The organism is Sinorhizobium sp. FG01 (assembly GCF_002531875.1).
GTDB lineage: Bacteria > Pseudomonadota > Alphaproteobacteria > Rhizobiales > Rhizobiaceae > Sinorhizobium > Sinorhizobium fredii_C.
On record NZ_NWTB01000017.1, the window covers coordinates 57,672 to 111,938 of the forward strand.

Consider the following 54,267-nt stretch of genomic DNA (forward strand, 5'->3'; position numbering starts at 1 on the left):
CCCCCTTTTGTGGCCAATCTTTGCTGTCTCGGCTATAGCCAGCAAGGCGATCTCCAAAGCCGCCGCCGCGCTTCCTGAGTAGAATTGCGCCATGGCCGCCATCGGGCGGTTCGCCGCAGCAATCCTGGCGAACCCATGCTCTTGGGCGAGGCTCACACAGCGCTCAAACAGCTCGTAAGCAGACACCATTCTGACGCGTATGAACTGCGCGTCGGCGAGGCCGCCTAGCGCCATGGCTTCGAGCTCGACCGAGCCAGCCCTCTTCGCCAACTCCAGAGCCTGCTCGTGCTCGTGACTGCAGGCTTCGGCGTTGCCGCTCGGGAAATAGAGATTGCCGCGCAGAAAGTGAATGCGGGCCAGTTCCGCCGTGAATCCAAGCTGCGAAGCGGTGTTCTCTGCCTGCTCCAGGTCAGCGAAGGCTCCGTCCATGTCATCAATGGTGCGCCTCGCTCCTGCACGGCCGATCAGTACGCTGCAACGGGCCCGATCGTCGATCGCTGCCGTCAGTGCGAGGTCGTAGGCCGCCACCGCGTCCCGGACCCTGCCCAGTTGCTCCAGGATTTCGGCCCTTGATTGGGCTAGCTCGTACCGAACGACAGGGAGGGCGGCAATCTCGAGGCCCCGGTCTGAGAGGCGGAGCGCGTTTTCGTACCGATAGCTCCCGACCAGCAGCTGCACTGCCGACAGGTAGGCGGCGGCTGCCCTGGTGTCTTCGGCGCGATCGAGATGTTCCGCCCGCAAAACTGGATCGTCACTGGCTGCAAACCATTCGGCAGCCGCAAGATGGAGATCACGGCGCCGATTCCGAAGCAACGTCTCGTATACCGCATCCCGGATTAGCGCATGGCTGAACATGATCGCCTCGCCATGGTATCTGAGAAGACGGTGCTCGATCAGCTGGTTCGGCTGGTAATGTGGCTTACCTATGAGATACCGCAGGGCCCCAAGCTCGACCCTGAGGCCCAAGATGGAAGCAGCCTGGAGCGCGGTCCTGTCTGCAGGGTCAACACGGTCGACGCGAGCCTGCATCAAGCTCTGCACCGAACCGGGAACTTCTTGTGCGCCAAGACTCTGCTGCGTCTCGGCCAGGAGCTGCTCCAGAAACAGCGGATTGCCTGCTGCACGCGCGACGCAGCGTTCCACGAAGCTGCTACTGGCGGCCAGCAGTCCGCTCGCGAGTGCACGCGCGTCTTCGAGTTGCAGAGGTCCAAGGTCGAGCGTGACGAGGGAGGCTTCGGCAACCTCCTCACGCCACCCGGAACCAGAAGGGTCTCCCTCGACGCGCGACGTCATCGCGAGAATGGATCTGCTGCGGGCAGTCGCGAGTGCGATCTCCGAGAGCTGTGCCAGCGTTGTCTCATCGGCCCAATGAACATCCTCGACGATAATGAGAATCGGCCGGGCGCGGCTCGCACGCTGCACCAGACTGGCGGGAACCCTTATCCTGCCAGCTCGCCGAGCCTCGTTGTCCATAGCATCCACAAGTACTCGAAGGTCGGGCGGCTGCGGTAGGTCAAGGAGATCGTCCAGGAAAACGAGCTCGTCTTGGTTCACCAGTCCTGCGGCCAAGGCTGAATCGAGCCCGGCTTGGCTTGCTGCAGGTCCATCGGTCAAGGAGATGTTCAGAAGACTGCGCACCAGGGCGCCGATAGCATCACGGCCAGCGCCGCCCCCAAAGTCGAGCACGAGGGCGGCGTGGCAATCAAACCCGCCGTCGCGGGCGACGCGTTGGAACTCCTCGACTAGGCGGGTCTTGCCGATTCCGGCTTCGCCGCGAACGTAAAACACCTGACCTCTGCCTGACGCTCGGCACGATGCCACTGCCGCCCCGAATATCTGAAGCTCTGCCTGGCGGCCAACGAGAGGGCCTGCGTCAGTGGAAGCCTCCGTTCTGCATCGCACTACTTGCCACGCCCGTACAGGTTCTGCGAAGCCCTTCACGTTCAGCCAGCCCCCGTCCACGCAGTCTATCTTGCCGCGTGTCATCCTCATCACGGCATCGGAGATAAGGATGTCTCCGGGCGGCGCCGCGGCCGCGAGTCGGGAGGCGAGATTTACGGATTCGCCTGTCACAGTGTATTCGTGGTGGCTGACACTGCCAGTCGTGCTTGCGACGACCTGACCTCCGGCGACTCCAGCATGAATCTGGAGCCTCCGACCATGGACGTCGGCAAGTTCTGAAACAGCATCGCGTATCTCCAAGGCTGCATGGACTGCACGAACGGCGTCGTTGCCATAGGATATGGGTGCGCCGAAGACGCCCATCACGCAGTCACCGATGTGCTTGTTCAGGTAGCCGCCGTGAGCCACGACGATCGGATCCACACGCTCGAAGAAACCGCCCACAACCTTGTGCAGCTCTTCGGCATCGAGTTCGCGACTGAGGGCCGTAAATCCGGCTATATCTGCAAAGAGGACCGTTACCTGCCGACGCTCGCTCGCGGGGCTATGCACTGCCGGGGCGGGCCACCCGTCGTCGCCAGACGCTTTCAATCTCCTGATTGCGTCAAGAAGCTTCTTTCGGTGCCCGAGCGCAGAAACGCCCAGGTTGCGCAAGTCCTGGTCTGTCAAGTCGCGCAGGACATCGCCATCGATTGCGTTGTCGTGAAACGAACCGACGTACTGCTCGAGCCCTAGTGAGCGCAACCAACTGACAACGTCCACCTGCCTGTCCTTTCAGGTTGAGGCGACATTTGCATTTTTCCCGACGTCTGGAAGCGAGCAAGCTCGCGCTCTCAAGACAACGCCGGCTTGTCGCTCGCGAAGCTCCGTAAATTAGCATTTTAGCATGGTCACGGAACGCCGAACAAAGGATGGTTGCGAGATCCGCTTTGCGGTGGAGTTGCGACGTTCTCTTTGCCCATCACCGGCGACCGCTACGGGTCCAGGCTGTGTGAAAACGCCGAACCTGATAGCCTTTGACATGAGTCGAGGGGATTCATGAAGCGGTATATCGAGGGTGTCGACAGGAGCCAGAGTACACTGCTTCCCGAGCAGTTGGATGACTGGGTGCATGAGGATAGCCCGGTTCGGGTGGTGGACGTCTTCGTTGATGAGCTCAATCTGGCCGATCTCGGTTTTGTACGCTGTGAGCCAAGCAATACCGGGCGCCCCGGTTATCATCCCTCGATCCTGCTCAAGCTCTACATCTACGGCTATCTGAACCGAATCCAGTCGAGCCGACGTCTCGAACGCGAAGCTGGACGCAACATTGAGGTGATGTGGCTGGTTGGGCGTCTTGTGCCTGACCATAAGACCATCGCCGATTTTCGACGCGATAACGGTGGTGCCATCAAGAAGGTCTGTACCGGCTTTGTGCGGCTGTGCCGCGAGATAGGGCTTCTCGCCAAGCCGAGTGTTGCGATCGACGGCAGCAAGTTCAAGGCGGTCAACAACCGAGACCGGAACTTCACCAAGGGCAAGCATGGCGCAGATCGAAGAGAGCGTTGCCCGCTATCTCCACCAGATGGACGGCGCCGACCGGCAGGAGCGCGACGACATTCATTCCGCCAAGATCGAGCGCCTGCAGGAGAAGGTTGAAGGCTTCGACAGGAGGTGGTTCGGCTCAAGGAGATCGAAAAGGAGATGCTGGAAACGCCCGACCAGCAGGTATCGTTCACCGATCCCGATAGCCGGTCAATGGCGACCAGCGGCCGAGGCTCGGGCATGGTCGGCTACAACACTCAGACCGCAGTCGACACCGAACATCACCTTATCGTTGCCCATGAGGTGACCAATGTCGGCAACCGGGCGCAACTTGCCAACATGGCCAAGGCCAGCAAGCAAGCCTTTGAGGCAGACCATCTCGAGGTCGTGGCTGACCGCGGTTACTTTAACAGCGAAGAGGTCCTCGCCTGCGTCGAGCAGAAGATCACGGTGACCATGCCCAAGCCCATGACGTCGGCCAATCGGATCAAGGGGCTCTTCGTCAAGCAGGACTTCCGGTATCTCAAGGACGAGGATGTCTATCTCTGCCCGGCCGGCGAACGGTTGATCTATCGGTACACGCGAGAAGAGGCGGACCTGATGATCCGGCGCTACTGGTCGAGCAATTGTCCAAGCTGCGCCATGCGGTCCAAGTGCACGACCAGCAAGTATCGGCGCATTCAGCGTTGGGAGCAGGAGCATCACCTTGAGGCGATGCAGGCAAGGCTTGATGCTGATCCTGATAAGATGCGGCAACGCCGCGTGACCGCCGAGCACCCCTTCGGGACGATCAAATCATGGATGGGAGCCACGCACTTCCTCACCAAGCGGCTGCCGAACGAGCGCGCGGAAATGGCGCTGCACGTACTCGCCTATAACATGGACCCGGGTCATGAACATCATCGGCTCCAAGGCACTGGTGGCGGCAATACAGGGGTAATAGCCACGCCCATCACGATTGGATGAAACGCTCCCGTCAAACGCCGGCATAGAGGCCAATTCGGCATCTGGAGGGCGCTCGAAGGCAAAAACCGCCTACCATGACGCTTGAGCAACGCTCATATCCCACAATTGGCCATGGCATCAGCGTTTTTACACAGCCAGGGTCGAGAGCCGTTCTTCACTAGCCATTTGCACGCCGCGCGGATGTTCACGTTCGGGCTAGAAAGATCCCATATGCTTGACGGGAACACTTTCCAGCGACGCATTTCGGCAAGCGCGAATCGACGCTCAGATCGCAAGCTCAGTGCGGACCAATGCGGATCATGCGCTCGCCAACTCATTTCAGAGAGCTTAGGCGAGCGCTTAAAGGGTTACTATTTCTTCACGTCATCGGTAACGGCCCTGATCACCTCCGACGCCATGACGAATTCGTGTTTTCTGTTTGCAATACGATGGCGCTTGGCGATCCATTCGAAGTCGGTATAGGCAGCGTAGACGGATCCATCCTCTGCTTCGTAGACAAGAACGCGAACGGGCCAATCGAGACCCGCGAGAGGGTTGGCGGTGATGAATGTTGTGCCAAGCGCTGGATTGCCGAATGTCACTAGGCGCGACGGAAGTACCTTGTTGCCGGCGGCGTTGCCGAGCTTCGCCTGATCGATGACGCTGAACAGCGTGATGCCCTTTTCCTCGACGCTATGTTTGATCCGGTCTACCGTTTCGCCGACCGAATAGCGGCTTTTGACGGTGACAACCCCGTCGCTGTTCCCTGCCTGTGCTGTCGACGTTTGAGCCGACGCCGCGACCGCCGTGACAATCAGGGCGGCCGACCGTATTCCATTGCTGATCGTGATCATCTGAAACTCCTCTGTGTTGCCAAGCGGCATGTCAAGGATGCGTGCGGCCGCTGGATTTTGGTAATGCCGTCTCGTGTCCGTTTCGATAATCGGATTTTATGGTTTGTGGCTCGGTTCGCAGAGGAAGCGTCATCAGGATGGCGATCACGAGTGTCAACACCAACGCCAGCACGCAAAAGCTCCATCCAAGATGATCGTAGATCTGGCCGACCACCAGGCTGCCGAACAGGCCTCCCGTATAGTAGGAGGCGAGATAGGCTCCGCTCGCGGCCGCCTTTTCGATGTCGGCGATGTGGCCCACCTGGCCTGTGACCAGAGCCTGGGCGAGAAAAGTGCCGACGGCGATTAGCGCGAGACCGGAGAGCACCACGGCAAGGCCGCTGCTCAACAAGGCGATGAGACCGAGGATCGCGACAAAGAGGGTGAGCGTGATCGCCGGTGCGGCTCCAAGGCGGCGCGAAATCACCCCGCCCAGTGGCGTCGTAAACAGTGACGGCAGGAAGACGAAATAGACGAGCCCGAGCTGCATGGACGAGAGACCCAGCTCAACGAGCCGGAAATTCACGTAGGTGTAGGTCCCAATGAACACGAAGAGGATCAGAAAGCCGACAGCAAGCATGCTCTGCAGCCCCCGGTTGCCAAGCACGCAGCGCCAGCTCCCGTTGATGCTGCGCATCTGTCGGTTCGGCATTATGTGTTCCGTGCGCTTCAATGTGGTCCAGACCAACGCCGCACCCGCCAGATTGAGGACGGCGAAGGTCAGGAAGTTGATCGACAGACCGCCGGTATCAGCCACCCAAGCCGACAGGGTGCGGCCGAAGAGATTGCTTGCGACGTTGCCGGTGATATAGGCGGCGAGCGCACCCGTTGCTCGGTCGGCCGGATAGTGTTCCGCGAGATAAGCCATGCTGAGTGTGAATGCTGTGGCCATGCACAGGCCCTGCGCCACGCGGAGGCCGGCGAAAAGCATTATGTCTTGGGTAACAGCGAGCAGCGCCGTCGGCACGGCAAGCAAGGTCAGGCTGATCGAAATCCCGTTGCGCCGGTCGAGCGAGCGTCCGAATATGCCGACCGCCAGGCCAGCGACCGCCATGCCCAAGGTGCTGGCGTTGACCGCGAGGCCCATCGTGGCACGGCTGACCGCGAACTGTCTCTGTAGCGACGGCAAAATCGCCTGGGCAGCGAAAAGATCGACGAGCGTCAGAAATGCGATGAGTGAAATGATGCCGAAGTGCAAGCGTTCTGCCGCCGGGGTCGTCCGAATGGAGACGGGCGCAAGCGCGGCGCGATCGAGATTCGTCATCGCCTTTTCTCCTGGAGCGGAGACGTTTCCCGCCGGTGGCCGGAAACGTCCGAGTTAGGGAAGTTGTGCTGTCGCCGTGTTCACATGGTGTCGGCGTTGTCTGCCATCGGCGGCAGGATATCGGCGGAGTAGAGCACGGCCGGCTCTTTGCCGTTGTTCTTCCACCAATGGGCAAGATCGCCGAACTCTGCGGTAACCTCGCCCGCCTTGTGCTCGATCGGCACCTTGCAGCTGCTGCGGTATTCGGTGATGGTGCCTTCAAGGATCAGGATATTGGCAGGGCGCGCATCATGCGCATGCCACGGAACGACGCCACCCGGCTGCACAACCAGTTTTCGCAGCCTGAGCGCATTGCCTTTCCAGTCGCCGCCCTTCGACGAAAGATCGATGGAGGCGAGGACTTCGTCGGTAACACCTTCCGGCGTAGTCGCGCCCGGCGCCATCGCATCCGCCGCTACTTGATCCTTAGGGCATTCGCCCGCCATGGCCGACGGCGACGCGAGTGCGCTTGCAAAGAGGCCGAGCGCCACGGCGACGACCAACGAGGGGCGACCTGCAATGGATTTCTGGGTCATGTCCGTTTCTCCTTTATGGTCCGGCCGGAGACATTCCGCCGGCATGAGGAGATTGCGGGACATTCAGGCGACAAAGAAATGCCGCCTGCTTTTGAATTCCATAGCTCAGAGCTATTGCGCAAGAGGTGAGGTATCGGCGGCCGACCGGCGCATGTCTATGCCGGAATGCGGTGTGGCCCAGCCGTAAGATTTGACGGCTGCGACGAAGGTGGCAACGGCCGGCGAGAACCGACGACCCGCGACGGTAACGAGGCAGACCTCCCGACTAACCTCCGGCTCGGTTACGGGGCGGACCTGGAGGCCAGGAATGACGGCACTGTACTCGGGAATGAAGCAGATTCCGAGGCCACCGGCCACCATGTTCTGAATCCAGTCCTCCCGCTCGCTCGAATAGGAGATGCGCGTCTTCACGCCAGAGGACTCGCATAGGTCCGTCAAATAATCCCAATATTCGCAGTTCACGCGCCTTAGGTAAATTTCACCATCTATCGCGGTGATGGGAACGGCCTCGTATTGGCAGAGACGGTGACCGGCGGGAAAGGCAAGCATGAATCTTTCACGAAACAGCGGCGTCACGTCGAAGCGTTCGGGAAAGCGGTCGCTGCTCGCCATGACAGCGACATCGATCTCTCCCTCTTCAAGCAGCTCTGAAAGCCTGGACGGCACGCCTTCGACGAGCTGAAGCTGGATGCCTCGGTGGCGCATGTTGAAGTCGGTCAGGAGACCGGTGAACCGACGCGGCCCGATTGTGCACATGATGCCGACCTTCACATGCGCATCCTCAAGGCACAGGAAGCGCGACGCCTCCTGCCTAACGCCGGATAGTTCGTCGAGAATTGATTGGAATCGTGGTCGAAGTAGGTTTCCGAGATCCGTAAGGTGGGTCAGGTTCCGTTCCCGCCGAAACAAGAGCCCACCGACCTCGTCTTCGAGCTGTTGAATTGCCCGGCTGAGTGCTGGCTGGGTCACGTTGGACTTTTCTGCCGCCCGCGTGAAGTTCCGCGTCTCGCAGACTGCTAGGAAATACCGCACGTGGTGAATATCCATGCCCGCCCCCGCAAGGTTTTGTCGAGGCGGCCAACTTCCTACGCGCGTGGCGCCTGTACCAATGCAATTCACCTATCGATTTCATAGCACAGTAGCATTTCAGTTGGAATGAATATGGCGGCATCCTCTACTCGAAAAGGCTCTTCGGCCGAGACGTGAGGAGACGTTACATGCTCAAGGCAACTGACGCAGAGATCGATTCAATGTTCGGGCGCAGGACGCTCGAGGGCCGCAGTGCCATCGTGACCGGTTCAACAAGTGGTATCGGTCTCGGCATCGCACAGGCAATGGCAAGGGCGGGTGCCGCGGTGATGCTCAACGGTTTCGGCAACCCGGCCGAGATCGAGGGACAACGAGCTGCGATGGCGGACGAAAACGACGTCGACGTCGCGTTCGACAGCGCGGACATGTCGAGCCCCGAGGCGATCCGGATGATGGTGGCGCGCGCCGTCGCGCGCTTCGGCCAGGTCGACATCGTCGTCAACAATGCCGGCATCCAGCATGTCGCACCGATTGCCGAATTTCCGGCCGCCAAGTGGGACGCGATCATGGCGGTCAACCTCTCCGCCGCGTTCCATCTCGTTCAGGCGACCTATGGCCAAATGCAGTCCCGCGGGTATGGACGCATCATCAACGTCGCCTCGGCTCATGGGCTCGTCGCATCTCCGTTCAAATCGGCTTACGTGGCGGCCAAGCACGGCCTCGTCGGTCTGACGAAGGTCTTGGCTCTGGAGGGCGCCGAGTTCGGCATAACGGCGAATGCGATCTGCCCTGGCTATGTGTGGACGCCGCTCGTTGAACAGCAGATTGACGACCAGGCAAAGTCCCACGGCATCGCGCGCGATGCCGTCATCCGCGATGTGTTCCTGAAGAACCAGCCGACCAAGCGCTTCGCGACCGTCGAGGAGATGGGGGCGCTGAGCGTCTTTCTGTGCACCAGTGCCGCAGCCTCCATAACCGGGGCGGCGATCCCCGTCGATGGCGGATGGACAGCGCATTGATTGCCCGTGGCAAAAAAGGAGGAGAGCCATGAACAAGCACGCCAACGTGAAGTTGCCGGCGTCTCACGACCATGAAAGGGCGTCCGTGGACGTCCGTCCACCACGAACGATAAACTTGGCGCTTCAGGGCGGCGGTGCGCATGGCGCATTCACCTGGGGCGTGCTCGACCGGCTGCTCGACGAGGCGAACCTTTCCTTCGAAGGCATCGTTGCGACCAGTGCCGGCGCGATGAACGCCGCCGTCCTGGCCTATGGGCTTGCGGAGGGTGGACGCAGCGGCGCGCAAAGGGCTCTCGCCAATTTCTGGCGTCGTATCAGCCATGCGGCAGCCTTCAGTCCTCTGCAGCCGAGTTTGCTCGACCGCCTGACCGGGGCGAAATCCTTGGAGTATTCGCCCGCCTTCGTCGTGTTCGACATGGTGACGCGGCTGCTATCGCCCTACCAGTTCAACCCATTGAACTACAATCCGCTGCGCCAGGTTCTGGAACAGTCGATCGATCTCGATGCGATCCGCATGTCCCGTTGTCCCGTGAAGCTGAACATTTGCGCCACCAACGTGCGCTCCGGCAAGGTGAAGGTTTTTTCCAATGACGAGATCTCGATCGATGCGGTGATGGCATCCGCCTGTCTGCCGTTCCTCTTCCAGGCCGTCGAGATCGATGGCGAGGGCTATTGGGATGGCGGCTACATGGGGAACCCGGCAATTTTCCCTTTGATCTACGGCTGCGATACTCCGGATGTGCTGGTGGTGCACATCAATCCCCTCGAGCGAACGGAACTGCCGCGGACTGCGGCTGAAATCCTGAACAGGATCAACGAAATCAGCTTCAATTCGTCGCTGCTCAGGGAGATGCGAGCAATCGCTTTCGTGACGCAACTGATCGATTCCGAGACGGGTAATTCCCTCGGGCTCAAACGGATATTCGTGCACGGCATCTCCGACGACGAGACAATGAGAAACCTCAGCGTCTCAAGCAAGCTGAATGCCGAGTGGGGAGCCCTCGTGGACCTCCGTGACCGCGGTCGACAATGCGCGGAGGACTGGCTGATGGCGAACTATGACGCGATAGGGAAGCGTTCGAGCGTCGATATCAGTACGCGTTACCTCTAGGCGGTTCGACGCTTCCCGACCAATCAGGCGCGTCGCCACCGGTCGAGCGCACCTCCCTTGCCATCTCCCTCCCGCGGCAGTCCTGCCTCCCGATACGGCCCGATAGGCCCGATCCGGGGGGCTTTTTTCGTCTCAGGTGCGCCCGTCACCGGCGGATATTTTCGGCCTATCGAAACCATGCCTGAACAGCATTTCAAAGAGCTCGAGCGGTCTGCGAAGCTTGTCGGTATCAGGCCGATACCCGGTTTGAACAACGTCAAATCCAGGAGATGTTCAATGATCAACACTCGTACGCTCATCAGTTCCGCGCTTGCCGCGATCGCCTCCGTCTCGGCGTCGACCGCATCGGCAGGACCGGCCGCCCAGCCGGAGTTCTCGTTCGAGAAATGCTACGGGATCGTCAAGGCCGGGCAGAACGACTGCCAGACAGCCACGCATTCCTGCGCGGGCACCTCGACGATGGACGACCAGGCGGATGCCTGGATCTACGTGCCTGCCGGCACCTGCGGAAAGATCGCCGGCGGCAGCAACGCCCCCAAGGCCTGACGGCCTCCGGAAAACAAGCAAAAAGGGAGTAGACCGATGCCCAAGACGTTTCCAACCCACCCGGTGCCGTGCGCTGCGGGCATCGGCCTCCGTTCGATACACATTGCCGAGGTGCTTTCCCGCAGGCCTGCTGCGGGTTGGCTGGAAGTCCATGCCGAAAACTACATGGGCCAATCAGCGGCCGTGGATGCGCTCGAGAAGCTGCGCGAGGTTTATCCGCTTTCGGTGCACGGCGTCGGACTGTCGCTCGGCAGCGCCTCGGGTCTCGACCGAGCTCATCTGGAGCGGCTGCGTCTCGTCTGTGAGCGCTTCCAGCCGGCGATCGTCTCGGAGCACCTTGCTTGGAGCGTCGCCGACGGCGCCTACCTCAACGACCTCCTGCCGCTCCGTTACGATGACGAGGCGCTCGCCATCGTTTCCGGGAACATCGGCCGGCTGCAGGACACGCTCAAGCGTCAGGTGTTCATCGAAAACCTTTCGGCCTACCTGGCCTTTGCAGAATCGAGCATGACCGAGGCCGAGTTCCTGAGCGAGCTCGTCAACCGGACGGGTTGCGGCTTGCTGCTGGACGTCAACAACGTGCATGTCTCCGCAAGCAACCTCGATTTCGATGCATTGGAGTTTATCGACGCCCTGCCTGCCGAAGCGATCGGTGAAATTCACCTTGCCGGCCACGCCGTCAACGAGGTCGACGGCGACGTCATTCTCATCGACGACCATGGGTCGCGCGTGCCGCCGGCCGTCTGGTCGCTCTATGCCCACGCTCTCCGCAGGATCGGCCCGCGACCGACACTGATCGAATGGGACACGGATGTGCCGCCGCTCGAGGTCCTATTGGGCGAAGCCATGTGGGCAGACATGCTCGCCCGCAGTATCGCTTTCGGCGAGCGCCCGGAGGAGCTGCCGGTCGCCGTGCCGGACAGCCGTTTCGAGACAATGACGCTACCCCGCCGCGACAACGCCAGTGGCATCCGTTTCCCGGCGCTCGCTGCCATAGCAGCAGTTAGAGCCGCTTGCGGCAAGTGCCCAACGGACCATTGCAGGAGGGACGGCCATGTCCTCCATTGAAGCCTTGCAGAGCGTCGTCGCGCGTGCGGTTCTGACGACCGGTCCCGCCGATATCCTGCCGCTCCTCGAGCGGGGTCGTTTCGATCCCGCAAGGCGGCTCAATATCTACCGCAACAATACGTTGGTCTCGCTCACGACGACGTTGAAGGCCGTGTTTCCCGTGACGGTGCGGCTGCTCGACGAGCGCTACTTCACTTACCTAGCCGGCTGCTTCATCCGGAACAGCCCGCCACAAGAGCCGCGCCTTTCGCGTTACGGCGCAGGATTTGCGCCATTCCTCGCGCGCTTCGAGGGAACCGCCGATATGCCGTTCGTTTCCGAGGTGGCGCGTTTGGAGTGGAAGATCGCCGAAGCGCTCGACGCTCCGTTGGAGCGGCCAAGCACACTCATCGAGCTCTACGAAGGGCTTTCGAGCGGGTCCTTCGCGCTTTTCCTACAACCTTCGCTGCGACTTGTTCTCTGCCGCTGGCCCGCCCTCAGCATATGGGCGGCGCACCAGCAGGGAGGCAATCCCGACAAACTCGCCCATCTCGAACGGGAGCCGGAACGCATTGCGCTGTGGAGACGTGCCGACACCGTTCGCTTCCTGCGCCTCGACGCCGCGGAGTTTGCGTTCTGGCACATGTTGATGCGGGGCAGCGGAATCGAGGCTGCGGTCGCTCGCGCCTGCCGCCATTCGCCTGAGTTCGATATTGCCCGCGCGCTGACGGGCCTTTTCGTCAGCGAACTCGTCATCGGCATCCATCGCATGAAGCGGTCTTCCAACCAACAGGAGAGAGTGTCATGACCACAATGCGCGCAACACCCGTCAGTATTTCCAAAACGATATACAGGCTTCACGACACAGTCGTGGCGTTGGCGACCGCCCTGCCGCTATCGATCGTGCAACTCGCATCCCGCGCGGCGATCGCAGAGATTTTCTGGCAATCCGCTCAGACGAAGCTTGCATCCTGGCCGATAACGCTCCAGCTATTCGCCTTCGAATATCGCGTGCCGCTGCTCGATCCCGGATTGGCCGCCCTTATGGCAACAGCGGCGGAACTCAGTGGCGCGGCGATGCTCGCCCTGGGACTGCTCGCGCGGCTCGCGTCGCTGATGCTGCTCGGCGTCGTCGCCACCATCCAGATCTTCGTCTACCCGGATCATTGGGTCGAGCATCTGATGTGGACGAGCTTGCTCCTGCTCATCCTATCGCGCGGCGCCGGCGTCATTTCCGTCGATCATCTGGTCGCCCGACGCATCCGTGCCGGAGGCTGAGCGATGTCGGTGACGCCTGTTCAGAGCGGCTCCGCGCCGGGCAAGATCGCGGCCGGCGTGGAGCCGACAATGTACCGGCCGCGCGTGGTCATTCTCGGTGCGGGCTTCGGCGGCCTGAATGCAGCGTTGACGCTTCGCCGCGCGCCGGTCGAAGTCACCGTCATCGACCGGCGAAACTATCACCTGTTCCAGCCTCTCCTTTATCAGGTGGCGACCGCGGGACTCTCGCCGGCGCAGATTGCCATGCCCATCCGCCGCATTCTTTCACGGCAGTCGAATGCCACGGTTCTGATGGACAAGATCGAGGCGGTCGATACCGGCGCGCGATGCGTCGTGACCGGTAGCCGGCGCATCCCCTATGACTACCTGATCGTCGCGACCGGCGCCCGCCACACTTATTTCGGCAACCATACTTGGGCGGACCACGCCCCGGGCCTGAAGACGATCACGGATGCGACGGCGATCCGGGCGCGCATCCTCTCCGCCTTCGAACGGGCGGAGGTGACCGATGACCCCCGCTTGCGTCAGACGCTGTTGACCTTTGTTGTCGTCGGCGGCGGGCCGACCGGTGTCGAACTGGCCGGCGCCATCGCCGAGCTCTCGCGAAGGACGATCGTTCGTGATTTTCGGCGCATCGATTCGTCCTCCGCCCGGGTCGTGCTCGTCGAGGCGGGTGAGCGGATACTGCCAGCGATGCCGCCCTGCCTTTCGAGGAAAGCCCAGAGACAACTCGAAAGGCTTGGCGTCGAGGTCCTGCTCGGCAATGCCGTCGCCGACTGCGACGACAGCGGCGTGCGGCTGGCGGACGGAACTGAAATCGGCTCCGCCTGCATTCTCTGGGCCGCAGGCGTCATGGCTTCGCGCGCCGCCAAGTGGATCGCCGCGCCGGCCGACCGTGCCGGACGGGTCCTGGTCGACGGGCGCCTCAATCCGCCGGGGCACGGCGAAATATTCGTCATCGGTGACACTGCTTCAGTCGCTGGTGTGGACGGGTGCCCTGTACCGGGCGTGGCACCGGCGGCCAAGCAGATGGGTCGCTACGCGGCGCGCGCCATTCTCGACGACGTGGCGGGACGGCAGTCGACGCCATTCCGTTACCGTGACTACGGCAATCTCGCGACCATCGGCCGCAAGGCAGCAGTTGCGGATTTCGGCAATGCCAGGCTCTCCGGCTATGCCGCATGGCTCGTCTGGAACTTCGCCCACCTCTGGTTCCTCGTCGGCTTCCGTAATCGCCTCGTGGTCTTTCTCGACTGGGCCCATGCTTATGTCCGCAACGATCGGGCCGCCCGTTTGATCACCGGCAGAAACGAGGGCTAGCGATGTATCGCCCGAAGCTCGCCCAAGTCGTCGTGCTTCTGCTCTTGCTCGCGGTCCTGTCGACTGCCGCGCTCATCCATCTTATCTGGCAGCGTGCCGCCAGCGAGAACATCGACGAGGTCGTAGCCAGTCTCGATACGCAGACGGCCGGGTCCGTCCGCAATGATCTCACCTCGACGCTCGCCCTCGTTTCGAGCACGGCTGAGATCGTCCGATCCATCTTTTTCCAGGGTGCCATCAGCGCCGGCGACGAGGTGAAACGCGAGTTCCTGTTCCTTTCCCTGTTACGCGAACAGTCGGCGATCACCTGGATTGGCTTCGGCTTTCCGGATGGGCGCTTCTTCGGTTCGCATGCGACTGCCGACGGGCGGATCGAAATGGTCGAAATCGGCGTCGCCGAGCCGGGAGAATTGCGTCAACTCAGGCGTGACCGCTATCGGCCGATCCCCGGAGACATCTTTTTCGAGCAGCGCATCAAGGCGGAAAGCGCGTATGTGGCGCTAGGCGCGCCCTGGTATCGTCTGGGAAGGGACGGAGGTGACCCTGTCTGGACGGTCACCAATGTTCTGCCGAACGGGTTCGAGCCATCCATCGTCCTCTCGACGCGCGTCGACATGTTCGGGAAGTTTGCCGGCGTGGTGATGGTGGCGGTTAGTCTCAGACGCCTGTCGCAAGCGCTCAAGGCGGTCAACATGCCAGTCGGCAGCAAGGCCTTCGTTCTCGATGAGCATGGCCGCGTACTGGCCAACTCGCAGCCTTCCGACGGTGTGATGGCGGCGCACTTTTCCGATTTCCCGAAGTCTGATGCCGTCACGGCGGCCGCGGCAGAGGCGGTGGCTCTCAACGGAGGAGCTGCGTTTCGTGCCGTCACGCAAAGCGCCGCACTCGGACCCGTCTTTGTGTCGTCGTCGCGCCTTCCGTTTGAGCGATGGCGGCTCATCACCGCCACGCCTCGGTCGACCTTCGCAAGCGGCATCGACGAGAATATCCGGCGCATTCCGATCGCAGTGTTGTCAATTGCGGGTCTCGCGGCAACCACGGCCGTCGTCTTCGCCAATTTGCTCTTTGCTCGGCCGCTCGCGCGGCTGGCGGTACAGTTGCGTGCGGTCGAGCACTTCTCGTTTGAGAGCGTCCGGCATCACCCGACCTTTCTGGCCGAGCTCAACGACTTCTCCGACGCCTTGAAGCGTATGTCGATCGGGCTTTCGGCCTTTGCTCGCTACATGCCGCTCGACGTCGTGCGGCCGCTCGTCGAAGGTAGCATCGAGCCGAAGCCGGGCGGTGAGCTTTGCGACATTACGGTGATGTTCGCCGACCTGCCCGGGTTCACGGAACTGACCGAGAGGCTCGGACCGGCCGTCGAGCCGCACCTGACGCGCTTCCTGACGACCGCGGTCGCCGCCATCCATGCGGAGGGCGGTACGGTCGACAAGTTCATCGGCGATGCCGTTATGGCCATCTGGAATGCACCCGGAAGGCAGGCGGATCACGCCGCTCGGGCCTGCCGCGCCGCAACGGCAATCCGGGATGCGATGCACACAGAGCCGCCCGTCTCGGTCGGGCATGGCGAGGTCCGCGTGCGCATCGGCATCAACAGCGGGACGGCGCTGATCGGCAATATCGGCTCGGCTGAGCGGCTGAGCTACACCGCCATCGGCGACACGGTCAATCTGGCGAGCAGGCTCGTGGGCGTTGCCAAGGAGCATGGCGTCGAGATCGTCCTCAGCGACGCGACGGTGCAGGCGTCCGATGCATTTGCGCACACGACGTCTCTCGGCCTAGCTACGGTCCGCGGCAAGGCCGAACCAGTGGCCGTGTACACGATAGACCCGCCGGATGTCGCGTTTCAGGGAGGAGACAATGGAAATGGCACTTATCACGGCGATGATGATTGCTTGCTTACAGCTCAAGCATTTCGTTGCTGATTACGTGCTGCAGCCGGACTGGGTTCTGCGTGGCAAAGGCGATTTGCGGATGATCGGCGGCTATGTCCATGCGGGGACCCATGCGCTCGGAACCGTTCCGGCGCTGCTTCTGGTCGGCGCCGACTTGGGACGGGTTGTCGTTCTCGTCCTTGCCGAATTCATCGTTCATTACCTCATCGATTACGCGAAGGCGTTCTTGTCACTGCGCAGTAGCGCTGACGCTTCGACCCGCGCCTACTGGGCTATGCATGGTGCGGATCAATTGATGCACCAACTTACCTATGCGGGATTGATCTTGGCCACGCTGGTGTACTGACTCTGTCGACGACGACCAAACCGGTACTTAGGCCCCAGTGTCAAACGTGTTTCACCGCTTACCGACTATCCCCTTGGTCGCGAGCCGGCCGCCCTGGTAGTGGCTGCCACCGGCGGACTGGCCTTCGCGCCGCTCGATCTTCTCGCGATAGGGCTCGCTCGTGTCCTGCGGCTCCCAGCCGAGGAAATCGGCATGGGCGTTCGACCACCAGGCGTCGCGGTTTGCCGAGACGCCGTAGAGCACCAGATGGCCGATCACGGGGGCCCCGATGAGCTTTCGGACGAGCGAAAGGAAATCGCGCGGGCTGAGCCAGGTGGAGAGCGTGCGGCGGTCCTTCGGTGCTTCGAAGCAACTGCCGATCCGGAGGCAGGCCGTTTCGAGGCCGAACTTGTCGTAATAGAGCCGCGAAAGGTCCTCGCCGAAACACTTGCTGACGCCGTAGAGGCTGTCCGGCCGTCGCTCCGACCTGTCGTCGAGCCCTTCGCCGACCGGGTGGAAGCCGATCACATGGTTGGTGCTCGCGAAGAGGATGCGCCGGACGCCGGCCTTGCGAGCCGCCTCGTAGAGATTGTAGGTGCCGAGGAAATTCGCCTGAATCAGCGCGTCGAAGCTCGCTTCGCCCGAGATCGCTCCGAGATGCAGGATCATGTCGCAGTCGCGCGCCAGTGTATCGACCGCCGCACGATCGGCGAGGTCGCATCGCACCACTTCCTCGCCCGGACGGGAAGGAGAGATGTCAACGATGTCGGAGAGGCGCAGGATCTCCGCCGATCCTTTCAGCGGCTCGCGCAGAAGATGCCCGAGGCGGCCGCCGGCGCCCGTCACCAGAAGTCGTTTGATCATCGGTATTGCCTCAATGAATCTCCGGCTCGGGCAGCTTGTGGGGCGACTGCAGGAAGGTGAAGTCGCAGCCCTCCGGCGCCTGCTGGATGTGTTCGGCATGCATCTTCAGATAGCCGCGCGAATAGTCGCGCTCCGGCGGCCGCCATTCCGAAAGCCGGCGTTCGATCTCGGCCGCCTCGACCTCGAGGGTCAGCGTCCGCCCGGCGACGTCGAGGGCGATCATGTCGCCGTTGCGGACCGCCGCCAGCGGCCCGCCGACATAGGATTCCGGCGCCACATGCAGGATGCAGGCGCCATAGCTGGTGCCGCTCATCCGCGCATCGGAAATCCTCACCATGTCGCGCACGCCCTGTTTCAAGAGTTTCTTCGGGATCGGCAGCATGCCCCATTCGGGCATGCCCGGCCCGCCGACCGGGCCGGCATTGCGCAGGATCATCACCGACTCGGCGGTGACGTCGAGATCCTCGTCGTTCACCGCCCGCATCATGGTGTCGTAATCATCGAAAACGAGCGCCGGGCCGCGATGCTTGAGCAGCGCGGGGTCGGCGGCGGCCGGTTTCATCACGCAGCCGTCGGGCGCGAGATTGCCCTTGAGGATCGCCGTGCCGCCGCGGCCGGCGACCGGGTTGTCGAGCGGCCGGATCACCTCGGGCAGGTGAACCTCGGCACGCTCGATCGCGCTGCCAAGCGTGCCGACGACGTTGCGTTCTTTGAGGTTGAGCAGCGGCTCCAGCCGTTTCCAGAGCGCCAGCAAACCCCCCGCGTAATAGAAATCCTCCATCAGGAATGCGCCGGTCGGGCGGATGTTGCAGAGCACCGGCACCTTTTCCGACATGCGGTCGAAATCTTCCAAGCTCAGCTGGACGCCGCACCGCCGCGCCATGGCGATCAGATGGATCATCGCGTTGGTCGAGCCGGCCATCGCCATATGCACCGCCAGCGCATTCTCGAAGGCGTTGGCGGTCAGGATGTCGGAGGGCTTCAGATCCTCGAAGACCATCTCGACGATGCGGGCCCCGGAAAGCGCCGCCATACGCGAATGGCCGGCATCCGAGGCGGGAATGGCGGAGGCGCCGGGAAGACAGAGGCCGAGCGTATCGGCGAGCGCCGTCATCGTCGAGGCGGTGCCCATCGTCATGCAGGTGCCGTAGGAACGGGCGATGCCGCGCTCCATCTCGTTCCATTGCAGCTCGGTGATCTGGCCGGCCTCCTTCTCGGCCCAGTATTTCCAGACATCCGAGCCGGATCCGAGCGCCTGGCCGCGATAATTGCCGCGCAGCATCGGCCCGGCCGGCACGAAGATCGTCGGCAGGTCGACCTGGATCGCCCCCATGATCGTCGCCGGCGTGGTCTTGTCGCAGCCGGCGAGCAGGACGACGCCGTCGACCGGATGCGAACGGATGAGCTCCTCCACTTCCATGGCGAGGAAGTTGCGGTAGAGCATCGTCGTCGGCTTCACATAGGTCTCGGCGAGCGACATGGCCGGCAGCTCGACCGGGAAGCCGCCGGCCTGCCAGACGCCGCGCCTGACCTCGTCGGCGCGGGCGCGCAGATGCGCGTGGCAGGGGTTGATGTCGCTCCAGGTGTTGATAATCGCGATAACAGGCTTGGCGGCGATTTCCTGCTGGTCATAGCCCATCTGGTAGAGCCGCGAGCGGTGCCCGAAGGATCGCAGGTCCTTGGCGCCAAACCAGCGGAAGCTCCTAAGATCTTCCGGGTGCTTGCGTTTGGTCATCGGCGGCCTCCTTTGCATTCCCCATCGGCTCGGCTAAATTAGACCTGTTCAGAAAGATGACAGGCGAGACCAAGCTATTGAACGACGTATCGTTGAAACTGAAACCGGCGCGGCGCGAACGCCTCGCCGACGTGCTTTACGGCCAGATCCTCGAGCAGATCACCAGCGGCCAACTGGTCGAGGGCGCGAAGCTGCCCTCCGAGGCGCGCATCTGCAGCGACTTCCAGGTCTCCCGGCCAGTCGTCCGCGAGGCGCTGATGCGGCTGCAGGCGGACGGGCTGGTGGTGTCGCGTCAGGGGATAGGCACTTTCGTCAAGTCGCGGCCTTCCAACAAGCTGACCGACTTTGCCGCCTCGGCGGAGATCGCCAGCTATCTGAGGGCATTCGAGCCGCGCCTGGCGCTCGAGACCGAATGCGCCGGGCTGGCCGCGATGCGGCGCACCAAGGCGCAGCTCAACCAGATCGGCGAGGCGCTTCAAGCGCTCGAAATGGCCTTCCAGCGTGGCGAGACGGGCTGGGAGGAGGATTTCGCCTTTCACCTCACCGTCGCCGCAGCCGCGGGAAACGAGCTTTTCCCGCGGCTGCTGCAGGACCTGCGCGACATCATGAGCGGCTCGATGCGCATGGCGCTCGGCCTCACGCGGCAAGGCTCGGACGATAGGCGGCGCCGGGTGCTCGAGGAGCACCGCAAGATCTTCCTGGCGATCTCCAGCCAGAACGCCGACCTCGCGCGCCTCCACATGCGCTATCACCTGACCGAATCGCGCGCCCGCGTCACCGGCTCCTACGGCGACCTGTAGTCGAAGTTCCGCGTTGTCCGTCGCGGACGGTCTGACCCCCTCTGGCCTGCCGGCCATTTCCCCCGCAAGGGGGGAGCGCGCGTGGGGCACGACCGATGCACCCATAAAGAGGCGCTGCATGGCCGAAGCCGTTCTGTTGAAGCGGTGGCCTTGCCACGAGTCGATCTCCCCCCTTATGGGGAAGATGTACGGCAGGCCAGAGGGGGGTGGGGCAAGGGCCATTGCCGATTGTTCGTCAGGCGCTCGCCGACAGCCGTGGCGCGGCCGCCGCCTCGCTCCTGGCTCTCAGCTCGCGCGCTGCCTTGCCGATCGCCTCGAGCCGTTCGGCGCCGTCGAGATTGGTGAGGAAGTCGCCGATCGGTCCCGCTTCGCAGATGCCGGCGAGCCGCACCGCCTCGTGCAGAACGCGGATCGGCGAGTGGGCGTCGCGGAGATCCTCGAGCGGTAGGAAACTTTCGCGAAGGGCCCTTGCCTCGGCGAACCGACCCTCGCGGCCCGCCTTCAGGATCGCTGTCGACAGATGCGGGGCGACGCAGACCGAGCCGGATGTGAAGGCCGCCAGGCCCATTTCCATGTGGTCGATCGCCGGCCGCTCGCCGATGCCGCTGACGATGCGCTCGCCGGAGCCTACGGCGTCGAGGATCTCGGCGAGATAAGGGTCGTTCTTCGGCTCCGGACGCACGACCGCATATTTCAAAGCAGTGATGGCGCCGTCGCGAAACAGGCGGGCGACGTCGGAAGCCTGCATGAAGCCGTCATTCTTGATATAGGCGATCAGCGGCCGGCCGCCGATGTCGGCAAGCTTTGCGAAGCCGGAGGCCAGCCCTGTCGGCGTTGCCGGAAAGGAGAGCGGCAGGACCATGGCCGTCGGAAAGGCGCGGTCTCGCAGGATGGCCGCCTGGTCGGCCGCCTTGCCGAAATCGGCGCCGATCGACGGGATCACCCAGCCGTCGGCCGGCGCGATCTCCTCGAGCATGTCGAGCAGCCGGCCGAAATCCATGACGCCGAAATTGTAGAGATTGGCGTTGCCGCCATAGAGATAAGTCGTCACGCCGCCCGAGCGCAGCCAGTCCACCTGCCGGCGATTTTCCGCCTTGCTCGGCACGCCCTGCGCGTCACGCGCCAGAGGCGGCACCGAGAGGACGGAAGCGCCGAGGTCGGCGACAGTGACGGGCGTCGTTTTCATGGAAATCTCCCTGGCCGGTTTCCTGTATTTTTAATTTACAAGTTGAGGCGGGGCAAGAGCAATGTTAAAGAAAAGCAGGAGAGATAGATCTCATGAATTCCTCTAGATAGTCGGTTCGCACGGCGTTCCGAAAAATGCCGGGCGTCAGAGCGTGGTGCGAACATGTCTTTCGACTTAACATTTGAATGCGTGCTGGACCTGCGTTGCGCCGTGGCCGAGAGCCCCGTCTATGACGAGCGCCGGAACTGCCTGTTCTTCGTCGACGTCGGTCACGGCACCCTTCACCGAGCCGATCTTTCCGGGGCCGATCACATCGAGTGGTCTTTGGAAGGCGGCGCCTGCAGCCTCGGGCTCGCACGGTCCGGCCGTCTCGTCCTGGCGCAGCGCGACCGGGTCGTGCTGTTCGATCCGGGAAGCGGCGCGATCGTCCGCAAAATTGCAGAGATCGAGCCAGAGAGGCCACATACGCGCCTGAACGACGGCAAGGTGGGGCCGGACGGCGCCTTCTGGGTCGGCACCATGCACGAGGTCGCTGTCGACCGGCGGCCGATCGCCTCGCTTTATCGCGTGACGCCCGCAGGCGCCGTCGAGTGCAAGGTAGAAAATATCATCTGCTCGAACGGGCTTGCCTGGAGCGCTGATGGCACCGTCCTGTTCCACTCCGATTCGCGCGGGCCCTGGATCGACCGCTGGCGGTTCGATCCGGCGACCGGCGAACTCTCCGGCCGGAAGCGGCTGGCGGATCTCGACGAGGGACGCGGACGGCCGGACGGCGCGGCGACCGATGCCGACGGCAACTACTGGAGCGCCGGCGTCTCGGCCGGCGTCATCAATTGCTTTTCCCCGGAAGGCCGGCTGATCAAGGCGCATCTGTTTCCTGTGCCCGCGCCCACCATGCCCTGCTTTGCCGGCCCGGATCGGCGGACGCTCTTCGTCACCTCCTTGCGCCCGACCGATACCGCCAAGGAGAGCCCCGCCGGCAGCATCTTCGCCGCCCGCAGCCCAGTAGCAGGAGCCGCCGTCCATCGCTTCGATGACCGGCGGCTCTGACCTCACGAACGCTCTTTGAGGGTCCGCAGCAACGCTTCCCGTACGAGAATGATCAACTCGGAATGAATATCCGCCCGGGACCGTCCGCTGCCGTCGTCACATATTGGTTCGACCTCTCCAAACGACTTCAAGAGCTCGGCCCCACCCTCCTTGCACTCGGGCAGGAAACTGAAATGGTCGGCCTGCGCGACCGTGGCGTAGGAGCCATGCGGAGACAGCGCCGCCAGCCCGGAGGCGATCACCGCTGCGGGAATGGTTCCGGCGCTGCCGAGATTGATGAAATTCATCGGGATGGCGATCTCCTTCAGGCTTTGTGCGTCATAGGCCTGCGCGAGGCCCGGGTCGATCAGGACGGCGGACTTGATGCGCCGGTCGAGGTTCGATCGTTCGAAGCGCGCCCGGTCGATCTTGCGCAGGTCGACCTTGTCGACCGTGATCGCTTTGTCGTCGACGTAGCCTTGACCGCCTGCATACCAGGCGCAATCCCACGTCTGGTAGGTATCGCAGTAACGCGCATAGGCTTCGAGGTTTGCCCGGGCACCGGCGATCTCCATGGCGGCCGCGCCTCCGAGCGAGAAGCCGATAACGCCGATGCGGCCCTTGTCTATGGCGCCGCTCCAGAGCGGATCGGTCGTCAGCCGTCGATCACAAAGGATAAATCATGCGTGCGCTCCCACAGCTTCGGCGTGTCGGCGGGGGTTGAGTTGCCGCTGGTCGTACCGGGATGATTGGGACCGGCGACGACAAATCCGGCCCTGGCCAGTTCCGCGGCGAGCCAGCTCATGCCCTGGATGCGGCCGCCGGAACCGTGCGACATCACGACCAGCGGGTAGCGGCCCTCGAGGAGCGGCGCTTCCGACAGCGCCGGCGCGCCCTTGAAGACCTGGTTGTCGCCCACCAGAACGGCTTTGCCGCCAGGTTCGGCGGGATACCAGACGGTGACCTGAAGACGACGCCCGCCCTCGGGAGAGGCAAGGCTTAATTCGCGCACGCCGGTTTCGATTGCATGGCAGGGTACGGCAAAAAGCGCGCAGAAGAAAAGGGCTGCCAGGATGCGGGAAAAAATCATGGGAAATCTCGCTAGGTTTAAGGGACCTGCGAATGATTGCGCGTGCCCGGCTTCTCCGCTTCCTCGATCATGATTCAGGTCGTCCCCAATCGCGATCTGGGTCAACATTCGACCGTCGATAGCCATCCTCGAAGGACAGAACTTGATTTTCCTCCCGCTGCCATTCGTCGTCGCCCTGCTGCTCCTGATCCTTCTTGTGGCGATGCTGCGCAACGAGCCGCACAAAGGCCTTCGGCCGTTCCTGGTGCTGCTCTGCCTGTGCTCCGTGCAATCGATCATCGTCGGCCTGCGGTGGGGTTATGACATCACGGCTCTACGCTACGTGCTGCCCTTGCTGGCGAGTTGCCTGCCGCCGCTGGTGCTGGCGAGCTTCCGCTGCCTGATCCACGGGGAGGAGGCCGGGGCAAGGGGTGCCCGTTGGCTTCACGCCGCGCCGCCACTTGGGATGATTGCGCTGATGTTGCTTGCGCCGGCTCTGGTCGACGGTGCGTTGATCGTCCTATTCGTCGGCTACGCTCTGGCGCTGCTGAACCTCGGCCGCACAGGCCCCGACGCCTTGGACGAAGCGCGTCTCGACGGCGCCCAACAGGCACATCGCGCCCTCCTGGTCGCCGCCGCGGCGCTCTGTGTTTCGGCCCTGTTCGACCTCGCGATCTTCCTCGACTTCCAGTGGGCAAAAGGCGCCAATGCCGCTCTGATCGTCAGCAACGCAAGTCTTCTCGAACTGCTTTTCCTCGGCTTTACCGCAGATGTCGCAGCGCGTGCGCGGCCGCTCCCCGCATTGCCGGCAAAAAGTGATAATACCGCATCGCTGGCGGCTAAGGATCGCGAGGTCCTGGATCGGGTCGATCATTTGCTTACCGAGCAGCGATTGTCTCGGGACGAAAACCTGACCTTGTCGCGGCTGGCGCGGCGCGCTGGCGTGCCGGCCCGGCAGATATCCGGAGCAGTCAATCGCCTGGCGCAGAAGAACGTCTCCCAATACATCAACGATTTCCGGATTGCCGAAGCCTGCCGGATGCTGCGGGAGACCGACATGTCAGTCACCGCCGCGATGCTCGAGTCCGGGTTCCAGACGAAGTCGAACTTCAACCGGGAATTCCGACGCGTGACCTGCCTCAGCCCGGCTTCCTGGCGCGAGCGAAACCGACCGTCTTCGTCCTGATCGGGCACGCCTGCCCGGGTCCCCTTGCTCTGACCGCTTCACTCTCACGGCGAAGGTGGAAGCCCTGTAAATCCAAACGGAGTAGCCCGGTCAGGTTGTGAGCACGGGCTAAGGATATTGGCGGATGCCGCTAACCCAATTTCAACCTCACCGCCGCGAAACAGCTTTGTTACCCTGAACGTTATGTTTGCAGATCATAAGCGCTGTGCGCCATGACTGGCTTGCCAGGCGCGCATGTCCGGAAGGGTCAGTCATGGATCGCGTAAACAGGTCGCAGGCGCCGTGCGAGAGCGCTGTACCCCGCCGGGCATCACTTAGGGCCACACTCCGAATAGTTCCGTTCTGCCTCTTCCTGCTCCTTGGAGTTCCCGCAAAAGGCGAGACGGCGCCCGACGCCAGGCTTGCTCCGCAAGACACGGTCGAGATCAGCGTTTCCGGATGGCATGCCTTGCTTGGCGGGGTAGCCGAGGGTACGTTGCTGAACGACACGTTCACGATCGGGACAGGCGGAACGCTCGAACTTCCGGGCATCGGACGCCTGCCCGCGGCAGGTCTCTCCGAGAATGAACTGGCCAAGCTGATAACCGATCGCCTGCAGGTCCGAAGCGGCAGCGATCAGCGTCCGGTCACGAAGGTCCAGCGACGGATGTCGGCGCCCGAGATGCCGCCATCGCTGGCGACGACCAATGTCGCGGCGGTTCCGCCTGCAGGGTGGCAACGCGCAGCTCAGTCGGCGCAATCGCAACAACCGGAACGGTCCAGGGGTGAAACGGTGCTTGGTGAACTGGCGGCTCTTCGCATGGATCTCCAAGAGGCTCGCAGAGAAGCGCGCGCGGCACGTCAGGCTGCGCGTGACGCCGCCATGCGGCACTATCGCCGCCTCGTTACAGAGCGTCGACGGGCTGCCACCCTGGCACAGGAACTCCACGCCGCCCGGGCCGATGTCGGGGCATTGAAGATTCAACTGCAGCAACAGGCGAAGGCGGCGCGAGATTGGGAAGCCGCGGTGGCAGACGCCAACGAGGCTCGGGAAGTGGCGGCGCGCGAACGCGCCGAACGCGCCGCCCTGAAGGCAAAGCTTCTCGCGGCGCGCAAGGAAATCGACGCGATCAAGAGCGGTGCGCTGCTGGCCGGGCGTCAGCGCGAGGCCAGTCTCCGCCACGAGCTGGCGGCGCTGAGAGGCGGCCTTGACGCAATGCGGCATGCCGCCGACGACGCCGGAACGCAGGCGCGCGAGGCTGCCGCCATGGCGGCCGCTCAGGAACGAGCTCTTGAGAACCAGCGCCGGAGGGGCGAAGGGCTCGCGCGCGAGCGGGAGCTGGCGCAGCGGGAGATCGAGCGTCTGCAGATCAAGACGGCCGGAGAAATCCGATCAAAGGCTGCCGCGCTGAGGGCGCGCGATGCCGCGGAGACATCGCTGACCAATGCCCGGGGGGTCCTCGACGACGAGCGGCGCAAGCTTGCCGCCCAGGAACGGGAACTCGCCCTCCTACGCCAATCGGCCTTGCAGGCGCGTGCCGAGCTGCAAGCCGCAAAGCAGGCCGCTGAAGTGGCCGCGCGCGAACGCGCGGCCCTGGAGGAGAAGCTTCTCGCGGCGCACAAGGAGATCGACGCGATCAAAAGGGGCGCGCTGCTCGCAGGTCGTCAGCGCGAGGACAGTCTCCGTCGCGATTTGGCGGCGGCGAGAGGCGACCTCGACGCGATGCGGCGTGCCGCCGACGAGGCAGGCGCACAGGCGCGCAAGGCTGCCGCGATGGCGGCCGACCAGGAACGAGCTCTCGAGAACGAGCGCCGGAGTGCCGAGGGGCTTGCCCGCGACCGGGCGATGGCGCAGCGCGAGGTTGAGCGTCTGCAGACCAAGACAGCCGGCGCGATCCGGTCGAAGGCTGCAGCGCTCAGGGCGCGCGATGCCGCGGAGGCAGCGCTGAGCGATGCCAGTCGGGTCCTCGACGAGAAGGGGCGCAAGCTTGCCGCCCAGGAACGGGAACTCGCCCTTCTTCGCCAATCCACATTGCAAGCTCGTGCCGAGCTGCAGGCCGCAAAAGAGGCCGCATTGCAAGCCGGACAAGCCGGAAGGGTCGCCGAGGCTACGGCAAGCCGGGCTGGCGAGGCGCTTGGCCTGGAGCGCGAGAAGGCGAGATCGCTGGCGCGCGATCTCGAAACCGCGCGCCAGGAACGCGACGCGGCAAGGAAGCAATTGGCGCTGAGCTTGGCGGCGGTGGAGCGTAGCGAGGTCGAGCTTCCGAAGCGGGAAGCTCAACGCCCCGCGGCAAGCGTGGAACAGATACGGAAGGCAGGCGCCGGCGATCGCGCCAATCCACGTGTCAAGCCCGTCGCGCGCAAGCGCGGTGGCTCGGTGGAAGTCCGCAAGGTGGAACTCGGCAAGCCAACGCGATCGGTTCAATCGGTGACGCTTGCGCTTCCCGAGGAACTGCTCCCCACGCGGCCGCAGGTCCGTGGCCGCTGATAGAAGAGGTGGCGAGCTATTCAAGGGCTACCCGCCCCAAAATGAGGAACCGGATTATGCGCAAGTACCTAGCTGCCACAGTCCTGATCGCAATCGCGATCGGCCCTGCTCATGCCTTAGGCCTTAACGCAACAGTCGGCCCGGTCGGCGTCGGCGCCGAGGTGGGGGTCGATAAGAACGGCGTCTCGGCAGGGGTCGGCGCCGGCGTCAAAGGGGTAGGTGGAGCAAAGGCCGGAACCTCGCTCAACAGAAGCGGAGGCGCCAGCCTTGGGGTTGGCGGCAATCTCGGCAACAAAAGTGGCGGTCTGTCGGTGGGTGCCGGCTCGAATGCCGGCTCGTCGAGCGGTGCGGGAACAGCTCCCGCTTCCGGCGCGGTTTCAGGCGGTTCGGCCGCGGGTCCCGGTTCCGGGTCTGCGTCTGGTCCCGGATCCGGGACCCGGACGTCCAGCGGAGGCTTGACCGCAGGGGCCAGCAGCGGTGGTGGCAGGATCATCTCCATTGCGCCGACAAAGAACGCGCGAACATCCATCGTTCTGCCACGCATCCTTTGGCCGCTGAAGAAGAAGTCCGCCCATGAGCGCGGCGAATGGGGTTATCCCATACGCCTGCCGTTGACGATCGCAGCGGTTCCGGGGACCCCCAAAAGCGTCGTTCGAGCCTGCCAAAAGGCAATAGCGTCGGCTGCCTCGCCCCTCGGCGGCGTGCGTGTGCGTGCGGCAAGCGCCGGTTCCCTGCTCCGGCATCGCAGCGGGGCGCTCACGGCCCCGCTCGTTGTCAGCATAGACTATGCGGGTGAGAACAGCATCCAGGTCCGCCAGGCGCGAATCCGGTGCCGGCTCGATTCGGCCGGCAAGGTCGTCGCGGTGAACTAGCTGCAGCGCCGTACGTCCGGCGGGATGCGATTGCCTCTTGCCCGGCCGGCCAGAGCCGACCGGGCAACCAAGTTCACGCGTTCAGCGATTTCGAGAACGGCATGACGCGCAGCCGTTTGCCGAGCGCCTTATAGGCGGCATTGGCGACGGCAGGGCCGATCGGCGGCACGCCAGGCTCGCCGATGCCCGACGGCGGGTTGGCGGAGGCGACGATGTGGACCTCGACCTTCGGCATCGCATCGATCCTCAGCGGCGTATACATATCGAAGTTGCCCTGATCGACCTGGCCGTCCGTCAGCGTGACTTCCTCGCCCAATATGGCGCCAAGGCCGAAGCCGATGCCGCCCTCCACCTGGGCGCGGACCTGGTCCGGGTTGACCGCCAGACCGCAGTCGACGGCGGCGACCACGCGTTCGACCTTGATCTGGCCATTGCCGTCGGTCGAGACCTCCGCGATCTGAGCGACCACCGAGCCGAAGCTTTCGGCAAGCGCGACGCCCCGAAAGCGGCCCTGAGGCAAGGGCTTCTCCCACTCGGCCTTTTCCGCCGCCAGCTTGAGCACAGTTGCGTGACGCGAGTCGGGCTCAAGCATCGACAGACGGAATTCTACGGGATCGCGTCCCGCCGCCTCGGCAACTTCGTCGAGGAAGGTTTCGGCCGCGAACGCCGTGTGCGTCGAGCCGACGGAGCGCCACCATAGAACCGGAACGCCAACCTCCGTGCTCGTCAGGCCGACCGTCTGGTTGGGAATGACGTAGGGAAGATTGCTTGCTCCCTCGACGGAGGTCGGGTCGACGCCGTTTTTGACCATGCCCTCGAACGCCGTCTTTGCCACTATGGATTGACCGACGATGTGATTGTTCCAGGCCACGAGTTTCCCGCTGTCGTCGATACCGGCCTTGAGGCTGTGCACATAGGCGGGCCGATAGCGGCCCGCCCGCATGTCGTCCTCACGCGTCCACTGCATCTTGACCGGCGCACGGAAACCGATGGCTTTGGCGACGTGCACGGCTTCGACGATGACATCGCCGTCGAATACGGCCCGCCGGCCAAAGCTACCGCCGGTCTTCATGACGTGCAGGCGTACCTTCTCGGGAGCGATCCCGGCCGCGTCGCCGGCGAGCTTCTGGTAGACATCGGTGAACTGATGCCCGCCCCAGATCTCCAGCGTGCCGTCTTCGTTCATGCGTGCGACCGCGTTCAGCGGTTCCATCGCCGCATGCGCCAGGTAGGGAAATTCGAAGTTCGCCTCGAGGACCTTGGCGGCCTTGGCGAATTCAGCTTCGGCGTCGCCGTCCTCGCGCGCGAGCGCTACCGGGCCCTTCTTTGCCAGATCGCGGTAGGCAGACATAATCTGCTGGGTACCGCGCTTTTCCGCCGCCGTCTCGTCCCAGGCGACGGTGACTGCCTCGCGCCCCTTGATCGCCGCCCACATGTTTTCGCCGACCACTGCGACGCCACGCGGTGTTTCGACGACATCGACCACGCCGTTGACGGCGCGTGCGGCCGACGCATCGAAGGACTTCGCCTTGGCGCCGAACAGCGGCGGATGGATCATCACCGCGGTCAGCAGCCCGGGAAGCTTGACGTCGATCGTGTACTGCTCCGTGCCGTTCGCTTTGCGGGCGCTGTCGAAACGCTTCAACTCGGAATTGCCGATCAACTTCCAGTCGCCCGGCTGCTTGAGTTTGACGTCGGTGGGAACCGGCAGCGTCGCCGCCTTGGCGGCGAAGGTGCCGAAGCCGCCGCTCTTACCGGAGGGATGGGAGAGAACGCCCTTCTCGACGGTGATCTCCGCCGCCTCGACGCCCCACTCGGACGCCGCGGCGGCGACGAGCATCGCCCGGGCCGCGGCACCGGCCTTACGGTAGCGCTCCCATGAGGTTACCATGGAGGTCGAGCCTCCGGTGCCCTGCATCGTGCCACCAAAGGCGACATTGCCGTAAGCCTTGACATCGCCGGAAGCTCCCCTCACGTCGATGGTCGACCAGTCGGCGTCGAGTTCTTCCGCCACCAGTGTGGCGATGCCGTTATAGGAGCCTTGTCCCATTTCGAACTGGGAGGAGAGGACGGTCACCTTTCCGTCGCCGTCGATGGTCAGGTAGGGCGAAAAGGAATGCGCGCCTTCTGCCGATGGCGTCTCGCCCGCTGTCGCCGGGGTTGCGCGCAGGAGATGAAAGCCGACGGCGATGCCGGTGCCGGCTGCGAATGCACCGATGAGGAACTGCCGCCGGGACGCCTCGACCCGTCCGGCAGGGAGGGTGATCGATTGCATCAGTTTGGGGATCATGTCTCAGGCCTCCAGGCGCTTTGCGGCTTCGTGAATGCCGGCACGGATTCGATGGTAGGTGGCACAACGACAGAGATTGCCCGACATGGCGGCGTCGATGTCTTCGTCGCTTGGCTTCGGGTTGTTGGCCAACAGGTCCGTTGCCGACATGATCTGGCCGGACTGACAGTAGCCGCATTGCGGAACGTCGAGATCGGCCCAGACGGACTGGACCGTTTCGGCGACCTTGCCCTTCAGGCCCTCGATGGTGGTGACCTTAGCCCCTTCGATGTCGCCGATGAATGTCTGACAGGAGCGGACCGGCGAACCATCGACATAGACGGTGCAAGCACCGCATTGAGCCATGCCGCAGCCGAATTTCGTGCCCGTCAGCCCGACCAGATCACGGATCACCCAAAGAAGCGGCATATCCGCCGCGGCGTCGACCGAGTGCTCGACGCCGTTGATAGTCACAATTGCCATGGTGTTCTCCTCGCGTTGAGGCGCGGGGGCCTCAAAATAGGTGCAGATATGCCTGCCCGCGCGCCGCAGCCATTCGCCAGACTGCGGCCGCACCTTAGAAGACCGGCCTTTCGCCCGGTAGATTCGATCCTGTCGGATTATTGCCTATTCCTGTCGCGGTGACGAGATCGTGATCATCGGCCGTCTGCGCCTCTGCGGCGCTAGCCGATCGAATCTCGGCTGGCAGCGTCGTTGGAGTTCAGGATTGCCTTGATATCGCGCAGCGGCGGGTGGCCGAAGGCGCGCCGATATTCACGGCTGAACTGGGTCGGGCTCTCATATCCAACCCTGAGCGCGGCGGTTGCCGCGTCGAGCGATTGCGACAGCATCAGTTCCCGCGCATGGTGCAGGCGCAGATGCTTCTGGAACTGCAGCGGGCTCATGGCGGTCATGGCGCGAAAATGGTGGTGCAGCGTCGATACGCCCATATTGGCGACCTCCGCTAGATCTTCGACGCGCAGCGGTCGGGCGTAGTTCTCCTTGAGCCAGGCGATCGCCCGGGCGACGCGGTTGCTGTTGGTGCCGGCAAGGGCAAAGCGCCTGAGCCGCGCGCCTTGCTCGCCGGTGAGCAGCCGGTAGAGGATTTCGTTATGGATGTGATTGGACAGGAATGGGATGTCCACCGCAGCCTTCGCAAGCGAAATCAGCCTCAGAAAGGCGTCAAACAGCTCCGGCGTCGCGGCGCCGACGGCGACGCCGACAAGGTCGCGTTCCGGTGGCCCCACCGGGTGCAGGTCGTGATCGGTGATGATCCGGCGAAGCTTCTCGAGGTCGAGCCGGAGCGACGCCGCAACATAGGGCTCGTCAAGGCTCGCCTCGCAGATCTGCCCGGTCGCCGGAAGCCCCAGAGCCGTCAGGAAAAAGCAGGACTCGTCGTAAAGGAGGGTCTGGTTGCCGACATGAACGCGCTTGCTTCCCTGGATGATCAGCGAAAGGCTAGGCTCATAGACGGCGGAGAAGGGCCCGGCTGGCTCGACGACCCGATAAAGCGAAAGCCCGGGTATTGTGTGGCTGTAGCGCAGACCATCCCAGGGGAGCTGCGCCAGCTCGTCGAGGATGCGCCGACGAAGCGGCGCGGTTTCCTCGCGTAGGCGCTGTCGCTGACTGATGGCCTCTTTCATGGGCGGTCTGTCGCCTCTCTTGCGGCGGATGTCAAATCATTTGGTTATCACATTCATTTGAGTCCTGCAGGATTAGGCAAGAATTGCAAGGGGCAGGTAAATATTTCCGCTGATATGCTCATTGACTCATCATACCAGCTGCGTTATCCCTTCGGCAACATGATGCGGGAGATACAGATGACTTCGATTGCCTTGTTGGGTGCCGGCGGCAAGATGGGCTGCCGACTGGCCAAGAACCTGAAGGGATCGCGCTTCGACGTGCGTCACGTCGAGGTGAGCGAGATCGGCAAAGCGCGGCTGGCAAGGGAGCTGGGGCTCGAGACGGTCTCTCTCGATACTGCTCTCGACGGTGCGGAAGTCATAATCCTTGCGGTGCCGGACACGGCGATCGGCAAGGTGGCGGCCGGCATCGCCGACAGGCTGAAGCCAGGTACGATGCTCGTCGTCCTCGACGCGGCCGCACCCTTTGCCGGTCATCTGCCGCGGCGCGATGACCTCACCTATTTTGTCACTCACCCCTGCCATCCGCCGATCTTCAACGACGAGACCGAGCTTGCGGCACGCAAGGATCATTTCGGCGGCATTGCCGCCAAGCAGCACATCGTCTCGGCGCTGATGCAGGGACCGGAGGCGGATTACGCCAAGGGCGAGGAGATCGCCAGGATCATCTGGGCGCCGGTGATGCGCTCGCATCGCGTCACCGTCGAGCAGATGGCGCTGCTCGAGCCCGGCCTGTCGGAAACGGTCTGTGCCTCGCTGCTCGTCGTCATGCGCGAGGCGATGGACGAATGCGTCGCCCGCGGCGTGCCGAAAGAGGCGGCGCGCGACTTCTTGCTCGGCCACATGAACGTGCTCGGCGCCGTGATCTTCGAAGAGGTCGAGGGCGTGTTCTCCGATGCCTGCAACAAGGCGATCGAGTTCGGCAAGCCGATGCTGATGCGCGATGACTGGAAGCGCGTCTTCGAGCCGCAGGAAATCGCCGACAGCATCCGTCGCATCACCTGATCCGCAGAAACCGGAGGGCAACTCCGGCCGTTTTCAACCTGGGAGGAAGAACCGATGAAACTGACACGCAGAATGACCGTGGCCGCCTTTGCGGCCTTCCTGGCGGCAGGGTCCGCCATTCCGGCCTACGCGGCCGACCTCATCGCGATCATCACGCCGTCGCATGACAACCCGTTCTTCAAGGCCGAGGCGGTCGGCGCCGAAACAAAGGCAAAGGAGCTCGGCTACGAGACGCTCGTGCTCGTCCATGACGACGACGCCAACAAGCAATCGCAGCTGATCGACACGGCGATCGGCCGCGGTGCCAAGGCGATCATCCTCGACAATGCCGGCTCGGAAGCCTCGATAGCCGCCGTACAGAAGGCCAAGGATGCCGGAGTGCCGTCCTTCCTGATCGACCGAGAAATCAACGCCACCGGCGTTGCCGTCTCGCAGATCGTCTCCAACAACTATCAGGGTGCCCAGCTCGGCGCCGAGGAATTCGTCAGGCTGATGGGCGAATCCGGCAACTATGTCGAACTGCTCGGCCGCGAATCCGATCTCAATGCCGGCATCCGCTCGAAGGGCTACCACGATGTCATCGACGAATATCCGGAGCTGAAGATGGTGGCGCAGCAATCGGCAAACTGGAGCCAGACCGAGGCCTACAGCAAGATGGAAACCATCCTGCAGGCCAATCCCGACATCAAGGGCGTCATCTCCGGCAACGACACGATGGCCATGGGCGCGATCGCCGCGCTGCAGGCCGCCGGCCGCAAGGACGTCATCGTCGTCGGCTTCGACGGCTCCAACGACGTGCGCGACTCGATCAAGTCCGGCGGCATCAAGGCGACCGTGCTGCAGCCGGCTTACGCCCAGGCGCAGATGGCGGTCCAGCAGGCGCATGAGTTCATCACCACCGGCAAGAAGCCGGCGGAAGAAAAGCAGCTGATGGACTGCGTACTGATCAACAGCGAGAACGCCGACCAGCTCGAAACCTTCGCGCTCACCAATTGACCCTCTTCCTGACCTGCGACGCGGTCCAGCCGCGTCGCAGGGGCTATGGAGTAGCTTTCGATGCCAAGTACAAGGGGCGCGTCCGTCATATTCCTTGCGGTGATGATGGCTCTCGCGGGCTGCAAGATCATCAGGACGCCGACGGCCGAAGAGACGGCGCAATCCGCTTCCGGCGGCTTCGATCCGGATCGGATGGTCGCTGAGATATGGGACAGCAAGGTCGTGCCCTATCTCGACAGGAAAGCGGGGCCGTTCTCGGAGGTCGCCTCGCTCGCGGCAAGCGACGCAGATGCGGCCGGCGCCAAATACGGACATAAGGAGAAGCAGGGAAGCAGCCCCTGGACCTTCGCCGCGCGGCTTTCGGGCACCATCATCAAGGCGGAGACGAAATCGCGCTCGGCCTATGTGGAGGTTGACGCCGATGGCGACGGCAAGGCGGATGCGCGTGTCCAGATCGGTCCGGCGATCCGCGGCACGGCGATCCGCGACAGCCTCGACTTCGTCAACTTCAACGAATTCAAGAACCAGATCGAGTGGGCCCAGTACGGTAAGGCCTTCAACACACATGTGAACGGCCTTGTGCTCGAAAAGCTCACGCGCGATCAGCTCGTCGGCAGGAAGCTCGAGGCGATCGGCGCCTATCCGCAGCCCGCCAAGGGGCAGCTGCCGTCGTTCGTGCCGGCGCAGCTGACGGTGAGTGGATGAGCTTGCACCCGCCCGAGAACGACGATTGCGTTCTGCGCCTCGAGGACGTCACCAAGGTCTATTCCGGTATCGTCGCCGTGCGCCACGCCAACCTGGCGCTCAGGCGCGGGGCGGTGAACGTGCTCGTCGGCGAGAACGGCGCCGGCAAGTCGACGCTGATGCGCATCATCGCCGGCGTCGAAAAGCCGTCGCTCGGCCGCATCCTGCTCGACGGCGAGGAGGTCGAATTCCACTCGCCCGGCGATGCCCAGCGCCACGGCATCGGCATGGTGTTCCAGGAACTTAATCTCTTCGGCAATCTCTCGGTCGCCGAAAACATCTTCGCTACGCGCGAAATCAGGCGCGGCCTGCGTGGCATCGATCATCGTGCCCAGGTCGCGAAAGCCACCGAGTTCCTCGATCGGCTCGATGCGGGCATCGATGCCGAGACGTTCGTCGAAGACCTGCCGATCGGTCAGCAGCAGCTGGTGGAAATCGCCAAGGCGATCTCGCTCGATACCCGTATCCTCATTCTTGACGAGCCGACCTCGGCGCTTTCGGCGGCCGAGGTCGATGTGCTCTTCAAGGTCATCCGCGAATTGAAGGCGCAAGGGGTGGCGATCGTCTATATCTCCCACCGCCTCGAAGAGCTGATGCGGATCGGCGATTACATCACGGTCTTGCGCGATGGCCAGATCACCGGTCATGCCATGGTCAGGGACATCGACACGAAGTGGATCGTCCGCTCGATGATCGGTTCGGACGCGAAGGATTTCGCCAAGTCGGTCGATCACCGCCTCGGTGAAGACGTTTTCCGCGCCGAGGACATCTGCCTGCCGCGCCGCACCGGCGGCCTTGCCGTCGACCATATGTCGATCTCGGTGCGGGCCGGTGAAGTGCTCGGCATCTACGGGCTGATGGGTGCCGGCCGAAGCGAATTCTTCGAATGCGTCATCGGCCAGCATCCGCATTCGACCGGACGCGTCCATGTCGGCGGCGCCGATGTTTCCACATGCGATACTTCCGACCGGATCCGGCGCGGCCTGGCGTTAATCCCGGAGGACCGCCAGCGCGAAGGGCTGGTGCAGGCGCTGTCGATCGCCAGCAATCTGACACTGGCGAGCCTTGAGCGCTTCCTGCGCTTCGGCTTCCATATCGTCGGCGACAAGGAGCGGGCGGCGATCAAGGCGGCCATCGGCGATCTTTCCATCAAGGCGCCCAATCCCGATTTCGAGGTCACGTCGATGTCGGGCGGCAACCAGCAGAAGGTGGTCATCGGAAAGGCGCTGATGACCCGGCCGAAGGTGCTTATGATGGACGAGCCGAGCCGCGGCATCGACGTCGGGGCCAAGGCGGACGTCTTCCGCACCATGCGGCGGCTGGCAGGCGAGGGTCTGGCGATCCTGTTTTCCACCTCCGACCTCGAAGAGGTGATGGCGCTCTCCGACCGCATCGCCGTCATGAGCAATGGACGGCTCGTCACTGTCATCGACCGCGCCGAGGCGACGGAAGAGTTGATCGTGAAGGCTTCGGCCGAAGGCCACAAGACGACAAGGGAACACGCCTGATGACAGCGGCAACGACCACCACCAACGCTGCGGAAGCTCCGAACGGCTCTCTGCTGCTGACGCTAATGAAGCTCAGGACGTTCATCGCGCTCTTCGCGGTGATCGCCTTCTTCTCGGTCTTCGCGCCGAACTTCCTGTCGACCGCCAACCTTATCCTGATGTCAAAGCACGTGGCGCTCAATGCCTTCCTCGCCATGGGCATGACCTTCGTGATCATCACCGGCGGCATCGACCTCTCCGTCGGGTCGATCGTCGGGCTCTGCGGCATGGTGGCCGGCGGGCTGATCCTCAACGGCATCGACCTGCAGTTCGGCTACACGATTTATTTCAATGTCTTCGAGGTGTGTCTGATCACGCTCGCCGTCGGCATCCTGATCGGTGCGATCAACGGCCTGCTGATCACCAAGCTGAACGTCGCGCCGTTCATCGCAACGCTCGGCACGCTTTATGTGGCGCGCGGTTTCGCGCTGCTTTCCTCCGACGGCCAGACCTTCCCGAACCTCGTCGGCAAGCCGGAACTGTCGACGACCGGCTTCGCCTTCTTGGGCTCCGGCCGGCTTCTCGGCCTGCCGGTGTCGATCTGGATCCTCATCGTCGTGGCGCTCGCCGCCGCTTACGTCGCCAAGTACACGCCGATCGGCCGCCACATCTTCGCGGTCGGCGGCAACGAGCGGGCCGCCCGCATGTCCGGCATCCGCGTCGATCGCGTGAAGATATTCGTCTATATGTTCTCCGGCTTCTGCGCGGCGATCGTCGGCCTGGTTATTTCCTCGGAACTGATGGCCTCGCATCCTGCGACAGGCAATTCCTTCGAGCTCAACGCCATCGCCGCAGCCGTTCTTGGCGGCACCTCCATGTCCGGCGGCCGCGGCACGATCGGCGGCACCATCATCGGTGCCTTCGTCATCGGCATCCTGTCCGATGGCCTCGTCATGATGGGCATCTCGTCCTTCTGGCAGATGGTCATCAAGGGCATTGTCATCATCGTCGCGGTCGTGGTGGACCAGGCGCAACGCCGGCTGCAGCAGCAGGTGACGCTGATGCAGCTTGCGAAGAAAGGTTGACTGAATGGCAATTCTGAAGGGCGCCCTGATCGGCTGCGGGTTTTTCGCGGTCAACCAGATGCATGGCTGGCGCGACACCGAGGGGGCGCGGATCGTCGCCATCTGCGACCGCGATCCGGCACGGCTTAGGGCGGTCGGCGAAGAGTTCGGCGTCACGCGGCGCTATACTTCGGCCGAGGATCTGTTTGCCGATGGCGGCTTTGATTTCGTCGATATTGCGACGACCGTCAGAAGCCACCGGCCGCTGGTCGAGATGGCAGCGCTGAACGGCATTCCGACGATCTGCCAAAAACCGATCGCGCCGACGATGGAAGACGCCAAGGCGATGGTCGCCGCCTGTGCCGCGACGGGCGTGCCTATGATGGTGCACGAGAATTTCCGCTGGCAGTCGCCGATCCGGGCCGCCAGGGCCGCAATCGACAGCGGCGTAATCGGCGAGGTGTTCTGGGGTCGGGTGAGCTTCCGGTCGGCTTATGACGTCTATTCCGGCCAGCCATATCTCGCGACCGGCAAGCGCTTCATCATCGAGGACCTCGGCATCCACGCGCTCGACATCGCGCGCTACCTCTTTGGCGATGCGGCGTCGGTGACCGCCCGCACACGCCGCGTCAATCCGAAGATCGTCGGCGAGGACGTCGCGACGATGATGCTCGACCATCGCGGCGGCGTCACGTCGATCGTCGATTGCAGCTACGCCACCAGGCTGCCGGTCGAGCCTTTTCCCGAAACCATGCTGGAAGTCGACGGCAGCAAGGGGACGCTGCGGCTCTCGCAGGGCTACCGTCTTTCTGTTCATTCGCGCGAGGGGACGAAGGTGACGGATGTCGAGCCGCGCCTTCTCCCCTGGGCCTCGGCGCCCTGGCACAATATCCAGGAGAGCGTCAGCCTGATCCAGCAGCACTTCGTCGACTGCCTGCGCGCCGGCCGCGAACCGGAGACCTCAGGAAGGGACAATCTCAAGACCTTTGCGTTGGTCGAGGCATCTTATCGCAGCGCCGCCAAGGGCAAGACCGTGCCGGTCGAGGATTTCCTCGGATGACGGCTTCCCGCATCTTTCTCCTCTTCGGGACGGAAGAGCCGGAGCCGGTGCCGCGGCGCCTCGAAGCAGGCCGGCTCAGCGCCGAGCTCGTCGGCGGCAATCTGCGCATGATCCGTTTTTCCGGCAAGGAGGTGCTGCGGGCGATATCCTTTCTCGTGCGCGACCGCGACTGGGGGACATGTGAGGCCGCGATCACCGGCCTGACCGTCGAAGAGGAAGAGGCGGCGACCATCGTCCGTTACGACGCCCGGTTCCAGGCTCCCAACGGCGCGGTGCTTGACTGTCGGTCGACCATCGAAGTCTTCCCCGACGCGCTCATCTTCGATGCGCGTTACACGCCGGATCGCAATTTCGAAACGGCGCGCGCCGGCTTTGCGATCCTGCATCCGATCGTCGGCGTCGCCGGCCGGGCAGTCACGGTCGAGCATGGCGATGGTTCCGTCGAGCGTTCGGTCTTCCCCGATCTGATCGAGCCCTGGCAGCCGTTCAAGGATATCGCCGCGATTACCTATGAGGTGATGCCCGGCATCGAGGCCGAGTGCCGCATGATCGGCGACGTCTTCGAAATGGAGGACCAGCGCAACTGGACCGACGGCTCCTACAAAATCTATGTGCGGCCGCTGGCGCTTCCCTGGCCCTATGTGCTGAAAGCCGGGGAGACGGTTCACCAGGCCGTTCGGTTATCGATCCGCCAGCTCGATGCCGTTGCGGTGGTCGCTACAAAGCCGGTCCCGATCGAAATTTCGCTGAGGCGCGATCAAGGCAAGTTGCCGGCAATCGGTATCGGGCTTCGACCCGACGAGGCGGGCGATGAGCTTCTCGAAGCCGGACTGATCCGCGTGCTGGGTGCGCGGCATCTGATCTGCCATTTCGATCCGGGTGCCGGCCATGGCGCCGCGGCGCTGAGGCACTTCCGGCAGATGGCCGATACATCCGGCGCAGCGGTGACGCTAGAATGCTTCGTTCCTTGCCGACGCCCGTTGGATGACGAGCTGGGCGAGATCGCCCGGATGGTGCGTGACAGTGGACTGAGGCTCGCAAGCCTTGCCGTGTCGCCATCGGTCGACCGCCAATCGACGCCGCCGGGCAGCGCCTGGCCGGAATGCCCGCCGCTCGAAGATGTCTATCAGGCTGCGCAAAGAGCTTTTCCCGGCGTGCCGCTCGGGGGCGGCATGTTCAGCTATTTCACCGAGCTCAACCGCAAGCGCGCGCCGGCCAATCGGCTCGCCTATGTGACACATTGCACCAATCCGATCGTCCACGCTGCCGATGATCTCAGCGTCATGCAGACCTTCGAAGCGCTCCGCGACGTGACGCGCTCGGTGCGGGTGATCTATGGCGACAAGCCCTACCGCATCGGCCCTTCCACCATCGCCATGCGCCAGAACCCTTATGGCAGCCAGACAAAGGACAATCCGTCCGGCAAGCGTATCGCCATGGCCAACCGCGATCCGCGTCACAATGCGCTCTTCGGCGCCGCCTGGACGCTCGCCTATGCGGCGACCGTGGCGGAGGCGGAAGTCGAGGTGCTGACGCTTTCGACGCTTGCCGGTCCGTTTGGGCTGGTGGCCGGGCCGGGCGAGCCGGTCAAGGAGGGCTCCCCGAGGCCGCTGTTCTATGTGTTGCGCTGGCTTGCCGAGCTTTCTGGGGGCGAGGGCATCGCCATCGAGACCTGCGTGGCGGATCGGGTTCTAGGGCTCGGCGCCGAACTCGATGGTACGATCACCTTGCTGCTTGCCAATCTCACCCCCAATCCGCAGACGGTGACGCTCGCCGAGCCGGGGAGGCGGAGCCTCCTCCTCTTGGACGAAGGCTGGCTCCGCAACGGCGCAAGAGAGCCTGAGGCGAGGCCGCATGAAAGTGCTGACGTTGTGCTCCCGGCCTATGCGGTCGCCCGGATCGAAATTCTCTAATCGGTTTGCCACTGCGGCAGGCCACAGGGGGTAGAGCGCTCCCAAGCGTAATCTATTTGCCCTTCGGCGCATAAAGCGCCCGCGAACGCTCGAGATGCTTGATCATCGACTGCTCGGCCTCATCAGGCTTGCCGCGCTGGATGCAGTCGATGATCTCCGCATGCTCGGAGAGCGTCACGTTCTCCCTGCCGGTCCAGATCAGCATTTCCGTATGATATTCCTTGAGCCAGCCGAGCATCGCTTCGCTCACGGCACTGAAGATCGGATTGCCGGAGATCTCAGCGATGCGGCCGTGGAAGGCCATGTCGGCGGCGATGAAGGAGTCGGAATTGCCAAGCGCGGCGCGCTGGCGCTTCAAGATCTCCTCGAGCGCGGCGACATCAGCCGTCGTAGCGCGGCTTGCGGCCTCGCGCACCATGCCGCGCTCGAAGAAGATTCGCGCGTTCTTCAGGTGCTCGAGCGAGTCCGAGGACGCCGAAAGCATGATCTTGGCGGCGACGTCCACCTGCCTCAGGAGCGATTGCGCCGTCGGCTGCAGCACCCTGGCGCGCTCGCCATGCGAAATCTCAATCAGCCCCATATTGGCAAGCGTCTGCATGGCTTCGCGAATGGCCGGGCGGCCGACCTGAAAACGCTCCATCAGCATCCGCTCCGACGGCATCTCGTCGCCGGGCTGCAATTCGCCGGTTTCGATCAGCGCCTTCAGCCGGGCGAAGACCTCGTCGGAAAGCTTCCTGCGGACGATAGGTTCTGATTGAATCGCCATGTGAACTCCACCGCTATTCTCGCTCGTCCCTCTATATGCACGTTTTCCGTGGCGAGGAAATCTCGCCCTCACCGGCCGGCTCACGCGATTTCGCTTGCGCAGCTCAGATACTCATTATACCAGTTGAGGGAACGAGGCCACTGATTTTCATGAGGGGCAAACCGCCGTGATCCGCATCACCTACCGCATCGAGACACCCGGCGACGTCGAGGCGATGGCGGCAAAGATTGCCAGCGATCAGTCGACCGGAACCTTCGTGCCGGTGCCGGGCGAAACCGAGGAGCTGAAGGCGCGCGTCGCGGCTCGGGTCGTCGCCATCAGGCATCTGGAGCCGGCCGACCAGCCCGCCTGGCCGGAGGAGGGCGGCGGGGCACAGCGTTTCAACCGGGCCGAGGCGGAGATCGCCTTTCCGCTCGATGCGATCGGCACGGATCTCGCCGCGCTCATGACAATCGCGATCGGCGGCGTCTATTCGATCAAGGGGATGACCGGCATCCGCGTCGTCGACCTGAAACTGCCGCCGGAATTTGCTGCCGCCCATCCCGGGCCGCAGTTCGGCGTCGCCGGCAGCCGCCGGCTGACCGGCGTTGACAAGCGCCCGATCATCGGCACCATCGTCAAGCCCGCCTTGGGTCTCAGGCCGGAGGAGACGGCGGAGCTGGTGGGCGACCTCGTGTCCTCCGGCGTCGATTTCGTCAAGGACGACGAGAAGCTGATGAGCCCGGCCTATTCGCCGCTGAAGGAGCGGGTCGCCGCGATCATGCCGCGCATCCTCGACCACGAGCAGAAGACCGGCAAGAAGGTCATGTACGCCTTCGGCATTTCGCACACCGATCCCGACGAGATGATGCGCAACCATGACCTCGTCGTTCAGGCGGGCGGCAACGCCGGCGTCGTAAACATCAATTCGATCGGCATGGGCGGCGTTGCCTTCCTGCGCAAGCGCTCCGGGATCGTTCTTCATGCGCATCGGAACGGCTGGGATATCCACACCCGCCACGGCGGCCTTGGGATGGAATTTTCGGTCTGGCAGCAATTCTGGCGATTGATCGGCGTCGACCAGTTCCAGATCAACGGCATCCGCGTCAAGTATTGGGAGCCGGACGAGAGCTTCGTCAAATCGTTCAAGGCGGTCAGCACGCCGCTCTTTTCCGGGCGGGATTGCCCGTTGCCGGTCGTCGGCTCCGGCCAGTGGGGCGGCCAGGCGCCTGAGACCTATGCCCGTACCGGCGGCTCGACCGATCTGCTTTATCTCTGCGGCGGCGGCATCGTCAGCCATCCGGGCGGCGCCGGCGCCGGCGTCAGGGCGGTGCGCCAGGCCTGGGAGGCGGCGGTCGCCGGTATCCCGCTAGCCGACTATGCCAAAGACCATCCGGAACTCGCGCAGTCCCTCGAAAAATTTTCCGGCGGCAAGGGCGCCTGAACACATCGATGATCCACGGAGGGCGCGCATGCAGACACCATTGCTGAGCTACTACGGCGACGACCTGACCGGCTCCACCGACGTCATGGAGGCGCTCTCCTCGCATGGCGTCGAAACGGCCCTGTTCCTCAAGATCCCGGAGGCGGCGCTGCTCGAACGTTTCGCCCATTGCCGTGCTTTCGGCCTTGCCGGCACCAGCCGCAGCCAGACACCGGATTGGATGGCAGAGCATCTCCCCTCGGCCTTCGCCTGGCTGAAGTCGCTTCAGGCGCTGATCGCCCATTACAAGGTCTGCTCAACCTTCGATTCCAGCCCGGCGGTCGGCAATATCGGCAAGGCGATCGAGATCGGCCGCGAAATTTTCGGCAAGGCGCCGGTGCCGCTGGTGCTCGGCGCTCCTGAGATCCGCCGCTACACGAGCTTCGGCAATCTCTTCGCCGCCTTTCGCGGCGAGACCTACCGCATCGACCGTCATCCGGTGATGAGCCGGCATCCGGTAACGCCCATGGATGAGGCAGACATTCGCCTGCATCTGTCGCGGCAGACGTCGCTGAGGACGGGGCTGGTGGACATCGCCCAGCTCGCATCGGCAGACGCCGACGCGGTCACCGATTTCGCCTTCTCCGAGGGGAAGGACATCGTCCTCCTCGATGTCGCGGGCGCCGAGAGCCAGGCCGCCGTCGGGCGGCAGCTCTGGCGCAAGCGCTGTGCCGGCGGCCAGTTCGCCTGCGGCTCCTCGGGTGTGGAATATGCGCTCGTCCGCGAGTGGCAGAGGCTGGGGCTCATCGGCGAAGCGCCTGTCTTCACGGCTCCCGGTCCCGTCGACCGGATTGCCGTGGTCTCCGGCAGCGTCTCGCCGACCACCGAGCGCCAGATCCGCCATGCTCTTCAGAACGGGTTTGACGGCATCGGCGTCGATCCGCTCGTGCTGGCCGCGGCCGACAGCGGCGCTGCGCTCGAGGAGGCGATAGCGCGCGGCCTGAGGGTTCTGCAGGAGGGGCGGAGTGTTATATTCTACACGGCGCTCGGGCCTTCGAGTGATCGCGGCAATGCCATCGGCCTGGAGGACGGCTCGCGCCACCGGATCGGCGAGCGGCTCGGCCTGCTCCTCAAGGAACTGGTGAAACGGGCGGGCCTTCGCCGCGCCGTCATCGCCGGCGGCGACACCTCGAGCCACGCGCTGGGGCAGCTTTCGGTGGACGCGCTGACCTTGCGCCTGCCGCTCCCGCAGTCGCCCGGTTCGCCGCTCTGCACCGCCCACAGCGGCGACCTGTCGATCGACGACATTGAGGTGGCGCTGAAAGGCGGCCAGGTGGGCCTGGACGACTATTTCGCGATGATCCGGGACGGGCGGCCAGCGTCGTAAGGGCCACTTTCAGGCACAGGCGTCTGCCGCGCATCCCCGCCCTGCCATCACCAATACGCATGGTCTCATCACTTCGTTTCATGAGTAGAGGCAGCCCTTCGGTCTTGACAGCCGATCTCTGGCTCCTGCAAATTCAGTTGTCAGACATCTTACATAAACGGGAACTTTCGACTGATCGATTTGAACAGGAGGATTGCGTGAGAAAACTGTTTGCCAAGCTCGCCATCGGCGCTGCCGCATGGGCCTTCGTGACCACCGCCGAGGCGGGCGAAACGCTCGAACGGGTCATGGACAAGAAGGCCATGGTCGTTGCCACCAACAGCGGCTGGCCACCCCAGAGCTATCTCGACGACAATAACGAGATGGTCGGTTTCGACATCGACGTTTCGAAGGAGATCGCCAAGCGGCTCGGCGTCGAAATCAGCTTCGAGACGCCCGACTGGGCAACGCTGACCGGCGGCCGCTGGCAGGGTCGCTACGATCTCGGCGTCGGTTCCGTCACCCCGACCAAGGCGCGCGCCCAGGTGATCGACTTCGCCGGCATCTATTACTACAGCCCCTATGTCTATGTTCTCCACAAGGACAGTCCGGCGAAGTCCGTCGCCGATCTGAACGGCAAGATCATCGGCGTCGAGACCGCGACGACATCCGAGGACTTCATTCGCCGTCAGCTCGAGATCGACGCACCCGGTCTTCCGCCGGTCGAGTACAAGCTCGAGCCCGGCGAGATCCGCACCTTTGCGGATTCCATGCTGCCCTTCGACGATCTGCGCCTCGGCAACGGCGTGCGGCTCGACGCCGTCATCGCGCCGGAACAGACCGCCATGAACGCCATCAAGAACGGCTATCCGCTTCGCGTTCTCGATGGCGAATACGCCTTCAGGGAACCGCTGGTGGTGATTGCCGAGAAGGTCGATCCGGACTGGACCAGGAAGATCGGTGAGATCCTCGCCGAGATGAAGAAGGATGGCACGCTCGCAACGCTCACCACCAAATGGTACGGCAAGGATTATAGCGCCGACTGATCCTTATCTGCGGGCGGCGGCCAAACCGCCCGCAGCCCTGTCCATGTGAGCGATCCGCGGGTGACCATGTCCTATCCCGATACCTATTACCGAAAGACAATGGCCGATACGAAGGTCAGACCAGTTCTGTCCGAAGCGGTCGAATGCGACACCGTCATCATCGGCGGCGGCCTTGCTGGTCTGACAACAGCGCTGCAGCTTGCCCTCGCCGGCCAATCGGTAATCGTGCTGGAGGCCGAATGCATAGGCTTCGGCGCCTCGGGCCGCAACGGCGGCTTCGTCAGCCCGGGCTTTGCCACCGGCAGTGCGGAGATCGCCAGGCGCGTAGGAGCCGAGGCGGCTCGGCAGCTGCATCACCTGTCGATCGAGGGGGTCGATTTCGTCCGCGAGACGATCGAGCAGCTGAAGATCGACGGCGCCCGTCCGCAGCCTGGCCTCGTCAGCGTGCTGCGCTATGACGATGGCATGAGCCTGAAAGCGCATGCGGACGAGATGAAGCGCGCCTATGGCTACGCGCTCGACTATCTCGACACCGACCAGGTGCGTTCGGTCCTGAAGTCGAAGCGCTACTTCCACGGCCTCAGGGACGGCCGCGCCTTTCACATGCACCCGTTGAACTATCTCCGCGGCATCGCGGACGAGGTCGAGCGTCTCGGCGGGCGGATCTACGAGCGGTCGGCCGCAATAGCGACGGCTCTCGGCGCGGCCGAGAAAACCGTCCAGACGATTCGCGGCAAGGTCAAGGCCCGTCAGGTCGTCTTCACCACCGGAGGCTATAGCGGCCGGCTGCATGGCCCGCTGAAACGCGCCTTCCTGCCGATCGCCACCTATGTGATGCTGAGCGAGGAAGCGCCGGAGCTCATCCGCACGGCGATCGCCACCGACGACGCGGTCGGCGACAACCGCCGGGCCGGCGACTATTACCGGCTGGTCGACGGCGGCAAGCGGCTGTTGTGGGGCGGACGGATCACCACAAGGGCGGCTTCGCCGGCGGCTCTCGCCCGGGAGTTGCGATGCGAGATGGTCGGAACCTATCCGCAACTGAAAGAACTGAAGACCGAGCTCGCCTGGTCCGGCCTCATGTCCTATGCCCGCCATCTGATGCCACAGATCGGCGAGATGCAGCCGGGCGTATGGCACTGCACCGCCTTCGGCGGCCACGGACTCAACACGACGGCGATCGGCGGGAAGCTCGTTGCGGAGGCGATCCTCGGCCAGTCCGACCGTTACAAGCTCTTCAAGTCCTTCGGGCTCGTCTGGGCCGGCGGCTATGCCGGCCTTGCCGTGGCGCAGCTCACCTACTGGAAATTGCAGGCCCAGGACTGGTGGCGCGAGCGCGCTGCCTGAACGCCGGAGAGGTTTCGATGATTGGTCGCTTGGTACTGACTTACCCGGACGCGGCGCGGCGCACCGGCCTTCTGCTGATGCTGGCGCTCGTCACGCTCGGCATCTACGGCCTCGGCATCAGTCCGACCTGGATCGGGCATCTGCTGCCGGCCGCTTCCGACTGGCTCGCCGCCCATCCCGTGCTCGGGCAATTCCTCAGCGCATCGATGATTGCCCTCACGGCGGCAGTGAACTGGAAGGCGCTGCGCCAGCTGCCGCGCCACTGGCAGGTGGTTGGGGTCTGGCTTGAGCTCTTCGCGCTGCTGATGCTGTTCTTCTATTCTTTCGACCTGTCCTTCGCCTTCATCGCCAAGAAGATCGGCTTCCTGGTCTCGCAGGGCGTCGTCACGACGCTCTACATATCGGTGATCTCGATCGCCGTCGCCACCGTCATCGCGCTGGCCGGGGCGATAGCGAAACTGTCGAAGAATGGCGTCATCTACGGTTTTGCGACCTTCTATACCTCGCTGTTTCGCGGCCTGCCGCTGTTAATGCAGATCTATATCATCTATCTCGGCCTGCCTCAGGTCGGCTACGTCATCAGTGCGGTGCCTGCCGGTATTCTCGCCCTTTCGCTCTGCTACGGCGCCTATATGACCGAGATTTTCCGGGCCGGCATCGAGAGCATCCCGCGCGGCCAGACCGAGGGCGCGACGGCGCTGGGGCTCAGTCCCGCCCAGACCATGGGGCTGGTGATCCTGCCGCAGGCAATGCGCGTCATCATCCCGCCGACCGGCAACCAATTCATCGCCATGCTGAAGGATTCCTCGCTCGTATCGGTCGTCGGGGTCTGGGAGCTGATGTATCTTGCCCGCACCCAGGGACAGACGGAGTTCCGTCATATCGAGATGCTGATCACCGCCTCGATGATCTACTGGCTTCTCTCGGTCTGCCTGGAATATCTCCAATCCCGCATCGAAGCCCGGTTCGGCCGCTTCGATGTTCGCTGATGCGACTGCGCGCCGCTCGAAACGCGTTTAGGCGAGGCTTGAAACTCAGAGCGGCTGCGGCGCCTGCGGGAAGCCGCCGATATGGGCGCAGGTGAGGGAGGCGAGATCGCGTCCGGCCTGCAGGCATTCCGCAAGCGACCGGCCTTCCATCCGGGCCGCGATGAAGCCGGCGATGAAACTGTCGCCGGCGCCCGTCGTATCGACGACCTCGACGGGACGGATGCCGGCCGTGGCTTGCTCCCTGCCGTCGCTCGCAAGCGAGCCGCGACTACCGCGCGTCACCACGGCGAGGCGGGCACCGCGTGCCAGGAAATCGGCGGCGAGGCGCTCGGCCGCGGCGTCGTTCTCGCCGGCCGAGCCGAAGGCGATCGACAGCCCCGCGACTCCGAGGTCAGCGGCCGCGGCGTTGACGGAGACGTCCTGCGAGACGCTGACACCTCTCGCCGAGAGCGCGCGGCGCAGCGCGCCGCCATCGTCAAGCCAGCCGATATGGACATGATCCATGGTCTTCAGGATTTCCAGCTCGGCCGGATCCGGCCGATAGCCGGCGCAGACCCCGAAGTCCTCGTGAACGAAGATCCGGTCGCCGGCCGGCGTCACGTCGATATCCGTATAGGCGGTGTTGCCGTCGCGTTCCTGCAGGTGATCCAGCCTTACCGCATGTTCCTCGAGCAGGCGGCGCACCTTTGCGCCGTCGCCATCACGGCCGACGGCGCCGAAATAGAAGGACTGATGACCGAGCCGCGCGAGCTGCACGGCAACATTGACCGCATTGCCGCCGACATAGGACCGGGACAGCGGCGGACGAAACCGATCGATGCAGTTGTCGCCGACGGCGGCAAGGCGGAAGGAGGTCATGACTGTCCCTAAGGTTCACGCAAGGGGTGCGCGAGTGCTGTTGCAGGCGCGACCCTTCGTGCCGCTTGCCCGCTCAATAGGCTACGCGTTTGTAGTAGCGCCGCGTGGTTAGCGGATGGTTGCGCAGGACTTCGAGATGGGCGCTGATCCGTTCGAGCACCGTGGCAAGGACGATCGGCGAGACGAGACCGCGCACCTCCGGCGAAATGCCGGGCAGGTCGAATTGCGCCGTATCGAGCACAGTCAGCTTGTCGGTGTAGCCCCGCGCGAAATTTCCGACGCGATCGGCGAGCGGCCGCAGGCTGTCCTCGCCCTTGAAGAGAATGACGCTGACGCCCTTTTCGACGAGTTCCAGCGTGCCATGGAAGAAGTCCGAGGCATGCACCGGACGGGTGCGGATCCACTGCATCTCTTCGAGGATGCACATGCCGTAATAGAAGGCCTCGGGCCAGACGTTCCCCGCGCCGGTAACGATATGATAGTCCGAGCCGGCGAGAATCCTCGCAAAGCCCTCCGCCTTGTCCTCGTAGCTGCGCTTCACCTCGAGGAGCAGCTGCGGCAGCGTTTCCAGTTCGCCGACGATCTCATCGTAATTGTCGATCTCGCCGCGGTGGCGCAGGATCGACAGCCCAATGAAGAGCGATTGCAGATAGAAGGATTCGCAGGACGTGTCGTCCTCGGCGAAATTGACGAAGGGATGGTCGCCGCCTTTGCCGAGCGGCGTCTCCTCGTGGCCGACGAGCGTCAGCACCGTCGCGCCGGTCTCCTTTACCTTGGCGAGCAGCGCCACGCTTTCCTTGGTCGTGCCGGAGAGCGAGGGAATGACGACGATCGATTTTTCCGTCAGGTTGGCCGAGCCGGCTACCACCAACTCTGCGGCAAGATCGATGAAGACCGGAAAGCGCGATTTTCGCTGCAGCAATTGCACCGCCGGCTGCATCAAGATGGCTGCGCCGCCGGTACCCAGGAAGAAGATATTCTCGGCGCCCTTGTCGAGGCAACCCCGAATGACGGCGTCGAGGCGCGGCCCGAGGGCGACGGCGCCGGTCTGGATACGGAGAAATCTCTGTTCGTCAAAATTCAGCATGGTTCTCTCTCGATAAAGCACCAACGATCATCGCAGCGGCGATGTTGTAAGACAACTGACAACAATGAGAGCTTGTGTCAAGGGCCGCCGTGACGGAGAAAAGCAGATCGTCCCTGCTCGGGTTCGTGTCTTCCGGCTGAAATTGCCTGGCCTTGACCACGGCGGATTTGTCAGACAAGAAAGACTTAGTCTACGGGCGCTTTGGAGAGAGAATTGGACGAGCCGCTTCGCGATACGCGCACATTGGTGATCCAGCTTCGCGACCGCATCGCCGATTTGATCCGCGACGAGGCGCTGAAGCCCGGCGACAAATTGCCGACCGAGGCGCAGCTGACGCAGCGCTTCAAGATCTCGCGGCCGGCGCTGCGGGAAGCCCTGAAACTGCTCGAACAGGATGGGGTCATCTATGTGGAGCATGGGCGCGGCCGGTTCGTTTCGGCCATGTCGGCCGTCCAGGTGGACAGGCCGATCACGGTATTCGAGAGCGTCACCGACATGACGCGGCACTACGGCTACCAGACCCTCAACAAGGTGCTTTCGATCGCCGAAGAAATCCCCGACGCGCTGATCGCGAAACAGCTGAAGCTGGGTGAGGGTGAGCGCGTCGTCCGCCTCGAAAGGCTGCGGCTGCAGAAGGACGAACCGATCCTCTATTGCGTCGATTACATCCCGCGCGGCATCATCCCGAACCGTCTCTACGACATCGACTGGACCGGCTCGCTGCTCGACCTGCTCGATCGCTACCGGCACCGGCCGCGCATGTCGTCGGCGACCGTCTCCGCGGTGATGCTGCCTGCGGAGGTGATCGAACGGCACGATCTCAGGGACTTCGGGCCGGCGCTGCTCATTCGCGAGACCTGCTTCAGCACGGCCGGCGCGCCCGTCATCCACGCCATCGACTATCACCGCGGCAGCCATTTCACCTTCAGCTTCGCGCGCAAATAGGCGCTCAATCACCCTCGTCGGGGATATTGAGCAGGTGGCCGCAGGCCTTGCAATGCACGGCGTCGAGGTCGTGCCGCTGCAGCCCGCATTGCGGGCAAGGGAAGTTCACCTTGTGCGGCCGAACCACCGCCTGGGCGAGCCGGACGAAGAGCGAGATGCCGATGATCATCGTCACGACGGAGGTGAGCTTGCCCAATGTGCCGGGCAGCGTAATGTCGCCAAAGCCGGTGGTGGTGACCGTCGCCACAGTGAAGTAGAGCGCGTCGACGAAGCCTTCGCCGCCCTCCTGCGCGTAGAAGAAGGTGGTGTAGACGAAGCCCGTCATCATGAACAGGAAGACGAGAAAGTTCAGGCAGGCGCGCACCACGTCCTGAAGATGCGCGCCGCCGATGCGCCGCAAGCCTTCGCGCAGCAGCGGGCTTCTCCCGATCGCCCAGATCCGCATGGCTCTCAGGAATGCGAAATTGAACAGGAGGTCCGGGAACAGAAGGGTGGCGAGGATGACCAGGTCGATCCAGGTCATCGGCCTTCTGAGAAAGACACGCAGCGACGGAGCCGAAAGCGCGCGCGCCAGCAGTTCGGCGCCGATCCAGGCGGCGATCGTGTAGTCGATGATGAGATAGGTGGGGCCTTCCCGGAGATAGGGGCCCAAGATGAAGAAGGCGAGGATGCTGAGATCGATGAAAGCGAGAAGCGCTTGCCACCGCAGCGCCGACGGATCGCGGCCGCGTTCAATGCGCTGCAATGCGATCCGAAACGATCGGACATTGGTGGAGGCGGATCGCCTGCGCTCGGTCATATCCATGGGCTGGAGATAGGCTCGCGACGTTCGCCGTCAAGCACTTGCGGTCCGCGCATGCCCTGGTCGATCTCAGGATTCCTCGGCACCACGCCCATAGTCCGCCCGGTTGATCCCGTGGCGCTGCAGCTTGTCGTAAAAGGTCTTGCGCGGGATGCCGAGCGCCTGCAGGGTTTCCCTGACATCGCCGCGATGGGCGGTTAGCGCCTCTTTCAAAATATCGGCCTCGTAGCGCTCCAGCCGCTCGGGCAGGGTGCCGTTGCTCGGCACCGGCGGGGCGGCGGACTTGCCGGGATTGGCCTCGACCCCGAGTGCCACACGTTCGGCAAAATGCGAGAGTTCGCGCACATTGCCCGGCCAGGCATGCGTCATCAGATGGTCGCGAACCATAACGGAGATCTCCGGCACCTCCCGTCCGAAACGCTCCGAGGCGCGTTTCAGGAAATGCGAGAAGAGCAGCGGGATGTCCTCGCGGCGTTCGCGCAGCGGCGGAATCGACAGCGTCACGACGTTCAGGCGGTAGTAGAGATCCTCGCGGAATTCGCCGCGTTCGGCCGGGTCGCCGAGGTCGATCTTGGCCGCCGCGACGACGCGGATATCGACCGGGCGAACAATATTGGTGCCGAGCGGCGTGATCTCGCGAGCTTCGAGCACGCGCAGCATCTTGACCTGGGTTGCCGGCGGCATCGCCTCGATCTCGTCGAGGAACAGCGTGCCGCCGCTCGCATGCTCGATCCGGCCGATGCGCTTTTTGACGGCGCCGGTGAAGGCGCCGGGCTCGTGGCCGAAAAGCTCGCTTTCGATCACCGTTTCGGGCAGCGCGCCGCAATTCAGCGCGACGAAATTGCCGCTCCGGCGCCGGCTCCACTGGTGCAGAAGCGTCGCGACGACCTCCTTGCCGCTGCCGGTCTCGCCGGCGACCAGCACGTCGACATCCGTGTCGGCGATATGCCTCAGCGTCTGGCGCAGCCGTTCCATCACCGGCGTCTGGCCGATCAGCGGCAGGCTTTCCGACGCCGCTTCCGCTGCCTGGCGAAGGGCGCGGTTCTCCATCACCAGGCGGCGCTTCTCTTCAGCCCGCCGGGCGCTCTGCACGAGCCGGTCGGCTGCAAAGGGCTTGGCGATGAAATCATAGACTCCGTCCTGGATGGCCTGGACCGCCATCGGTATGTCGCCATGGCCAGTGACCAGGATCACCGGAAGATCGGCGTCGAGCTCGGCGATCCGCCGGAAGAATGCGAGCCCGTCCATGCCCGGCATGCGAATATCGCTGACGACGACGCCCTCGAAACCGGGGTCGAGTTTTGCGAGCGCCTCGGCCGCGCTGGGGAAGGGCGATACAGCGAAGCCGGCAAGTTCCAGGGTCTGCTGCATCGCCTTGCGCAGGTCGCGATCGTCATCGACCAGGAATACAGAGGGTGCGCGGTTCATGGCGCGTCGGCCTCCTTCAGTTGCACGGTGAATGTCGTTCCGGACGGGCTGCTGTCGACCTCGATCGTGCCGCCATAGTCGTTCACGATCTCTTTGGAGATCGCGAGACCAAGGCCGAGCCCTTCCTCCTTCGAGGTGTTGAAAGGGGTGAACAGCTCGTCCAGGATGTCGGCGGGGACGCCCGGTCCGTTGTCGGCGACGGTGAGCGCGATGCCGCCGGCCGTCTCCTCGCAGCGCACCCGGATCAGTGCGTCGTCGCGATCGCCGATCGCTTCCAGCGCGTTCTGCAGCAGGTTGATCAGCACCTGTTCCAGGCGGATGCGATTGCCGAGCGCCTTCAGGCCGTCCGGCGGCAGCTCGATGCGGATCGCGTCCATCCGGCCGGCAAAGCGGCTGCGTAAGAGCAGAAGCGCCCCCTCGACGACATCCTTCATCTCCGTCGGCTCGGCCGCGAAATGGCCCTTGCGGGCGAAGCGCCGCAACTCGTCGGTGATCGCGCCGACGCGTTCGGTAAGCTCGGCGATGCTCTCCATGTTCTCGGAGGCGATCGCGCTCTGGCCGCGGTCGAGGAAGGTGCGGGCATTGTCGGCATAGGCGCGGATGGTCGCAACCGGCTGGTTGATTTCGTGGGCGACGCCGGCGGCGACTTGTCCGAGGATCGCCAGCCGGTTGGCCTGCACCAGATCCTGCTGGACCGCCTGCAGCTTCTCGGCCGTCTGCCGGTGGTCGGCGATCTCGGTTTCAAGGCGGTCGCGGGCCCTGCTGAGGTCACGTGTGCGCGCCTCGACCTTTTCTTCCAGCTCGGTGCGCGCCAGCCGCTCCGTGGCCGATCGCATCGCCACCACCTGCCGCCGCCGCAGCAGAAATGCGGCCAGCGCCAGGAGCGGCACCAATGCGGCAAGCATGAGGAGCCGCATCTCCCGCGCCCCGGCCGCCAGCGCCACCTTTACCGGCGACAGTTGCTCGAGCCGCCAGGCGGTGGATGGCACCGGCGTCTCGACGCGCAGGAAGGCTTCGGTGCCGTCGCCGGGCAGCAGCGCCTCCAGCGTCGAAGAGCCGTCCGGCTGGTCCTCTATCCGATGAAAAGGCAGCGGCAGTAGCGGCGCGTCGCCGAACTGCAGGCTTTCGCGGATGTCGGCAAGCCGGTCGTCGGGGATCGGCCGCGTCGTCATGAAGCGCCAGGAGGGCAGGCTGGTGATCAGCACGATGCCGCGCCGGTCGGTGACATAGGTCGGCTTGTCCGTCACCCGCCAATCGGCCTCGACGCCGTCGAACTCGAGCTTGGCGACGATCACGCCGAGCGGCCCGTCCGGCCCGTCGACACGCCGCGATATATAGAGGCCGGGCCGCCGGCTCACCGTCCCCATGGCGAAATGCTCGCCCTTGCCGTCGCGCATCGCCAGGCGGAAATAGTCGCGGAAGGCATAGTCGTTGCCGACGAAGCTCGTCGGTTCCCGCCAGTTGCTGGCGGCGACGGCGACGCCGTCGCGGCCGATCAGATAGACGACGGCCGCCTCCGCACTTGCGGCAAGGCTTTCGAGCTTGCGATTGATCGGCTCCAGCGACTGCGGGCTCGGCGAGGCGAGCGCCTGGCGAATGGCGGTATCGTCGGAAAGAACGAGCGGCAGGGCCCGCTGCCGCTCGACCACCGCCCTTAACAGCGAGACTTTCAGGCTGGCGTCGAGCCGGCTCTGTTCGGCAAGGTCAACGAGCGCCTGCGATCGCCCATATGCCCCGGCAAGGTGGAGACCAGCGACCAGAAGCATGAGCGCCACGGCCGCAAACAGCAGCCACGACTGCCGCGACCGGCGGCGGAGCGCGCCCAGATCGTCCGTGCCTGACGGGTATTTGGTCATGGCGGCATTGTGCATGTTTTCGCCCGGCGTGCCAGCCGGTTTGTGCGGAAATCCGCACAGGCCGATTGCCCGTTCTTCACTCTCTCCAGAAAACATCAAGTGTTTCAAGCCTGTGCAGAGCCGGCAACAATCTGGCACGCCCGTTGCAAACAAGCTCCACAAGGCAGCCGCTGCTGTCGATCTTCGGAAGAGTGGCCCGGGAGGCCCGGCGCGTTGCCGGACTGGGCGCGTCCCAAGTGGAGGATATCACATGATCATCGAGCATTCCGCGGAGGTCCGCGGCAAGACACCCTTTTACCGCCATCTCTATGTC

The 54,267-nt window shown here is 63.7% G+C and carries 47 protein-coding genes and 1 pseudogene (1 of these 48 cut by a window edge); 28 read left to right on the forward strand and 20 right to left on the reverse strand.

Translation table 11 applies throughout. From position 1 onward, the window contains the following. On the reverse strand, positions 1-2,664 hold the 5' portion of the coding sequence (locus tag CO656_RS24295) for an adenylate/guanylate cyclase domain-containing protein (RefSeq protein ID WP_097527432.1). 558 nt of this gene lie to the left of the window's left edge; only the first 2,664 of its 3,222 coding nucleotides appear in the window; the start codon lies at positions 2,662-2,664; its stop codon lies beyond the left edge, outside the window. A 276-nt stretch (positions 2,665-2,940) separates the two neighbouring features. On the opposite strand from CO656_RS24295, the pseudogene CO656_RS24300 reads away from it, so the two are divergent. Further along, positions 2,941-4,366, forward strand: a pseudogene (locus tag CO656_RS24300) (IS1182 family transposase). A 376-nt stretch (positions 4,367-4,742) separates the two neighbouring features. On the opposite strand, the gene CO656_RS24305 reads toward CO656_RS24300, so the two are convergent. The 4 genes from CO656_RS24305 to CO656_RS24320 all read right to left on the reverse strand — a co-directional run bounded on the left by CO656_RS24305 (position 4,743) and on the right by CO656_RS24320 (position 8,150). Next, complete coding sequence (locus CO656_RS24305; protein WP_037416013.1) at positions 4,743-5,225, reverse strand: DUF302 domain-containing protein; 483 nt, start codon at positions 5,223-5,225, stop codon at positions 4,743-4,745. A 31-nt stretch (positions 5,226-5,256) separates the two neighbouring features. Next, the gene (locus CO656_RS24310) at positions 5,257-6,528 is read right to left on the reverse strand and encodes an MFS transporter (RefSeq protein ID WP_097527433.1); all 1,272 of its coding nucleotides are present in this window, start codon (positions 6,526-6,528) and stop codon (positions 5,257-5,259) included. Positions 6,529-6,608: 80 nt separating this feature from the next. Next, a complete protein-coding gene (locus CO656_RS24315) occupies positions 6,609-7,103 on the reverse strand; it encodes a cupin domain-containing protein (RefSeq protein WP_097527434.1) in 495 nt (164 codons plus the stop codon). A 111-nt stretch (positions 7,104-7,214) separates the two neighbouring features. Next, positions 7,215-8,150: a LysR family transcriptional regulator gene (locus CO656_RS24320; protein WP_097527435.1), complete on the reverse strand. Its 936-nt coding sequence runs from the start codon at positions 8,148-8,150 to the stop codon at positions 7,215-7,217. A gap of 170 nt (positions 8,151-8,320) precedes the next feature. On the opposite strand from CO656_RS24320, the gene CO656_RS24325 reads away from it, so the two are divergent. From CO656_RS24325 to CO656_RS24365, 9 genes are all read left to right on the forward strand, one after another. Next, positions 8,321-9,151, forward strand: a complete 831-nt coding sequence (locus CO656_RS24325; RefSeq protein WP_050988194.1) for a 3-hydroxybutyrate dehydrogenase — start codon at positions 8,321-8,323, stop codon at positions 9,149-9,151. 28 nt (positions 9,152-9,179) lie between these two features. Further along, complete coding sequence (locus CO656_RS24330) at positions 9,180-10,262, forward strand: patatin-like phospholipase family protein (RefSeq protein WP_097527436.1); 1,083 nt, start codon at positions 9,180-9,182, stop codon at positions 10,260-10,262. A gap of 276 nt (positions 10,263-10,538) precedes the next feature. Beyond that, positions 10,539-10,808 (forward strand): DUF2282 domain-containing protein, encoded by a 270-nt coding sequence (locus tag CO656_RS24335; RefSeq protein ID WP_018237578.1) that lies wholly within the window; start codon positions 10,539-10,541, stop codon positions 10,806-10,808. 36 nt (positions 10,809-10,844) lie between these two features. Then, entirely contained in the window at positions 10,845-11,876 is a 1,032-nt protein-coding gene (locus CO656_RS24340) for a DUF692 domain-containing protein (protein WP_037415899.1), read from the forward strand. After that, complete coding sequence (locus CO656_RS24345; RefSeq protein ID WP_097527437.1) at positions 11,863-12,663, forward strand: putative DNA-binding domain-containing protein; 801 nt, start codon at positions 11,863-11,865, stop codon at positions 12,661-12,663. The genes CO656_RS24340 and CO656_RS24345 overlap by 14 nt, the downstream gene beginning before the upstream one ends. Next, complete coding sequence (locus CO656_RS24350; protein WP_037415906.1) at positions 12,660-13,133, forward strand: DoxX family membrane protein; 474 nt, start codon at positions 12,660-12,662, stop codon at positions 13,131-13,133. The genes CO656_RS24345 and CO656_RS24350 overlap by 4 nt, the downstream gene beginning before the upstream one ends. A 3-nt stretch (positions 13,134-13,136) precedes the next feature. Then, positions 13,137-14,453 (forward strand): NAD(P)/FAD-dependent oxidoreductase, encoded by a 1,317-nt coding sequence (locus tag CO656_RS24355; RefSeq protein ID WP_097527438.1) that lies wholly within the window; start codon positions 13,137-13,139, stop codon positions 14,451-14,453. A 2-nt stretch (positions 14,454-14,455) separates the two neighbouring features. Continuing rightward, complete coding sequence (locus tag CO656_RS24360) at positions 14,456-16,378, forward strand: adenylate/guanylate cyclase domain-containing protein (RefSeq protein WP_097527439.1); 1,923 nt, start codon at positions 14,456-14,458, stop codon at positions 16,376-16,378. Continuing rightward, complete coding sequence (locus tag CO656_RS24365; protein ID WP_097527440.1) at positions 16,314-16,694, forward strand: DUF3307 domain-containing protein; 381 nt, start codon at positions 16,314-16,316, stop codon at positions 16,692-16,694. Before CO656_RS24360 ends, CO656_RS24365 begins: the two co-directional genes overlap by 65 nt. A 51-nt stretch (positions 16,695-16,745) precedes the next feature. On the opposite strand, the gene CO656_RS24370 is transcribed toward CO656_RS24365, so the two are convergent. Both CO656_RS24370 and araD read right to left on the reverse strand, forming a co-directional pair. After that, on the reverse strand, positions 16,746-17,537 hold the full coding sequence (locus tag CO656_RS24370) for an NAD(P)-dependent oxidoreductase (RefSeq protein ID WP_179864835.1): 792 nt from the start codon (positions 17,535-17,537) through the stop codon (positions 16,746-16,748). Positions 17,538-17,547: 10 nt separating this feature from the next. Beyond that, positions 17,548-19,272, reverse strand: a complete 1,725-nt coding sequence (gene araD, locus CO656_RS24375) for an L-arabinonate dehydratase (protein WP_097527442.1) — start codon at positions 19,270-19,272, stop codon at positions 17,548-17,550. A gap of 77 nt (positions 19,273-19,349) precedes the next feature. Between araD and CO656_RS24380 the strand changes: the two genes are divergently transcribed. Beyond that, complete coding sequence (locus tag CO656_RS24380; RefSeq protein WP_037416018.1) at positions 19,350-20,072, forward strand: FadR/GntR family transcriptional regulator; 723 nt, start codon at positions 19,350-19,352, stop codon at positions 20,070-20,072. A gap of 235 nt (positions 20,073-20,307) precedes the next feature. Here the strand turns inward: CO656_RS24380 and CO656_RS24385 are convergent, their stop codons facing one another. Further along, positions 20,308-21,258, reverse strand: coding sequence for a dihydrodipicolinate synthase family protein (locus tag CO656_RS24385; protein ID WP_097527443.1), 951 nt, complete (start codon positions 21,256-21,258; stop codon positions 20,308-20,310). A 162-nt stretch (positions 21,259-21,420) separates the two neighbouring features. On the opposite strand from CO656_RS24385, the gene CO656_RS24390 reads away from it, so the two are divergent. Then, on the forward strand, positions 21,421-22,308 hold the full coding sequence (locus CO656_RS24390; RefSeq protein WP_097527444.1) for an SMP-30/gluconolactonase/LRE family protein: 888 nt from the start codon (positions 21,421-21,423) through the stop codon (positions 22,306-22,308). A gap of 2 nt (positions 22,309-22,310) precedes the next feature. On the opposite strand, the gene CO656_RS31005 is transcribed toward CO656_RS24390, so the two are convergent. Both CO656_RS31005 and CO656_RS31010 read right to left on the reverse strand, forming a co-directional pair. After that, positions 22,311-22,862: a hypothetical protein gene (locus CO656_RS31005; protein WP_234819589.1), complete on the reverse strand. Its 552-nt coding sequence runs from the start codon at positions 22,860-22,862 to the stop codon at positions 22,311-22,313. Between the two features lie 80 nt (positions 22,863-22,942). Continuing rightward, a complete protein-coding gene (locus tag CO656_RS31010) occupies positions 22,943-23,485 on the reverse strand; it encodes a hypothetical protein (protein WP_234819590.1) in 543 nt (180 codons plus the stop codon). Between the two features lie 34 nt (positions 23,486-23,519). Between CO656_RS31010 and CO656_RS24400 the strand changes: the two genes are divergently transcribed. From CO656_RS24400 to CO656_RS30365, 3 genes are all read left to right on the forward strand, one after another. Further along, the gene (locus CO656_RS24400; RefSeq protein WP_037415937.1) at positions 23,520-24,542 is read left to right on the forward strand and encodes an AraC family transcriptional regulator; all 1,023 of its coding nucleotides are present in this window, start codon (positions 23,520-23,522) and stop codon (positions 24,540-24,542) included. 352 nt (positions 24,543-24,894) lie between these two features. Next, positions 24,895-27,009, forward strand: a complete 2,115-nt coding sequence (locus CO656_RS24405) for a polysaccharide biosynthesis/export family protein (protein WP_234819595.1) — start codon at positions 24,895-24,897, stop codon at positions 27,007-27,009. A 56-nt stretch (positions 27,010-27,065) separates the two neighbouring features. Next, the gene (locus CO656_RS30365) at positions 27,066-27,881 is read left to right on the forward strand and encodes a helicase (RefSeq protein WP_097527446.1); all 816 of its coding nucleotides are present in this window, start codon (positions 27,066-27,068) and stop codon (positions 27,879-27,881) included. A gap of 73 nt (positions 27,882-27,954) precedes the next feature. On the opposite strand, the gene CO656_RS24415 is transcribed toward CO656_RS30365, so the two are convergent. The 3 genes from CO656_RS24415 to CO656_RS24425 all read right to left on the reverse strand — a co-directional run bounded on the left by CO656_RS24415 (position 27,955) and on the right by CO656_RS24425 (position 31,793). Then, entirely contained in the window at positions 27,955-30,171 is a 2,217-nt protein-coding gene (locus CO656_RS24415) for a xanthine dehydrogenase family protein molybdopterin-binding subunit (RefSeq protein WP_097527447.1), read from the reverse strand. A gap of 3 nt (positions 30,172-30,174) precedes the next feature. Then, a complete protein-coding gene (locus CO656_RS24420) occupies positions 30,175-30,633 on the reverse strand; it encodes a (2Fe-2S)-binding protein (protein ID WP_097527448.1) in 459 nt (152 codons plus the stop codon). A gap of 200 nt (positions 30,634-30,833) precedes the next feature. Then, entirely contained in the window at positions 30,834-31,793 is a 960-nt protein-coding gene (locus tag CO656_RS24425) for an AraC family transcriptional regulator (RefSeq protein WP_097527449.1), read from the reverse strand. Positions 31,794-31,970: 177 nt separating this feature from the next. On the opposite strand from CO656_RS24425, the gene CO656_RS24430 reads away from it, so the two are divergent. Genes CO656_RS24430 through CO656_RS24460 form a run of 7 tightly spaced genes read left to right on the forward strand, consistent with a single transcriptional unit; the run spans position 31,971 to position 40,062 of the window. Further along, positions 31,971-32,798: a phosphogluconate dehydrogenase C-terminal domain-containing protein gene (locus tag CO656_RS24430; RefSeq protein WP_097527468.1), complete on the forward strand. Its 828-nt coding sequence runs from the start codon at positions 31,971-31,973 to the stop codon at positions 32,796-32,798. Positions 32,799-32,852: 54 nt separating this feature from the next. Next, a complete protein-coding gene (locus CO656_RS24435; protein WP_097527450.1) occupies positions 32,853-33,794 on the forward strand; it encodes a D-ribose ABC transporter substrate-binding protein in 942 nt (313 codons plus the stop codon). 60 nt (positions 33,795-33,854) lie between these two features. After that, positions 33,855-34,499: a DUF2291 family protein gene (locus CO656_RS24440; RefSeq protein ID WP_097527451.1), complete on the forward strand. Its 645-nt coding sequence runs from the start codon at positions 33,855-33,857 to the stop codon at positions 34,497-34,499. Continuing rightward, positions 34,496-36,046: a sugar ABC transporter ATP-binding protein gene (locus CO656_RS24445; protein WP_097527452.1), complete on the forward strand. Its 1,551-nt coding sequence runs from the start codon at positions 34,496-34,498 to the stop codon at positions 36,044-36,046. The genes CO656_RS24440 and CO656_RS24445 overlap by 4 nt, the downstream gene beginning before the upstream one ends. Further along, positions 36,046-37,110, forward strand: a complete 1,065-nt coding sequence (locus tag CO656_RS24450; protein WP_037415961.1) for an ABC transporter permease — start codon at positions 36,046-36,048, stop codon at positions 37,108-37,110. Before CO656_RS24445 ends, CO656_RS24450 begins: the two co-directional genes overlap by 1 nt. Positions 37,111-37,114: 4 nt before the next feature. After that, complete coding sequence (locus CO656_RS24455) at positions 37,115-38,149, forward strand: Gfo/Idh/MocA family oxidoreductase (protein WP_097527453.1); 1,035 nt, start codon at positions 37,115-37,117, stop codon at positions 38,147-38,149. Beyond that, complete coding sequence (locus CO656_RS24460; protein WP_097527454.1) at positions 38,146-40,062, forward strand: hypothetical protein; 1,917 nt, start codon at positions 38,146-38,148, stop codon at positions 40,060-40,062. The genes CO656_RS24455 and CO656_RS24460 overlap by 4 nt, the downstream gene beginning before the upstream one ends. A 52-nt stretch (positions 40,063-40,114) precedes the next feature. On the opposite strand, the gene CO656_RS24465 is transcribed toward CO656_RS24460, so the two are convergent. Then, positions 40,115-40,828, reverse strand: coding sequence for a transcriptional regulator NanR (locus CO656_RS24465; RefSeq protein WP_037415969.1), 714 nt, complete (start codon positions 40,826-40,828; stop codon positions 40,115-40,117). A gap of 166 nt (positions 40,829-40,994) precedes the next feature. On the opposite strand from CO656_RS24465, the gene oiaX reads away from it, so the two are divergent. The 5 genes from oiaX (at position 40,995) to CO656_RS24490 (ending at position 46,978) form a co-directional block, all read left to right on the forward strand. After that, a complete protein-coding gene (gene oiaX, locus CO656_RS24470) occupies positions 40,995-42,251 on the forward strand; it encodes a 3-oxo-isoapionate-4-phosphate decarboxylase OiaX (protein ID WP_097527455.1) in 1,257 nt (418 codons plus the stop codon). Positions 42,252-42,279: 28 nt separating this feature from the next. After that, positions 42,280-43,617, forward strand: a complete 1,338-nt coding sequence (locus CO656_RS24475; protein WP_097527456.1) for a four-carbon acid sugar kinase family protein — start codon at positions 42,280-42,282, stop codon at positions 43,615-43,617. Positions 43,618-43,814: 197 nt separating this feature from the next. Further along, positions 43,815-44,642, forward strand: a complete 828-nt coding sequence (locus CO656_RS24480; RefSeq protein WP_097527457.1) for a transporter substrate-binding domain-containing protein — start codon at positions 43,815-43,817, stop codon at positions 44,640-44,642. 66 nt (positions 44,643-44,708) lie between these two features. Further along, on the forward strand, positions 44,709-45,989 hold the full coding sequence (locus CO656_RS24485; RefSeq protein WP_097527458.1) for an FAD-binding oxidoreductase: 1,281 nt from the start codon (positions 44,709-44,711) through the stop codon (positions 45,987-45,989). Between the two features lie 17 nt (positions 45,990-46,006). Further along, positions 46,007-46,978, forward strand: coding sequence for an amino acid ABC transporter permease (locus tag CO656_RS24490; protein WP_097527469.1), 972 nt, complete (start codon positions 46,007-46,009; stop codon positions 46,976-46,978). Between the two features lie 45 nt (positions 46,979-47,023). Here the strand turns inward: CO656_RS24490 and CO656_RS24495 are convergent, their stop codons facing one another. Both CO656_RS24495 and CO656_RS24500 read right to left on the reverse strand, forming a co-directional pair. Further along, positions 47,024-47,836 (reverse strand): PfkB family carbohydrate kinase, encoded by an 813-nt coding sequence (locus tag CO656_RS24495; RefSeq protein ID WP_037416035.1) that lies wholly within the window; start codon positions 47,834-47,836, stop codon positions 47,024-47,026. Between the two features lie 73 nt (positions 47,837-47,909). Continuing rightward, positions 47,910-48,923 (reverse strand): SIS domain-containing protein, encoded by a 1,014-nt coding sequence (locus tag CO656_RS24500; protein WP_097527459.1) that lies wholly within the window; start codon positions 48,921-48,923, stop codon positions 47,910-47,912. A gap of 213 nt (positions 48,924-49,136) precedes the next feature. On the opposite strand from CO656_RS24500, the gene CO656_RS24505 reads away from it, so the two are divergent. After that, the gene (locus CO656_RS24505; protein WP_037416039.1) at positions 49,137-49,868 is read left to right on the forward strand and encodes a GntR family transcriptional regulator; all 732 of its coding nucleotides are present in this window, start codon (positions 49,137-49,139) and stop codon (positions 49,866-49,868) included. A 4-nt stretch (positions 49,869-49,872) separates the two neighbouring features. Here CO656_RS24505 and CO656_RS24510 read toward each other — a convergent pair whose 3' ends face one another. The 4 genes from CO656_RS24510 to CO656_RS30560 all read right to left on the reverse strand — a co-directional run. Beyond that, on the reverse strand, positions 49,873-50,673 hold the full coding sequence (locus tag CO656_RS24510; RefSeq protein ID WP_097527460.1) for a potassium channel family protein: 801 nt from the start codon (positions 50,671-50,673) through the stop codon (positions 49,873-49,875). Positions 50,674-50,739: 66 nt separating this feature from the next. Next, entirely contained in the window at positions 50,740-52,098 is a 1,359-nt protein-coding gene (locus tag CO656_RS24515; protein WP_097527461.1) for a sigma-54 dependent transcriptional regulator, read from the reverse strand. Then, positions 52,095-53,969, reverse strand: a complete 1,875-nt coding sequence (locus CO656_RS24520; protein WP_097527470.1) for a sensor histidine kinase — start codon at positions 53,967-53,969, stop codon at positions 52,095-52,097. Before CO656_RS24520 ends, CO656_RS24515 begins: the two co-directional genes overlap by 4 nt. A 61-nt stretch (positions 53,970-54,030) precedes the next feature. Beyond that, positions 54,031-54,267: hypothetical protein (locus tag CO656_RS30560; protein ID WP_210202573.1), on the reverse strand; the 237-nt coding region annotated here is incomplete at its 5' end.

What these genes read in the sequence shown, in the direction of transcription:
- CO656_RS24310 (WP_097527433.1), bottom strand. Translation starts at nt 6,528, where the DNA reads ATGACGAATCTCGATCGCGCCGCGCTTGCGCCCGTCTCCATTCGGACG.
- CO656_RS24385 (WP_097527443.1), bottom strand. Translation starts at nt 21,258, where the DNA reads ATGAAAACGACGCCCGTCACTGTCGCCGACCTCGGCGCTTCCGTCCTC.
- CO656_RS24330 (WP_097527436.1), top strand. Translation starts at nt 9,180, where the DNA reads ATGAACAAGCACGCCAACGTGAAGTTGCCGGCGTCTCACGACCATGAA.
- CO656_RS24370 (WP_179864835.1), bottom strand. Translation starts at nt 17,537, where the DNA reads ATGATCAAACGACTTCTGGTGACGGGCGCCGGCGGCCGCCTCGGGCAT.
- CO656_RS24345 (WP_097527437.1), top strand. Translation starts at nt 11,863, where the DNA reads ATGTCCTCCATTGAAGCCTTGCAGAGCGTCGTCGCGCGTGCGGTTCTG.
- CO656_RS24510 (WP_097527460.1), bottom strand. Translation starts at nt 50,673, where the DNA reads ATGGATATGACCGAGCGCAGGCGATCCGCCTCCACCAATGTCCGATCG.
- CO656_RS24515 (WP_097527461.1), bottom strand. Translation starts at nt 52,098, where the DNA reads ATGAACCGCGCACCCTCTGTATTCCTGGTCGATGACGATCGCGACCTG.
- CO656_RS24305 (WP_037416013.1), bottom strand. Translation starts at nt 5,225, where the DNA reads ATGATCACGATCAGCAATGGAATACGGTCGGCCGCCCTGATTGTCACG.
- CO656_RS24390 (WP_097527444.1), top strand. Translation starts at nt 21,421, where the DNA reads ATGTCTTTCGACTTAACATTTGAATGCGTGCTGGACCTGCGTTGCGCC.
- CO656_RS24355 (WP_097527438.1), top strand. Translation starts at nt 13,137, where the DNA reads ATGTCGGTGACGCCTGTTCAGAGCGGCTCCGCGCCGGGCAAGATCGCG.
- CO656_RS24335 (WP_018237578.1), top strand. Translation starts at nt 10,539, where the DNA reads ATGATCAACACTCGTACGCTCATCAGTTCCGCGCTTGCCGCGATCGCC.
- CO656_RS24520 (WP_097527470.1), bottom strand. Translation starts at nt 53,969, where the DNA reads ATGCACAATGCCGCCATGACCAAATACCCGTCAGGCACGGACGATCTG.
- CO656_RS24500 (WP_097527459.1), bottom strand. Translation starts at nt 48,923, where the DNA reads ATGCTGAATTTTGACGAACAGAGATTTCTCCGTATCCAGACCGGCGCC.
- CO656_RS24320 (WP_097527435.1), bottom strand. Translation starts at nt 8,150, where the DNA reads ATGGATATTCACCACGTGCGGTATTTCCTAGCAGTCTGCGAGACGCGG.
- CO656_RS24350 (WP_037415906.1), top strand. Translation starts at nt 12,660, where the DNA reads ATGACCACAATGCGCGCAACACCCGTCAGTATTTCCAAAACGATATAC.
- CO656_RS24485 (WP_097527458.1), top strand. Translation starts at nt 44,709, where the DNA reads ATGTCCTATCCCGATACCTATTACCGAAAGACAATGGCCGATACGAAG.
- CO656_RS24490 (WP_097527469.1), top strand. Translation starts at nt 46,007, where the DNA reads ATGATTGGTCGCTTGGTACTGACTTACCCGGACGCGGCGCGGCGCACC.
- CO656_RS24445 (WP_097527452.1), top strand. Translation starts at nt 34,496, where the DNA reads ATGAGCTTGCACCCGCCCGAGAACGACGATTGCGTTCTGCGCCTCGAG.
- CO656_RS24455 (WP_097527453.1), top strand. Translation starts at nt 37,115, where the DNA reads ATGGCAATTCTGAAGGGCGCCCTGATCGGCTGCGGGTTTTTCGCGGTC.
- CO656_RS24475 (WP_097527456.1), top strand. Translation starts at nt 42,280, where the DNA reads ATGCAGACACCATTGCTGAGCTACTACGGCGACGACCTGACCGGCTCC.
- CO656_RS24315 (WP_097527434.1), bottom strand. Translation starts at nt 7,103, where the DNA reads ATGACCCAGAAATCCATTGCAGGTCGCCCCTCGTTGGTCGTCGCCGTG.
- CO656_RS24495 (WP_037416035.1), bottom strand. Translation starts at nt 47,836, where the DNA reads ATGACCTCCTTCCGCCTTGCCGCCGTCGGCGACAACTGCATCGATCGG.
- CO656_RS24360 (WP_097527439.1), top strand. Translation starts at nt 14,456, where the DNA reads ATGTATCGCCCGAAGCTCGCCCAAGTCGTCGTGCTTCTGCTCTTGCTC.
- CO656_RS24340 (WP_037415899.1), top strand. Translation starts at nt 10,845, where the DNA reads ATGCCCAAGACGTTTCCAACCCACCCGGTGCCGTGCGCTGCGGGCATC.
- CO656_RS24325 (WP_050988194.1), top strand. Translation starts at nt 8,321, where the DNA reads ATGCTCAAGGCAACTGACGCAGAGATCGATTCAATGTTCGGGCGCAGG.
- CO656_RS31005 (WP_234819589.1), bottom strand. Translation starts at nt 22,862, where the DNA reads ATGGAGATCGCCGGTGCCCGGGCAAACCTCGAAGCCTATGCGCGTTAC.
- CO656_RS24415 (WP_097527447.1), bottom strand. Translation starts at nt 30,171, where the DNA reads ATGATCCCCAAACTGATGCAATCGATCACCCTCCCTGCCGGACGGGTC.
- CO656_RS24425 (WP_097527449.1), bottom strand. Translation starts at nt 31,793, where the DNA reads ATGAAAGAGGCCATCAGTCAGCGACAGCGCCTACGCGAGGAAACCGCG.
- CO656_RS24430 (WP_097527468.1), top strand. Translation starts at nt 31,971, where the DNA reads ATGACTTCGATTGCCTTGTTGGGTGCCGGCGGCAAGATGGGCTGCCGA.
- CO656_RS24365 (WP_097527440.1), top strand. Translation starts at nt 16,314, where the DNA reads ATGGAAATGGCACTTATCACGGCGATGATGATTGCTTGCTTACAGCTC.
- CO656_RS24435 (WP_097527450.1), top strand. Translation starts at nt 32,853, where the DNA reads ATGAAACTGACACGCAGAATGACCGTGGCCGCCTTTGCGGCCTTCCTG.
- CO656_RS24460 (WP_097527454.1), top strand. Translation starts at nt 38,146, where the DNA reads ATGACGGCTTCCCGCATCTTTCTCCTCTTCGGGACGGAAGAGCCGGAG.
- CO656_RS24450 (WP_037415961.1), top strand. Translation starts at nt 36,046, where the DNA reads ATGACAGCGGCAACGACCACCACCAACGCTGCGGAAGCTCCGAACGGC.
- CO656_RS24440 (WP_097527451.1), top strand. Translation starts at nt 33,855, where the DNA reads ATGCCAAGTACAAGGGGCGCGTCCGTCATATTCCTTGCGGTGATGATG.
- CO656_RS24465 (WP_037415969.1), bottom strand. Translation starts at nt 40,828, where the DNA reads ATGGCGATTCAATCAGAACCTATCGTCCGCAGGAAGCTTTCCGACGAG.
- CO656_RS30365 (WP_097527446.1), top strand. Translation starts at nt 27,066, where the DNA reads ATGCGCAAGTACCTAGCTGCCACAGTCCTGATCGCAATCGCGATCGGC.
- CO656_RS24420 (WP_097527448.1), bottom strand. Translation starts at nt 30,633, where the DNA reads ATGGCAATTGTGACTATCAACGGCGTCGAGCACTCGGTCGACGCCGCG.
- CO656_RS31010 (WP_234819590.1), bottom strand. Translation starts at nt 23,485, where the DNA reads ATGTTGACCCAGATCGCGATTGGGGACGACCTGAATCATGATCGAGGA.
- araD (WP_097527442.1), bottom strand. Translation starts at nt 19,272, where the DNA reads ATGACCAAACGCAAGCACCCGGAAGATCTTAGGAGCTTCCGCTGGTTT.